We start from the raw sequence: 55,346 nt of genomic DNA on the forward strand, positions 1-55,346 counted from the left end.
GGCGCCGGCGTTCGCGGGCGCGCTGCTCATGGGACCTGCTCCTTGTCCTTCGGCGTGCCGCCGCCGGGCTCGTCCCGGCCGTCGCGGTCCATGGTCATGTGGGTCATGAGGCGCTCCTGGGTGGCCTCGGCGCGCGGCACCTCGGCGGTGATCCGGCCCGCCGCCATCGTGTAGATCCGGTCGCACATCCCCAGCAGCTCCGGCAGCTCGGAGGAGATCAGCAGGATCGCCTTCCCCTGCTCGGCCAGCCGGTTGACGATCGAGTAGATCTCGTACTTGGCGCCCACGTCGATGCCGCGGGTCGGCTCGTCCAGGATCAGCACGTCCGGATCGGTGAAGATCCACTTGGACAGCACGACCTTCTGCTGGTTGCCGCCGCTGAGCTTGCCGGTCTCGCTCAGCACGCTGGGCGCCTTGATGTTCAGGCCGGTGCGGAAGCCCTCGGCGACCCGGTACTCCTCGTGCCCGTTCACCCAGCCGCGCCGGGCCAGCCGGCCCAGCCCGGCCGCCGACACGTTCCGCTTCACGTCCTCGACGAGGTTGAGGCCGTAGCGCTTGCGGTCCTCGGTCGCGTACGCGATGCCGTGCCCGATGGCCTCCCGCACGGTGCGCGCCTCGATCGGCCGGCCGTCCTTGAACAGCCGGCCGGAGATGCCCGTCCCGTACGAGCGGCCGAACACGCTCATCGCCAGCTCGGTGCGGCCCGCGCCCATCAGCCCGGCCAGCCCCACGATCTCGCCGCGGCGCAGCGTCAGCCCCGCGTCCGCGACCACCACCCGGCCGTGCTGGGTGGGGCTGTGCACCGTCCAGTCCTCGATCCGCAGCACCTCGTCCCCGATGTCCGGCTCGTGCGGCGGGTAGCGGTGCTCCAGGTCGCGGCCGACCATCCCGGCGATGATCCGGTCCTCGGTGACCTCGGCGCGGGACGGGTCCAGCGTCTCGATCATGCGCCCGTCCCGCAGGATGGACACCGAGTCGGCGATGGCCAGCACCTCGTTCAGCTTGTGCGAGATGATCAGCGAGGTGATGCCCTCGGCGCGCAGCCCGCGCACCAGGTCGAGCAGGTGCGCGGAGTCCTCGTCGTTGAGCGCGGCGGTCGGCTCGTCCAGGATGAGCAACCGCACCTCCTTGGACAGCGCCTTGGCGATCTCGACCAGCTGCTGCTTGCCGACGCCCAGGTCGGCGATCGGGGTCACCGGGTTCTCCGGCAGCCCGACCCGCTCCAGCAGCCGCGCCGCCTCGTGGTTGGTGCGGTTCCAGTCGATCAGGCCGAGCCCCGGCAGGAGGCCCCGCGGGCCGCGGCGCGGGCCGCCGCGCCGGGACCGTCCGGAGGACAGCTCGTTGCCGAGGAAGATGTTCTCGGCGATCGACAGCTGCGGGCACAGCGCCAGTTCCTGGTGGATGATGACGATCCCGCGCCGCTCGCTGTCGTGGATGCCGGAGAACCGGCACGGCTCGCCCTCGAAGCGGATCTCGCCCTCGTACGCGCCGTGCGGGTACACCCCCGACAGCACCTTCATCAGCGTGGACTTGCCCGCGCCGTTCTCGCCGCAGATGGCGTGGATCTCGCCGCGGCGCACCGACAGGCCGACGTCCTGGAGCGCGTTGACGCCGGGGAAGGTCTTGGTGATCCCCCGCATCCGCAGGATCTCGCCGCCGGCCTCGGCGCCGGTCGTGTCGTTGGTCATGGCGGCCTCAGCCCAGCTGCGCCTGCGTGTAGTAGCCGCTGTCCAGCAGCGCCGTCTTCACGTTCGACTTCTCGACGATCACCGGCTGGAGCAGCTGCGACGGGACGACCTTGACGCCGTTGTTGTAGTCGGTGGTGTTGTTGACGGCCGGCTTGCCGCCCTTGAGCGCGGTGTCGGCCATCTTCACCGTCTCCGCCGCCAGCTGCCGGGTGTCCTTGAAGATGGTGGAGTACTGCTCGCCGGCCAGGATCGACTTGACCGAGGCCACCTCGGCGTCCTGCCCGGTCACCACCGGGTACGGCTGGCCCGGGGTGCCGTAGCCGTTGCTCTTCAGCGCCGAGAGGATCCCGATGGAGAGCCCGTCGTAGGGCGACAGCACGCCCTGCACCTTCGTGCCGCTGTTGTAGGTCTTGGTGAGCAGGTCCTCCATCCGCTTCTGGGCGGTGGCCGGGTCCCAGCGCAGGATGGCGATCGTCTTGAAGTCGGTCTGGCCGCTCTTGACGACGAGGGCGCCCTTGTCAATGTAGGGCTTGAGCACCGACATCGCGCCGTTGTAGAAGAACGTGGCGTTGTTGTCGTCGGGCGAGCCGCCGAACAGCTCGATGTTGAACGGCCCCTTGGCGCTGCCCTCCGAGCCGTCCGCGTTCTTGATCTTCAGCCCGATGAGCAGGGAGGTGGCCTGCTGCACGCCGACCTTGTAGTTGTCGAAGGTGGCGTAGTAGTCGACGTTCGGGCTCTGCCGGATCAGCCGGTCGTAGGCGATCACCGGGATCTTCTTGTCCCCGGCCTGCTGGAGCTGGCTGGTCAGCGCGGTGCCGTCGATGGAGGCGACGACCAGCAGCCGCGCGCCCTTGGTGATCTGGTTCTCGATCTGGCTGGCCTGGGTGGGGATGTCGTCCTGGGCGTACTGCAGGTCGACCTTGTAGCCGAGCTTCTCCAGGCCCGCCTTGACGTTGTCGCCGTCGTGGATCCAGCGTTCGGACGACTTGGTCGGCATGGTGATGCCGATCAGCGCGCCCTTGGTGTCGCCGGACCTGGCCTCCTGGTCGATGGTCTTCTCGCTGGAGCCGCAGCCGGTCAGCGCGGCGGCGACGGCGAGGGCGGAGACCGCCGTGGTGAGGCGCCCGAATCTCATGTCGTTCTCCTTGTGGGGGGTGGGGACACGCGTCAGGAGTTGAGCGGGAGTGCGTCGTGCGCGGTGTCGGGGAACCGCCGGAGCGGGCCCGGGGCGCGGGAGCCGGGCGGGGACATGCCGCCGCCGGCGCCGAGCCGGGCCAGGGTGTCCAGGACGAGCCGGCCGCGCCGGACCCGCTCCCGGCCCGACTCGACGGCGGCGGGCAGCAGGTGGCGGCCGACCGGGTAGACGCCGGGCGCGTTGCGCAGCCCGAACTTCAGGTAGATCGGCGCGCCGCAGCGGACCAGCTCCGCCGCGTCGTAGATGCGCACGTGGCCGCCCAGGTCGTCGGGCGCCTCGACGTAGAAGTCCATCGGGGCGGCGCTGAGCACGCGGATCTCGGCGAGCTGGGCGACCGTCAGGTCGCTGGGCACGTTGACCGAGTCGGCGCCGAGCCCTTCCCAGACCTGGAACGAGGCCGGGTTGACCGGGCCGACCAGCGCCGACACCTTGAACGTGGTGCCGGCGGGCAGCCGTCCGGCCGCGCGCATCCGGTGCAGCGTCCACAGCACGCCCTCGTCGGCCACCAGCAGCGACCGCACGCCGAGGGCGGCGGCGCGCTCGGCGTCCTCCACGCACTGGGCGAGCTGGTCGCGGCCGCGGGCGCGCGGGCCCGACCCGGGGTAGGAGCGGCCGCCCGCGCCCGGCTCCCAGGTGCCGCGCGGGCCCAGGAACAGGCACAGCTCGATGTCGCGCTCGGCGCAGCCGGAGACCATCTCGCCGATCTCGGCGTCGGTCAGCATCCACACCCCGCTGCCCTGGCTGATCCGGTGCAGCGGGACCTCCAGCCGCGCGCTCTCCTCCAGCACCGCCGCGAGCACGGCGGGGCCCTCGCACGAGGGCAGCTCGGTGCGCCAGGTGCCGCCGTCGGGGAAGCTCCGGGCGGAGGAGGGCGCGGGCTCGGGCCGGGGCGGGAAGCCCAGGGCGAGCAGGGCGTGCTCGCCGGGCGGACGGGGGCCCGCCGCCGCGGCGGCGGCGCCGGGCGCGGGGTCGGGGAGCGGGTCCATCGTTCCTCCTGCGGGATCGGATACGGGTCGGCTCATCGCAGGCCGCTCACTCCTCGAGGCCGGGACGGAGCAGCACCTTGCCCGCGTCCGGCGCGGCGCTGAGCTTCAGCGCCCGCTCGAATCCGGACAGCGGCAGCTCGTGGGTGATCAGCGCGGCGGGCCGCAGCACCCCGCTGCCGAACGCGCGCACCGCGTACGCCCAGTCGGCCGGGCCCGCGCCGAACACGGTGTGCAGCGTGAGCGCGCGGGTGACCAGCAGCGCGGCGGGGACGGCGTCGGCCGGGTCGCCGGGGATCCCGGTGAGGACGACCCGGCCGCCGCGCCGTACCAGCGCCACCGCCGCGTGCGCGGTGCCGGTGACGCCGGCGGTCTCGACGACCACGTCGAACGAGCCCTCGGCCGCCTCCCCGGGGCGCAGCACCGTGCCGGCCCCGGCCGCCAGCGCCGCCTCGGCCCGCTCGGCACGGGGATCGACCGCCACCAGCCGGGACGGCGAGGCGGCCGACAGCAGCTGCAGCGCGAGCATGCCGAGGGTGCCGGCGCCGACCACCGCGGCGGTCTCGCCGGGCCGCAGCGCCGCGTGCCGCACCGCGGAGGCGATCACCGCGGCGGGTTCCAGCAGCGCCGCCGCGCGCAGGTCGGCGTCCGGCGGCAGCACGTGCAGCAGCCGGGCCGGCACCACCAGGTGGTCGGCGAACGCGCCGGGACGGGTGAACCCGGTCTCGTCGTAGCCGTTCACGCACAGGTTGGGCGCGCCGTCGCGGCAGTGCGCGCAGCCCTGGCAGCCGCGGAAGCCCTCGCCGACCACCTTGGCGCCGGCCAGCGCCGGATCGGCGCCGGGGCCGAGCGCCGCGACCGTGCCCGACCACTCGTGGCCGGGCGTGATCGGGTACGACACGAACTCCGGCGGGCGGGCGCCCTCGTACAGCTCGCGGTCGCTGCCGCACAGGCCGGCGGCGGTGACCCGGACGAGCGCCTCGCCGGGCCCGGGTTCGGGCGGGTCCGACCGGACCATCCGGAAGCGGCCCGGCGCCTCCACCAGCACCGAACGGCTCACCGGCGCTCCCCGGAGCCGCCCGGGCCGCCGGAGGCCGCGGCGCGCCTGGCGGTGCCGTCGCGCTTGTGCCAGTCCTCGGCGAACAGGTCGAAGTCGGCGTCGCGGCGCGGGAACTCGGCGATCGCGTCCAGGTCGAGCTCGACGCCGAGGCCGGGCGCGGTCGGCACGGCGAAGTGGCCGTCCACGACCTTCGGGGCGCCCTTCGCGATCGTGCCGATCTCGGCGTCGGCGAAGTCGTTGAAGTGCTCCAGGATCTTGAAGTTGGGCACGCACACGCCCAGCTGCAGGCTGGCGGCGGTGAGCACCGGGCCGCCCACGTTGTGCGGCGCGAGCTGCACGTAGTACGTCTCGGCGGTGGCGGCCAGCTTGCGCGTCTCGGCGATCCCGCCCAGATGGCCGACGTCGGGCTGGACCACGTCGGCGGCCTGCAGCTCCAGCAACTCCCGGAACTCGATCCGGTCGTGGATCCGCTCGCCGGTCGCGATCGGCAGCCCGGTGTGCGCCGACACCTTCGCCAGCGCCTTGAGGTTCTCCGGCGGGACCGGCTCCTCCAGCCACGCCGGGTCGTAGGGCTCCAGCAGCCGGGCGAGCCGGATCGCGGTGGCGGGGGAGAAGCGGCCGTGCATCTCCACCAGCAGCTCGCAGCCGGGGCCGATGGCGTCGCGAACGGCCTCGACCAGCGAGATGGAGCGGATCGTCTCGTCGTGGTCGAGCTCCATCCGGCCCGCGCCGAACGGGTCGAGCTTCAGCGCCCGGTAGCCGCGCTCGACGACCCGCCGGGCCGCGGCGTGGAACTCCTCGGGGGTGCGGTCGACGGTGTACCAGCCGTTGGCGTACGCCTTGACCCGGTCGCGCACCCTGCCGCCGAGCAGCCGCCACACCGGCTGGCCGAGGGCCTTGCCCACGATGTCCCAGCAGGCCATCTCGACGCAGGCGATGCCGGACATCACGATCTCGCCGGCGCGGCCGAAGTCGCCGTACTTCATCCGGTGGACCAGGTCCTCGATGTCGAACGGGTCGCTGCCGGTCACGTGCCGGCGCTCCGCCTCGGCCAGGTAGCCGAGCAGCGCCCCGGTGTGGCCCAGCATGCGGGCCTCGCCGACGCCGGTGAGGCCCTCGTCGGTGTGGACGGTCACGTACGTGAGGTTCCGCCAGGGAGTGCCCACGACATGGGTGCCGATCTTGGTGATGCGCACGGATCGCTTCCTTGCTTCGCGGTGGTACGTCCAGCCAGCACAGCTAGCACTTGCTTGCGTTAGCGCTAACAAAGTGCGGGTCGGGTCGGGTCGGGGACGGGAGGGTCGGCGGGTCGGGTCAGCGGGCGTTCATGACGGCGGTGCTCTCGCGGACGACCAGTTCGGGCTCGACGGTGCGGCGCGGCGCCCCCTCGGCGCCCGCGATGCGTTCCATGAGGAGCTGGAAGGCGTGCCGCCCCACCTCCCCGAACGGCTGCCGGACGCTGGTCAGCGGGGGTGCGAAGTACGGCGCCTCCGGCACGTCGTCGAAGCCGGCCACGCTCACCTCCTCGGGCACGCGCCGGCCGGCCTCGCGCAGCGCGCGCAGCAGGCCCAGCGCCATCGGGTCGTTGGCGGCGAACACCGCGGTCACCTCGGGGTCGGCCGCGAGCAGCCTGCCCTGCTCGTAGCCGGATCGGGCGCTCCAGTCGCCCGGGAGCGGCTCGGGCACCGGGCGGCCCTCGGCCTCCAGCGCCGCGCGCCAGCCGGCGACCCGCTCGCTGGCGTCGATCCAGTCGATCGGCCCGGCGACGTGGCGGACCGTCTCGTGGCCCAGGCTGAGCAGGTGGCGGGTGACGCGCTCGGCGCCCGCCCGGTGGTCGACCGCGGCCGCCGGGACCGGCAGGTCGTCGCCCGCGCCGACCACCACCGCGGGAAAGTCCGGCGGCAGCCCGCGCAGCCCGTCGGCCGCCGACCGGTGCGGCGCGATCACCACGATCCCGTCCACCGACTGCGAGCGCAGCCGCTCCACCGCGTCCTGGATGGAGCGCCGGGTCAGCGAGCTCACGCTGGCGATGCTGACCATGTGCTCGGCGCCGCGGGCGGCCCGCTCGATCCCGTACAGGGTCGAGGCGGGGCCGTACAGGGTGGTGTCGAAGGAGACCACGCCCAGCACCTGGGAGCGGCCGGTGACCAGCACCCGCGCGGCGGAGTTGGGGCGGTAGTCCAGCTCGCGCATCGCCGCGAGCACCCGGGCGCGGGTCTCGGGCCGCACCTTGTCGGGGGAGTTGAGCACCCGGGAGACCGTCATCGCCGAGACCCCGGCCAGCAGGGCGACGTCCTCCATGACCGCCGCCCGGGGCCGGGCGGCCTGGCCTCCGCTCGCTCCAGGCCCCGCGCCGGCGGGGGGCGAGGCGGGCGGGACGGTCATGTGATCTCCTCCGCACGGGTCGGGTGGCCCGATGTTTGCGCTAACGCGGACCCATGTCAATACCCCCGGCCAGAGTCGTGATAGCGCGAACATTCCACGCCAGGTGAGGCGGTAGACCATGCGACGCCGGGCGGGGCCGGGCGCGCGCGGACCCATCAGGCGGCCCGCGGCCGCCACCCGCCCGGCCGGCCGGTCCGGCTAGCTGATGGGCATCGCCTCGCGGGCGCGCTCGCGCGACTCCTTCATCTGCTCGCGCGTGCCCTTGGGCCCCCACTGCTCCTCGAGGCGCATCGCGCAGCCCAGCGCGAAGAACGTCGGCGCCCACGTTCCGACGAAGATGCCCCAGCGGTCCGCGCGGTCGATGTCCGCCGCCTCCGCGCTGCGGGAGATCGCCCACGACGCCACCGACGCGCCGATCGACGCGAACCCCATCCCGTACATGACGCTGGACGACAGCCCCATCTTGTTCAGCGTGTTCAGCATGTGCGCGGCCCCCTCTGGACTCGTGGTCTCGGTCTTGACTGCCTGCTGGGGCGTCCCTTCCCCGGGGCCGGGGCGCTATGGCCATGCCGGGACCAAGTTTGGTGGTGCAACCTCCCAGGACAGGGCGGGTCAGGCTGCGCGGGAGGCCGCCTCCGTGCCCGCGGCCGTGCCGGCCACGAAGGGACGCCGCCCGCCGGGCACGCCGGTGCGGCTCTCGCCGTCGCTCTCGTACGGGAACGCGAACGGCAGCCCGGCCGCGACCATGTGGCGCGGGCTGTCCATGACGTGGAAGTGCAGGTGCGGCTCGGAGCTGTTGCCGGAGTTGCCCACCTCGCCCAGGACGTCGCCCGCCCGGACCCGCTGGCCCTTCCGCACCCGCACGGAACCGCGCCGCAGGTGCGCGAGCACCGCGTACGCGCCGTCGCCCAGGTCGAGGACCACGTGGTTGCCGAGCACGAACCGGCCGCCGGAGAGGGTCAGCAGCGACAGCGTCTGCCGGAAGAACATCCCCTCGATCATCAGGTAGACGAGCGCCGGCCAGGAGTTGCGGCTCCAGTGGTCGCGCTGCCAGCCGCAGACCTGCACCACCACGCCGTCGGCGGGCGCGGCGACCGGGCGCCCGAACGCCGGGAACGTCTCGGGCCGCGACGCGATCGCCCCGGACCGCAGCGGCTTCCACTCCACGTCCGGGTCCGGCGCGTACACCAGGTCGATCGCGTACGTCTGCCCGAGCTCGTGGGTGCCGTGGCTGGGCACCTTGTCGGCCGGGCTGTTGACCGGCACCCACCGTCCGCTCACCGGGCTGCGCAGCGTGATCGGCGGCCGGCCGGAAGCGCCCGAGGGGACGAAGAACAGCACCAGGCCGAGCACGACCAGCACGATGCCCGCCAGGGAGACCTGGCCGACGCCGTGGACGAACTCGCTCAGCGCGAGGAGCACGCCGGCCAGGAGGAGCGGGGTCCTGAAGCGGGCCATTCTCTTGTGCATCACGGGTCTCCCATCGAGTGCGGGCCGGCGCGGGGCCGGGATCAGCGGCGGGTCGCGGCGAGGATGGTGAGGATCGGCACCACGCGCTCGCCGGGCACGGCGTACTGGCCGCGGGCGGTGGTGCGCAGCCAGCCGGCCGCGACCAGCTGGCGCAGGTGGTGGTAGAGCTGCCCGGTGGTGCCGAGCCGCTCGTGCGCGGCGAGCTCGGCGGTGGTGCGGGCGCCGCACATGATCTCCCTGAGCAGCAGCAGCCGCACCGGGTGGGCGAGCGCGGACAGCGCGTCGGCGGCCTGCGACCAGTCGTCGGCGAGCAGGTCCGCCGTGCGGTGGCCCTGCTGCCATTCGTAGTGCTCGCCTTCGGGCAGCGTCACGGAGCCGGTGAACAGGACGGCGTCGTCCGTGCGCTCTTTCAGGCCGTTCAGGGCCCAGAAGGTCTCCGCGTCGGCGACCGGGCGCGTCTCGGCGCCGCCGCCGTCGGCCGGGGGAGGGGAGCCCGCCTCCAGGGCGGCCACCCGCTCCTCCAGCCGTGCGAGCCGCTCCGCGAGCGCCTCGCGATCCCCATCGTCCGCCGTCATGTCTACATAATTACGTAGAAACGTAATTTCTTCAACGCGCGGGCGGAGCTCAGGAGGTGAGGATCACCTGCGGGGCGGTCTCGCGGATCGCGGTCTTCAGCCACTTGGCCTGGGTCAGCGTCTGCTTGTGCAGCGCGGTGACCCGGGCCAGGAACTCGGGGTCGCGGAGCGCCTGCGCGACCTGGCCGGCGACGATCCAGTGCAGGTCGACGCGTTCCACCGCCAGGAACAGCTCCCGCAGGTAGCCCAGCAGGCGCGCCCCCGTGGCCGGGATGTGGCCGTGCCCGTGCCCGTCGGCCGCCGCCTCGACCGCCACGCGGCAGACCCGGGCGGCGGCGCGCGGTCCGGGATCGCCGTTCGCCAGCTTGAGGTGGTACTGCTCGGCGATGGCGCGGACGGCGGCGGAATGGTCGTCGCACTGCCCGGCCAGGGTGCCGCACATGTGGTGGATGTCGGGCTCGTCGACGGTGCGCCGGGCCACCTCCCGGTATTCGGCGGCGAGGTCGTTCTCGGCCTCGTACAGCTCCTCCAGCAGCGCGCCCAGATTCCCGATGCCCGTCATCGCCGCTCCTCGTCCCCGCCGAGCGGGACGACCTCGACGGCGGTCACCTTGTAGACCGGCTGCTTGGAGACCGGGTCCCAGTCGGTCGGCGTCGCCTCGTTGGCCGCCCTGGTGCCCTCGGCGTCCCCCTCGCCCGAGGCGTCGTCGACATCGAAGTAGCCGTAGTGGAAGGGCGCGAAGACCACGCCCCTGCGCGTGCCGTCGAGCCTCACGGTCGCCTGGACGAGGCCGTGCCGGGAAACGACCTGCACCATGTCGCCGTCGGCGATGTCCCTGGCGGCGGCGTCGTCCGGGAACATCTCGATCCACATGTCGGGCGCCGCGGCCTGCAGTTCCGGCGCGCGCGCCGTCTTGGTGCGGGTGTGCCAGTGGTGGACGGTACGGCCCGTGGTCAGCCGCAGCGGATGCTCGTCGTCGAGAACGTCGTGCGGCGGCAGGTACTCGGCGGCCTTGATGATGGCCCGCCCGGCGGGATCGTGCGCCGCGTACTCGTCGGCCTCGTTGAGCGCGCCCGTCAGCAGGTCGTGCCCGTAGCTCTGGCACTCGGACGCGCCGGTCCGGAACCGGCCGTCACCGTAGAGGCGCTCCGTGCTCGCGTCCGCGTGCTCCGGGCGGGGCCACTGGACGCCTCCGTCGCGCCGCAGCAGTTCGTGGCTCAGCCCGCTGTAGTCGCAGAGCGCGCCACGGGTCAGGGCCCGGAAGTCGTCGAAGGCCTCTTCGGGAGTGCTCCAGCGCGGTAGCGGCTCGCCCTCGTCGTCCAGCAGCCCCATCGCCCGCGCGAAGGCGAGCAGGGCCTCGAAGTCGGCGCGCGCCTCGCCCGGCGGGTCCACCGCCTTCCCCGAGTAGTGCACCGTGCGGTCGGCGTTGGTGAACGTCCCCGCCTTCTCGCCCCACAGGGCGGCGGGCAGCACCACGTCGGCCAGGTCGGTCGTCTCCGTGCGGAACGCGTCCGACACCACCAGGAAGAGCCCCTCCTTCTCCAGCACGGAACGGACCCGTCCCAGCTCCGGCCAGGACACCGCCGGATTGGTCCCGGTGATCCACAGCCAGCGCAGCGACCCCTGCTCGATGTACCGCAGCATCTTCATGGCGTGGGTCGGCGGGGCCCAGTGCGGGATCCGCATCGGGTCCACGTGCCAGTGCCGCGCGAGGCGCTCCACGTGCTCGTCGTTCTGCCAGTTCAGGAACGCCGGGAACAGGCCGTTGGCCCCGGTCTCCCGGGTGTTCTGCGCCGTGGGCTGCCCGTTCATCTGGAACACCGTCCGGCCGGGGCGGCCGATCATCCCGCGCAGCAGGTGCAGGTTGTTGACCTGGACGGCCGCGGCGGTGGCCTGGTGCGACTGGTAGACGCCCTGCAGGACGGTCGACACCAGCCGTTCGGCGGCCCCGAGCAGCTCCGCCGCGGCGCGGATGCCGTCCGCGGGCACCCCGCACACGCCCGCGGCCCGCTCCGGCGGGTAGCCCTTGACCACGGCGGCCAGCTCGTCGAACCCGACGGTGTGCGCCTCCACCCACGCCCGGTCCACCCGGTCCGTGCGGATGATCTCGTGCAGGAGGGCGTTCAGCAGCATCACGTTCGTGCCCGGCCGGACGGGCAGGTGCACGTCGGCGAGCTCGGCCGCGGGGGTGCGGCGCGGGTCGGCCACCACCAGCCGGGGCCGGTCGGGGCCGTGCAGCCGGTCCAGCATCCGCGCCCACAGCACCGTCTGCGTCTCCGCCACGTTGTGCCCGGCCAGGAAGAGGGTGTCGGCGTGGTCGACGTCGGTGTACGACCCGGGGTTGCCGTCGCTGCCGAACGACTCGATCAGCGCCCATTCGGCCGTCGACGTGCAGAGCCGGGTGTTCCCGTCCAGGTGCGGCGTGCCGATCCCGGCCCGGGCGATCACGGCCTGGAGGTAGTAGTCCTCCAGGAACAGCTGCCCGCTGGTGTAGAAGCCCATGGCGAGCGGGCCGTGCTCCTCCAGGACGCGCTGGGCGCCGGCCACGACGAGGTCCATCGCCTCGTCCCAGCCGGTCTCGACGAGCGCGCCGTCACGGCGCACCAGGGGCCGGGTGAGGCGGTCGGGGGAGTTGCCGGCCTGCCACCCGTACAGGCCCTTGGGCCCGAGACGGCCGTGGTTCACCCGGTCGCCGGTGCGGCCCCGGACACCGACGATGCGGCCTTCCGCGACGCCGATGTCCAGGCCGCATCCGTTCGAGCACAGCACGCAGGCCGACGTCACCCACCGTTCCGGTTCCCGTGTCAGGTGGGCGTCGGCGCGCTCGGGCCAGTCAGTGCCGGGGGCGAAGGGAGTGCGCTCTCCCCAGATGTCCTTCGTACGACCCGCCGTCGACGGCGGTCGGGCAGGTGGTCGCATGCCGCTTCCCTACCCGTGCCGCCCAAGACAAACGGGCCGGTTCCAGGCGGCGGTTCAGCCCTCGTCGCGGTGCGGGTTCTCCAGTCCGGCGGCGTCAGGACATCGTCAATCCCCGCCATTGGCGGTCGGCGGCCGGGCGCCAGGCGTCGTGGCGGTCGTGGAACAGGGCGAACGCCTTCGCCCCGCTCCAGCCCTCGGGCAGCAGCTCGACCGGCAGGCCGGGGTCGAGGAAGGGGAAGCGGCGCCATTCCTGGACGAGCCGCGTGTGGGCGGCGAAGGTCGCGGCGTCGTCGCCGGGGCGCAGCGCGTCCGCGGCGGCGAGGAAGTGCTCGTAGGCGGTCTCGATCTCGTCCAGGTCCCAGGCCTGGCGGGCGACGCGGCGCGCCTCGGCCAGGTCGCCGAGGCCGCCGGTGAAGAGGGTGGAGGTCCGCGCGACGCCGATCTCCCGCAGCACGGCGCGGACGTCGTCCTCGCGCTCGGGGTGCGGGGTGACCCACACGCCGGGGGAGAGGTTGCCCAGGCCGTTCCAGGCCAGGCGGGTGCGCAGCAGGTGGCGCAGCTTGCGGTCGGTCTCCGGGACGCCGGCCAGGACCAGCAGCCAGCGGGCGTCCCAGCCTTCCATGGGCCTGCCGAAGCCGTAGATGCGCTCGGTGCCGTCGGTGAGCAGCCGGCGGCCGGACGGGGTGAGGTGCCAGCGGGTGCGGCGGCCGTGGCGCTCGCCCTCCAGCCAGCCCTCGGTGGCGCTGCGGGCCAGGGCCTGCCGGACGGCCTTCTCCTCCACGCCGAGCAGGCCGAGGGCCTCCAGGAGCGCGGCCGTCCACACCGGGCGGCCCGCCGGGAGCGCGAACTCGCCCAGCACGGTCAGCAGCAGCGAGCGGGCGCTGGCGGCGCCGAGCTCGCGGCGGCGCCGGAACTCCGGCTCCGCGGGCGCGTTCATTCCACAAAAGTGTCGATTGGCGTCTTCATTATGTAGAGTATAGGGTCGTGGTGCCGGCGAGGGGAGGCAGACCGATGGCCGTGTACGCGCTGCGCGGCGACTACGGCACGATCAGCGTCGGCGCCCGCACCTCGATCCAGGACGGCGCCGTCGCCCTCTACATCGGCAACGGCCGCCGCTACGCCGCCGAGCTCAAGCGCCTGGACTGACGCTCAGGGGGCGTCGGCGGTGTCCGGGGCCGCGATTCCGGCGCCGTCCAGGGCCGCGGCGCAGGCGCGGAAGGCGCGGGCCGCCTGCGGACGGCCGGTGGTGCCGGCCTCCCTCGCCAGCTCGCCGGCGTGCGCCGCGGCGGCGGCGCGGTCCAGCTCCCGCGGGCTGGCCTGCAGCAGCTCCAGCGCGTCCGGATCCCTCGCGGCGGCGGCGATCGTGAGCAGCGAGACGGCGTCCTCGTCCCGGCCGGGGGCCGCCGCGATCAGCACCGCCGCTTGGTAGACCGCCCGCGGCTCGCGCGCCTGGGCGCGGTGGGCCAGCTCCCGCCCGAAGGCGCCGTGGACGGCCAGCAGCTCGCACTGGACGGCGGTCAGCCGCACCGGCGCCGTCAGGTCGCCGAGCGGGCCGGTGGGAAGGCGGCGCCGGGGCAGCCCGAGGCGCTCGCTCTCCTCCTCGGCCTCGCGGAGCATGTCCTGCCAGCGGGGCAGCGCCTCGCGGCCCGGATCCTCGGCGAGGATGCCCTGCTCGTGGGCGATCCGGTAGCAGGACAGCACGAACGAGGCCACGAAGCCGTGGTCGGGCAGGCCCTTGCGATGGCCGTTGAGGGTCTCGCTCAGCGCCGTCTTGGACAGCGCGGGCAGGCTGGCCGACCCGCCGGGCACCGGATGGGTCTCGTTCAGGCGGCTCGACGTCCTGGCCACCAGCGCGTAGGCCGGGGAGCCGCACGCCTGGTGAAGCTCCAGCAGCCGGCGGAGAAAGGCGTCGCGCACCGGATGGCGCGGGTATCTCTTTCTGGCCATGGCGTCTCAGCATGCCACGCGGTCAGGGCCGGGTTTGCGTCATCCGTCACTCTCGGACGGCTTTCGTGTTCTTTCCCGGGAGGCGCTCTCAGAGCTCGCGGGCGAGCCGGTGCAGGACGGTGCGGCTGGTGTCGGGCCGGGCCGCGCGCACGGCGAGCAGGTCGAGGACCTGCCGGTAGCGGGTGACCTCGTCGATGCCGTCGAGGTAGCGGGCGGGGCCGGGCCGCTCGGCGAAGACGATGTCGTTCAGCTCGCCCGCGTGCATGTCGAGGAGCACGATCGGGTTTTCGGCCGCGGGCCGCGCGGCGCGGGCGGGCAGCACCTGAATGGTGATATGCGGCAGTTCTGACATATCGATCAAATGCTGCAATTGCCGGAAAAGTATGGGTCGTCCGCCCAGGGGGCGGCGCAGCGCCGACTCGTCGATGATCACCCACAGCCGCGGCGGCCGCTCCCGGCCGAGGATCCGCTGCCGCCGCACGAGCACCTCCAGCCGCCGCTCCAGCACCGCGTCCGGCTCGGCGCCGTGGCCCAGCAGGATCGCGCCCCGGGCGTACTCGGCCGTCTGCAGCAGCCCCGGCACCTCCCGCACCTCGAAGCCCCGGATGCAGCGGGCCGCCTGCTCCAGGCCCACCAGCGGCTCGAACCAGGACGGGATCACATCGTCGTAGGCCGCCCACCAGCCCGGATCGTTGGCCCGCCTGGCCAGCTGCAGCAGCGTCACGCGCTCGGCCTGGTCGGTGACGCCGTAGCGGTCGCACAGGTCGATGAGCGCGCGCAGCCGGCAGGCCGTGCCGCCGCGCTCCAGGGCGGCGATCTCGGCGGGGCCCAGGTCGGCGGCGGCCCCCGCCTGCCCGGCCGTCAGCCCGCTGCTCTCCCGGAGCCGCCGCAGCCGCGCGCCCAGCAGCAGGCGGTGCAGGGCGGGACCCGGGTCACCGGCCGCCGACATCCGGTCACCGGGACGCTCCTCCGCGAGAGTGCCCATGTCCTCCCTCTGCGCGACCGTTCAGGACCCGACACTAACGCCCGGCCGCACGGTCATCCACAGTGTCACCGCACTTGCTCCTGCGCGGCGCCGATCACCGGTCGAGCGCGGCATAGGATCCAGGCGACCGAGAGGAAGGTGCACGGGATGCGGTTGCTGGTGCTCGGAACGGCGGCCGGGGGCGGCGTGCCGCAGTGGAACTGCGCGTGCCCGGGGTGCGCCGCCGCCCGCGCCGAGCCGGGACGGCGCCGGCGGCACGCCTCGATCGCCGTCGAGGCCGGGGCGGGCCGCTGGTACGTGGTGAACGCGACCCCCGACATCGGTGAGCAGATCGAGGAGTGCGCCGAGCTGCACCCCGGCCCCGGCACGCGCGACACCCCGCTCGCCGGGGTGATCCTCACCGACGCCGAGCTCGACCACACCCTCGGCCTGCCCCGCCTGCGGGAGGCCGCCGGCCTGCGCGTCGTCGCGACCGGCACCGTCCGCGCGGCGCTGTCGGACGGCCTCCACCTGGACAAGGTGCTCGCCCCGTACGCCGGGCTCTCCTGGACGAGGCTGCCCGAGAAGGAACCCGAGCCGCTCGACGGCGGCCCCCTGGAGGTCCAGGGGATCAGGGTGTCGGGCAAGCGCCCCCGCTACGCGGCCGACCTCGACGGCGCCGCCGGTGACGCGTGGGTCGTTGCGCTGCGCGTCAGGGACGCCCGCGACGGCAAGGTCGTCGTCTACGCCCCGGCGCTGGCCGGCTGGCCCGGCGAGCTGGACGCCGCGCTGCGCGGCGCCGACTGCGTCTTCGTCGACGGCACGTTCTGGGACGACGAGGAGCCCCGCCGCACCGGGATCTCCGAGCGGACCTCCACCGGCATGGGCCACCTGCCGGTCACGGGCCCCGGCGGCACGGCCGAGCGCCTGGCCGCGCTGCCCGCCGCGCGCCGCCTGTACACCCACCTGAACAACACCAATCCCCTCAACGACCCGGACGACGACGGGCACCGGCTGCTGGCCGCGTCCGGAATCGAGGTCGCCAGGGAGGGAGCGGTGATCGAACTGTGAGCACGGCACCACGCGCCGCAGGGATCAGGGCGTGCGGCGCCCGGCGCCGGTGAGGTAGGCCACGACCATCTCGCCGATCATCTCGCGGTGCCGGTCGCGGTGCTCGGGCGCGGCGAGGTCGCGCCCGAACAGGGCGCCGAAGGTGTGCTGGTTGGAGATCCGGAAGAAGCAGAACGCGCTGATCATCATGTGCACGTCCACGGCGTCGGCGCCGGGGACGAAGTCGCCGCGGGCCCGCCCCGCGTCCAGGATCTGCGAGATCAGCCCGGAGGCGGGGGCGCCCAGGTTCACCAGCACCTCCGACTTGCGCAGGTGCTCGGCGTGGTGGATGTTCTCGATGCTGACCAGCTTGATGAAGTCCTGGTGCGCGTCGTGGTGGTCGAAGGTCAGCTCGGCCAGGGTGCGGATCGCCTCGACCGGGGCCAGGTGCTGCACGTCGATGGCGGCCTCGGCGGTGCGCACCTCGGTGTAGGCCTTCTCCAGGACGGCGATGTAGAGCTTCTCCTTGTTGCCGAAGTAGTAGTAGATCATCCGCTTGGTGGTGCGCATGAGCGCGGCCATCTCGTCCACCCTGGCCCCGGCGTACCCGTGCCGTGCGAACTCGCGCTGGGCGACCTCCAGGATCTCGGCGCGGGTGCGTTCGGCGTCGCGAAGACGTCCCCCTGACGCGGGGGTGGCGGACTGGGACGACATGGGACTCCACGGAACGGCGGCTGACGGGGCTTCATCCTAGGCGGGGCCGGGAGGCGGCGTGCTGCGCGGCCAGCCGGACGGGGGCGTTGACGGCCCCGTAGCCCCGGTAGCCGCCGAGACGCTGGACGACCTCCAGGAAGACCCGGCCCGTGGTGAGGGTGTAGAAGTGCAGGAACTCGCCGTGGGCGTCGCGGTCGTACAGCAGGCCGAGCTCGCGCAGCAGCCGGTGCCGTTCGGCGCCCAGGTCGTGGCGGGCCTCCAGATCGTCGTGGTAGTTGGCGGGGATGGGCAGCACGGCGGTCCCGGCGGCGCGCAGCCGGCGCGCGGTCGCCGCGATGTCGCGGCTGGCCAGCGCGACGTGCTGCCAGGCCACGCCGGGCCCGCCGTGGGACGCGCCGTAAGGGACGCCGTCGTGCGCACCGACGTAGGCGACGTTGAGGGCGAACCGGACGCGGCCGTCGGCGGTGGAGGCCGCGCGGCTGCGCATCAGCCCGTACGGGTCGGGCAGTTCCAGGCTCTCGTGCGGCCGCAGGCCCAGGACGGCGCGGTAGAACAGCGACGCCTCGTCGAAGTGGTGCCAGGGCTGGGTGAGCGCCACGTGGTCGATGTGGGTGATCTCGCCGTCCGGCGGCTCCCGCCGGTCCCGGCCGAAGTCGTCGGTCCAGCTGGGGTGGTCGGGCCGGGCGGTGCGGCAGAAGAACAGCTCGGTGCCGTCCGGTGCCGCGACGGCGTCCAGCGGGGCGTCCCGGGGGGCGCGCGAGCGGGGGAGCACGGGCGACAGCAGCGCCTCGGCGCGCTTGACGGACGCGCCGGGGTCGGGCGACTCCAGGCCGATGGCGCCCAGCGCGGGGCCGTCCTCGCTCTCCGCGCTGCCGGAGTTGAGGAGGATGCGGGCCTCGCCCTGCTCCCACAGCTCGACCGGCTTGCCCGAGTGGACGCCGGTGCGGACGAAGCCCAGCGCGTCCAGCAGGTCGCCCAGCGGGCGGGGCTCGGGCACCGCCAGTTCCGCGAACGCGAATCCGGTCGGGACGGGGGCCGCCGGCGGCGGGGCGGGCAGGGACAGGGCGGGCGCGGGCAGGTTCAGGGCCCCTTGGGCGTCGAGGCGTTCGCCGACCTCCTCCTCCAGGAAGATGAGGGAGCGCATGGCGTCGCGCGCGGTGCGCATGGCGGCGGCCTGCCGGAAGATGTCGTTGAACACCTCCAGCGACAGCGGCCCGTCGTAGCCGGTGCGCAGGACGTGCGCGACCAGGCCCGCCACGTCGAGGTCGCCCTGGCCGGGGAAGCAGCGGTAGTGGCGGCTCCAGTAGAGGACGTCCATCGGCAGCCTGGGGGCGTCCGCCAGCTGCAGGAAGAAGATCTTCTCGGCCGGGATGGTCTCGATCGCGTACGGGTCGGTCTCGCGGGACAGGATGTGGAAGCTGTCGAGGCACACGCCCAGGCCGGGGTGGTCGGCCATCCGCACGATCCGCCAGGCGTGCGGGTAGTCGTCCACGTGGCGGCCCCAGGCCAGCGCCTCGTAGGCGATGGTGATGCCGTGCTCGGCGGCGCGCTCGGCCAGCAGCCGCAGCTGCTCGGCGGCGAGGGCGTCGTCGTCCACCGATTCGGGGGAGACGCTGGAGCAGACCAGCAGCCGCGTGGCGCCCAGGCGCTCCATCACCGCGAACTTGTGCTCCGCGCGGCGCAGGTTGCGGGCGAGCAGGGCGGGCGGGACGGCCTCGAAGTCGCGGAACGGCTGGTACAGGTCGATGCCGAGGCCCAGGTCGGCGGCCCGGGCGCGGACCTCCTCCGGGCCCATCGCGCCGGCGACCAGATCGTTCTCGAAGATCTCCACGCCGTCGAAGCCGGCGGCGCCGATCGCGGTCAGCTTGTCGGCCAGCGAGCCGCTGAGCGACACCGTGGCGATGGATCTGCGCATCTCCCCGCACGCCTCCATTAATGGACGAACTAGTACGTTACCGTATCGCGCCCAGGGGCTTGCCAGACGGCGTGCGGCTATAGGAACGTACTAGTTCGTCCATTAAGCTCGTGAGCCGGATCACACCCCCGGAACGCCGGAGAGTCGCATGAGCCAACACACCACCTCGCCCGGCCGCCCCGCGGAACCGGCGGCCGTCCGGGACCTGCCCGAGCCGATGCCGCTGCGCCGCATGGTCGGCCCGGGGATCGTCGCCGTCGGCATCGGCATGGCGGCGGGGGAGATCATCCTCTGGCCGTACCTCACCTCGATCGGCGGGCTCGGGCTGCTGTGGCTGGCCCTGGCCACGCTGGTCGTCCAGCTGGTCATCAACATGGAGATCGAGCGGTACACGCTGGCCACCGGCCAGACCGTGGTCGCCGGCTTCTCCCGGTGGTGGAAGGGCTGGGGCGTCCTGATCTGCCTGGCGGGCGCCTTCCAGTACGTCTGGCCGGGCTGGGCCACCAGCGGCTCGACGGTGTTCACCTACCTGGCCGGCGGCGGCGACCCGGTCTGGATCACCGTCGGGGTGCTGGTCGCCATCGGCGCCCTGCTCACCCTCTCCAAGGTGATCTACCGGACGGTGGAGCGGGTCGAGGCCGTCAAGGTGGCGCTGACCCTGTTCTTCCTCGCCGTCGCGGCGGTGTTCGTGATCTCCCTGTCCACCTGGGGCGAGGGCGCGGAGAAGACGGTGACCGGCTTCGGGCGGATCCCCGACGGCATCACCTTCACCATGATCCTCAGCGCGCTCGGCGCGGCCGGCGCGGGCGGCGTGCACAACCTGGTCCTCAGCAACTGGATCCGCGACAAGCGGTACGGCATGGGCGCGCACGTGCCGCGCCTGATCTCGCCGATCACCGGCCGGGAGGAGGCCGCGGGCGGCGACCGCTTCACCTTCCCCGAGACCGCGGAGAACCTGGCCCGCTGGCGGGTCTGGTGGAAGCGCGCGAACGTCGAGCACTTCGTCACCTTCTTCCTGGTCTGCCTGGTCACCATCAGCGTGATGAGCCTGCTGGCGTACGAGACGCTGTTCGGCCGCGGCGACCTGGAGTCCGGCCCGTCGTTCCTGCGCGTCCAGGGCGAGGTCATGGCCGCCGAGGTCGGGGAATGGCTCAAGCCGCTGTTCTTCGCGATCGCCGCGGTCTCGCTCTGGGCGGCGGCGATGGGGCTGCTGGACGTCATCGGCCGCGTGGCCTCGGACTTCCTGCGCCGCAACTACCTCGCCGGCTCGGCCCGCTGGACCGAGTCGCGCCTCTACCTCGCCGTGGTGTGGGCCGAGATCGTCCTGGGCTCGGCCATCCTGCTGGCGGGCTTCGACCAGCCGATCGCGCTGCTGCTGGTGTCCACCTGCGCCGCGTCGGTCGTCACCCTGCTCTACTCGATCCTGCTGGTCCGGCTGAACACCCGCGACCTGCCCGGAGCCGTGCGGATCCGCGGCGTCCGGCTCGCCGGGATGGTCATCGCCATCGCCTTCTACGGCTTCTTCGCCCTGGCGATGGTCATCACCCAGATCCAGGACCTCTAGTCCGCGCGACCGCATAGGCGCCTTTAATTGGACTACTCGTCCATCGACTCCGGCTGTTGAAATCGGGTCCGTCTACTGGAAGGATTTGGCCCTCAAGAACCCGGGGGCAGGACTTTGCGGTGCGTGCGCGCTGGAGGGAATGGCTCTTTGTGAACCTGACGCTGCTCGCGCATATCGTCCCGCTGGCGCTGGTCCTGCTTCCCGGGGTGCATTACGACCGGCTGCGCCGCCGCGAGCCCGGGCGGGCGCGGCGCCACCCCGAGCCCTCGCAGTACGGGCGCGTGGTCCTCGCCGGGGCGCTCGTCACCGCGGCCACCCTCCTGGCGCTGGAACTGCTCCGCCTGGTGGGCCCGCGGACCCTGATCAGCCTGGGCGAGGCGCGCGAGAACGGCGCCCTGCGGGTGCCCTCGTTCGGCGTCATGACGTGGTCCTTGGTGTGCTTCCTCATGATCTCGCTCACCCTGGCGTCGCTGGCCGCCGCCGTCCTGGCCAGGCTGGAGGACGGCTCCGCCGCCTGGCAGCGCGCCGTGCGCGCGGCGGGCGTGACCGGCACGGCGGCGACCCGGCGGTGGCTGGAGTTCGCCGGCCGCGACGTGGAGGTCGAGGTCAAGCTGACCTGCGGCGACACCTACCGGGGCGTGTACGGGGACCGGTCGGTCGACCGCGCCCGCGGCGTCCAGTACATCACCCTGAACGGGCCCATCTTCGAGGTCGACGGGCACGGGCGGCCGCTGCCGCTGGACGCCCTGCACTGGGACCACATGCTGGTGCCCACGCGCGCGATCACCAGCCTGCTGGTCCGGCCCGTCGACCGGCGGGAGGACCCCGTACCGGCGGCCGTTCCGGGCGCCGTTCCCACCGGCACCGTTCCGGGGGGAATGCGTTCCCGCCACTCGATCCCCCGGGAGACCCTCTCCTGCCGCGCCAAGGCGGCGGCGCGGCACATTTACGATGAACGTTCCGATCCCCGCCTCCTGACGAAGCTGCTGGCGACGCAAGTGATTTCCATCGGCTTCGTGGGATTGCTCTCGGGAATTGTCGCCTAGCCGCCGCATATGAGTGGTCCAGGCGCGGGGCCGGTTCACGCGCGCCGTTCACGCGATGTTCACGGGCGGCGGTTCAGATCCGGCCGGCCAGGTGGTCGCGGACCCGGTCGACCAGCCCGCCGCCCGGGGCGAGCAGCCGGCTGAGCGGCGGTCCGCCCGCCGGACGCGCCCGGGACGGCGCCGCGGCGCGCGCCGCCCGCACCCGCCTGCCCAGCTCGGCCAGTTCCGCGGCGTCGGCGTGCCGGGCCAGCCGGGGGAACAGGGTGGCCTCCTCGTCCTGCACGTGCGCCATCACGTCGCTGACCAGGCTGGTGACCATGCGGTCGAAGGCGGGGTCGCCGACATCGGTCTCCGCCAGCCGCCGGAGCAGCTTCTCGACCTCGGCGTGGTCTTCGATCTCGCGGTCGGCCACGGCGTCCCCGTCCGGCACGATCCTGCGCGCGGCCGGGTACAGGTACCGCTCCTCGGCGACCGCGTGGCGGACCAGCTCGACCGTCACCTCCCCGGCCATCCGGCGCTTCTCCTCGGCGCCGAGCGCCAGCTGGAGGTCGTCGAACATGGTCTGGATCTCGCGGTGCTCGTGGGTGAGGACTCCGATGATGTCGTCTTCCCCGTGCGGGCGCATGTGGCGTTCCCCCCCTCGCCGTGTTCTGGCTGATGGGGCATCTACCCGGCTACCTGCAACGAAACGGACACGCCCGGGATCGCGCGGTCGCTCCGGGTCGATCGTTAAACGCGCCAAATGTCGGGCATACGGTCCATTCCGGACTCGCCACGCGAAGGGGGAACGACATGAACGCGGTGGCCCAGGGGTCCTGGCCCGGCGGCGGAACGCGTGAACGGAGCCCCGCATGCCCATGACCGAGCCGGGCGCGGACCGGGACCGCCGGCGCTTCGAACGGGACGCGGTGCCCTACCTCGACCAGCTGTACGCCGCCGCGCTCCGGATGACCCGCAACCCCGCGGACGCCGAGGACCTCGTCCAGGACGCCTTCGCCAAGGCCTACGCCTCGTTCCACCGGTTCGAGGAGGGCACCAACCTGCGGGCCTGGCTCTACCGCATCCTGACCAACACCTTCATCAACGAGTACCGGAAGAAGCAGCGGCGGCCCGTCCAGTCGACCGCCGAGTCGATCGAGGACTGGCAGCTGGCCGAGGCGGCCTCGCACACCCCCGGCGGGCTGAAGTCGGCCGAGACCGCCGCGCTGGAGCGGCTGCCCGACTCGGAGGTGAAACGGGCCCTGGGCGACCTGCCGGAGGAGTTCCGGCTGCCGATCTACCTCGCCGACGTGGAGGGGTTCGCCTACAAGGAGATCGCGAACATCCTCGGGGTCCCGATCGGGACGGTGATGTCCCGCCTGCACCGCGGCCGCCGCCGGCTGCGCACGCGGCTGGAGGGCTACGCCCGGGACCGCGGCTTCGCCACGTCCTCCTCGTGACCATGAGGACGAGGCCAGGGTGAGGTGACCGCCGGAGACGGATAGGGGGGCGGGCGGATGCGACGTCCGAAGATCGTGATCGTCGGTGCCGGGTTCGCCGGCTTCCACGCCGCGCGCAGGCTGGCGCGGCTCGCCCGGGGGCGGGCGGACATCGTGGTGATCAACCCGACCGACTACTTCCTGTACGTGCCGCTGCTGCCCGAGGTGGCCGGCGGCCTGCTGGACCCGCGCCGGGTCGCGGTGTCGCTGCCCGCCGCGCTGCCGGGCGCGCGGCTGGTGCTCGGCGAGGTCGAGCACGTGGACGTGGCGGCGCGCCGCGTCCGCTACTGCGACCCGGAGGGCGTGCGCGGCGAGACCGGCTACGACCGGCTGGTGCTGTCGGTGGGCAGCGTCAACAAGCTGCTGCCGATCCCGGGCGTGGCCGAGCACGCGCACGGCTTCCGCGGCATCCCCGAGGCGCTGTACCTGCGCGACCACGTGATCCGCCAGATCGAGCTGGCCGACACCGCCGAGGACCCCCGCGAACGCGCCGCGCGCCGCACGTTCGTGGTGGTCGGCGCCGGTTACACCGGCACGGAGGTGGCCGCGCACGGCGTGCTGCTCACCCGCACGCTGGCCCGCCGCCATCCACACTTGGGCGACCCGCCGCGCTGGCTGCTGCTGGACGTGGCCCCCCGCGTGCTGCCGGAGCTGCACGAGCGGATGTCGCGCACCGCGGAGCGCGTGCTGCGCGGGCGCGGCGTCGACGTCCGGACCGGCACCTCGATCCGGGAGGCGACCCACGAGGGCGTCCTGCTCAGCGACGGCGCGTTCGTGCCGACGCGCTCGATCGTGTGGTGCGTCGGCGTCCGCCCCGACCCGCTGGTGAAGGCCCTGGGCCTGGACACCGTCAGGGGCAGGCTCGTCGTCGACGAGTACCTCACCGTGCCGGGCCACCCGGAGCTCTACGCCTGCGGCGACGCGGCCGCCGTGCCCGATCTGACCAGGCCCGGCGCGGTGACGCCGATGACCGCGCAGCACGCCGTGCGGCAGGGCGACCGCGTCGCGCGCAACATCGCCGCCTCGTACGGGGAGGGCGTCCGCCGCCCCTACCGGCACCGCGACCTCGGCTTCGTCGTCGATCTGGGCGGGACGCAGGCCGCCGCCGACCCGCTGGGCGTCCCGCTGTCGGGCCTGGCCGCCAAGACGGTGACCCGCGGCTACCACCTGCTGTCGCTGCCGGGGAACCGCACCCGCACCGCTGCCGACTGGCTGCTGAACGCCGCGCTGGGCCGGCAGACCGTCCAGCTCGGCCTGGTCCGGTCCCCGCTCGTTCCGCTGGACACCGACGCGCCCGAGCTCCCGCTCATCCACCACTGACCCCGCGCCCCACGGGCCGGGCGCCCGCTAGATCGGAACTAGCGGGCGTCCGGCCCGATCTCGCGCCTGGCGGGTGAGGGCCGTGACCGCACGGGCGGCCCGGCGGCGATCGGGAGGTGCGCGATGGGGTGTGCGGGCGGCACGGACGCCGCGGAGCCGGACCGGACCGGACCGGTGCGCCTCGCGGTCATCATCGGCAGCACCCGGGCGGGCCGGTCCGGCGAGGGCGTCGCCCGCTGGTTCGCCGACCGCGCCCGCGCCCGCGCGGACCTTGAGGTCGACGTCGTCGACCTCGCCGACTTCGACCTCCCGGCCCGCTACCTGTGCGCGGTCACGCCCGGCGTGGCCGCGTTCATCGGACGGGTCGAGCGGGCCGACGCCTTCGCCGTCGTCACCCCCGAGTACAACCACAGCTTCCCGGCCTCCCTCAAACAGGCCATCGACTACGCCTACGACGAGTGGCGGGCCAAGCCCGTCGGGTTCGTGGCCTACGGGCACGGCTCCGAGGGCCTGTACGCGATCGAGCATCTGAGGACGGTCTTCACCGAGCTGCACATGGCGACGGTGCGCGGGCGCGTGACGTTCGACCTGCTCGCCTCGGACGGCGGACCGCCCGTCCAGGACGGCGCCCTGGAACGGGACGCCGAGGCCATGCTCGACCAGCTCGCCTGGTGGGGCCTGGCCCTGCGCGAGGCCCGCGCGGCACGGCCGTACGTCTCCTGAACGAACGAAACCGAAAGGGCGGACATGACATGAGCACACCTGATACAGAACTGGCGATCGAGACCTCGGGACTGGTCAAGACGTTCGGGAAGACCAGGGCGCTGGACGGCGTCGACCTGGCCGTCCCGCGCGGCATCGTGTACGGGGTCCTCGGGCCCAACGGCGCGGGCAAGACCACCGCGGTGCGGGTGCTGTCCACGCTGCTGCGCGCCGACGGCGGCCAGGCCCGGGTCTTCGGCCACGACGTGCGCCGCGACCCCGACGCGGTGCGCTCCCGGGTCAGCCTGACCGGGCAGTACGCCTCGGTGGACGAGGACCTCACCGGCACCGAGAACCTGGTCCTGCTGGGCCGGCTGATCGGCTACGGCAAGCCCGCGGCGCGGGAGCGCTCGGCCCGGCTGCTGGAGGCGTTCGGGCTGACCGAGGCCGCCGACCGGCAGGTCAAGAACTACTCGGGCGGGATGCGGCGGCGCATCGACATCGCCGCCAGCATCCTGAACACCCCCGACCTGCTGTTCCTGGACGAGCCCACCACCGGCCTGGACCCGCGCAGCCGCAACCAGGTCTGGGAGATCGTCCGGGTCGTGGTGGCGCAGGGCACCACGGTGCTGCTGACCACCCAGTACCTGGAGGAGGCCGACCGGCTGGCCGGCCGGATCGCGGTCATCGACCACGGCAGGGTGATCGCGGAGGGCACCCCGGGCGAGCTCAAGTCCTCGGTGGGCGCGGGCTCGGTGCACGTGCGGCTGCGCGATGCCGCGCAGCGTCCCGAGGCGCAGCGGCTGCTGGCCCGCGTCCTGGACGCCCCGGTGGAGCCCGAGCCCGAGCCGGTCGCGCTGACCGCCCGGCTGACCGGCGGCGGCACCGGCGCCGGCGGCCAGGGCGGCGCCGAGCAGGCCTCCCGCGCGCTGGCCGAGCTGGCGGCGGCCGGGATCACCGTGGACGACTTCTCCCTCGGCCAGCCCAGCCTGGACGAGGTGTTCCTCACCCTGACCGGCCGCCCGGCCGAGCAGGCCGCCGGCGACGGCGACGACGGCAAGGAGATGGCGGCATGACGACGGCGACCACGACCACGACCACCGACGAGGCGCCCGGCGCCTACGTCCCCTCCCCGGAGATCATCGGCGCGGTGCTGGCGCCCTCCGAACGGCCCCGCCGGCCGAGCGCGCTGTCGGCGTCGATGACCTTCGGCTGGCGGGCCATGCTGAAGATCAAGCACGTGCCCGAGCAGCTGTTCGACGTCACCGTCTTCCCGGTGATCATGACGCTGATGTTCACCTACCTGTTCGGCGGGGCGCTGGCCGGCTCGGTCACCGACTACCTGCAGTTCCTGCTGCCGGGCATCATGGTGATGAGCGTGATCATGACGACCATGTACACCGGCGTGTCGGTCAACACCGACATCGAGAAGGGCGTCTTCGACCGGTTCCGCACCCTGCCGATGTGGCGGCCCGCGCCGATGGTCGGCTACCTGCTCGGCGACATGTTCCGCTACACGGCGGCGTCGCTGGTGATCCTGGTGCTCGGCCTGGTGCTGGGCTTCCGCCCGGACGGCGGCCCGGCGGGGGTGCTGGCGGGCATCGCGGTGCTGGTGCTGTTCTCGTTCGCCTTCTCGTGGGTCTGGACGATGTTCGGCCTGCTGATGCGCTCGGAGAAGTCGGTCATGGGCGTCAGCATGATGGTGCTGTTCCCGCTCACCTTCCTCAGCAACATCCTGGTGCGGCCGGAGACGATGCCGGGCTGGCTCCAGGCGTTCGTGGACGTCAACCCGATCACCCACCTGGTCGCGGTGGTCCGCGGCTTCATGGAGGGGGACGTGGGCGGCGAGCTGTTCTGGGTGGTCGGCTGGGGCGCCGCCTTCATCCTGGTGTTCGGCTCCCTCACGATGTGGCTCTACAACCGCAAGTGACCGGTGCCGCCGCGGGCCCGGCCGGGACGATCCCGGCCGGGCCCGGCGCGTTCGCCGTCACAGCCGCCAGCGGGCGGCGGGATGGGGCTGGTAGAGGCAGGTGGCGCCGGTGGAGACGGAGGCCCGCAGATGGCCGGCCAGCTCCGGATGGTGGTGGTCGAGCTTGCGCAGGGTGTCGCGGATCCGCGCGGTGACGGCCTTGCGGGCCCGCTCGGCCTCGTCGCCCAGGCGGCGGGTGCGCCCGGCCAGCCCGGCGGCGGCGCGCAGCTCCTCCAGCAGGGCGGCCCGCTCCCGGTCGTGCTCGGCGGCCCGGCGGTCGTCGCCGAGCGCCGCCGCCCGGTCGATCTCCTCGTCCAGGACCTCCAGCCGCCGCCGGTAGCTCGCCTTGGCCCGCTCGTCGAGGACGTCGTCGCCGCCCATCCGGCGGGCCGCCGCCACGGCCTCGCCGCCCTCGGGGGCCAGCAGCGTCACCGCCGGGATCGGCGTGCCGGGGCTGCCGAGGAGATGGTGCAGGTCGCGCAGGCCCTTGGCGTCGGGCAGGTGGACGGTGCGGCCCTCGTACGACAGTGTCCAGACCCGCCCGTCGAAGCGGAACACGGCACCGGAGGGCCCGGGCTCATGCTCGGCCGCCCCGGCGGCGTCACCGCTCAGGTCGGCGAGGGCCTCGGCGGCGCGGGCGGGCACGTGCAGCATCCCGAGGTCCTCGGCCTCGGCCACCGCCTCGGCCAGCAGCGCCCGCGCGGCGCCGCGGTCGCGGTCGCGGCCCCGCGCCGCCAGCACCAGCCCGAGCCGCACGCGCGCCTCGACCGACCACGGGCGTGCCCCCAGCCGGTCGGCCGAGCGGAAGGCCGCCGTCAGCCGCTCGACCGCGTCGTCCCAGCGCCCCTGGGCGGCGTCGACCAGGCCCAGCCAGAGGTCCGTCGGGCCGCTCACGTCGCAGCCGTACAGCGCCACCGCCCACAGGCCGCGGTGCGGCAGCAGGGCCGACCGGGCCCGCTCCCACAGCCGGGGATCGCCCGACACGGCCGCGGCCTGCGCCAGGAAGCGCAGCCACAGCGGCTCGATGACGCGCGGGTACGGGAGCGCCCCGTCCTCGATCGCCTCCAGCAGCCGCAGCGCGGTGGCGGCGTCGCCGCGTTCCACGGCGGTGATGCCCTCCAGCAGCACGGCGTAGGGGTGCCCGTGCTCCCGGATCGCCGCGTGCAGCGCGGTGGCCTCGTCGAACGCGCCCCGCAGCGCGGCGAGCGCCCAGCGCAGGTGGACGCCCATGAACCCGAACTCCTGGTGGGCCTCGTCCTCGCCGATCTCGTCGATGGCGGTGATGAGGGCCGCGGCCTCCTCGAAACGCCCCTGCAGCGTGTTGACGATGCCCTTGTCGATCAGGGAGGCCGCGCCCCACAGGGTGGAGTCGTCGTCCTGCGTGAGGGCGACGAAGTCGCGGTAGTGGTCGAGGTAGCGCGGGTCGCCCTGCTCCAGCAGCGCCACCCAGCGGAACGAGGTGGCGAACGCGACCGCGGCCCGGTCGCCGGAGCGCCGCGCGATGTCGGCCAGCTCCACGGTGAGCGCCTCGCGCTCGGCCGCGGTGCCCAGGCCGAGGATGGCGTCGTGCCGCGCCCACAGCCCGAACGCCAGCCCCTCCTCGTCGCCGCCCTCGCGGGCCATTCCGGTGACCTTCTCCGCCACCTCCTGCGCCAGCTGGTAGGGCGGCACCGTGGCCGCCGGCTCCGCGCCGCCGACCAGCCGGCGGTGCGCCTCGCGCAGCAGCTCGACGCGGCGGGTGCCGCCGATCTCGGCCTGGTGCCGGTAGGCGGCCAGCGCCACCCGGGCGAGCAGCTCGGGGTCGTCGGCCTTCCGGGCCAGCCCGATCGCCTCCTCGAACGCCCGCCAGGAGGCGTCGGCCCCGCCGTCGCGGTGGAGCGTCCCGCCGAGCTCGAGGGTGATCAGCGTGCGGTCGCGGAGGCGGTCGGGCGGGACCCGCTCCAGCGCGCGCCGCAGGTGCAGCGCGGCCTCCTCCACCGACAGCCGGGCCGAGGCGTGGTCGGCGGCCGCCTTCAGCAGCCGCACCGCCCGCATCGGGTCGACGAGGTCGCCGGCGAGATGGGCGTGCCGGGCCGACTCGGTCGGCAGCATCCCCTCGGCGAGCGCGGGGGAGCGGTCGAGGGCCCGCACCACCGCCGCGTGCGCCTCCCGGGCGGCGTCCTCGTCGAGCGCGTCGTACAGGGTCTCCCTGACCAGGTCGTGGGCGAAGGCGTACCGGCCCTCGCCGAGGGCGGTCACCAGCCGGGCGGCCAGCGCCTGGTCGAGCAACCGGTCCACGTGCGGCACGGGGGTCTCCGCGGTCGCCGCGAGCACCCGGCGGTGGAACTCGCGGCCCAGGACGGCCGCCGCGGTCAGCATCCGCCCGACCGGCGGGGCCAGCAGCGACAGCCGCCGCTGCACGGCGGCGCGCACGCCCGGCGCGATCGCGGTGACGGTGCCGCCGCCGTGCCAGAGCCGCGCGGTCTGCTCCACGAAGAACGGGTTGCCGCCGGTCCGCCGGTGCACCTCGGCGACCAGGGCGGCCTCGGGCTCCAGGCCGACCGTGCGGGACATCAGCGCGCCGACCTCGGCGCGGCCCAGCCCGGTCAGCGTCACCATCGTGGCCTGGGCGGCCAGCGCGGCCAGCTGCCCGCGCAGCGGGTGCTCGCCGCCCTCCACCTCGACGTCGCGGTAGGCGCCGACCAGCAGCAGCCGCTCGAACCAGGTGTGCCGCGCCGCGAACTCCAGCAGGCGGACCGAGGCGGCGTCGGCCCAGTGCAGATCGTCCAGCACCACCACGACCGGGCGCCGCTGCGACGCGGCCACCAGCGCGGTCGTGACCGCGTCGTAGAGCCGGAACCCGTCGGCGCCCGCGCCGCCGGGCGGCGGGGACTCGCCCAGCAGCGCGCCCAGCTCGGCGCCCGCCAGCTCCTGGAGCCGGGCCCATTCCGCCTCGCCGGCGGCCCGCCCCAGCGCCCGGACGACCTGCGTCCACGGCCAGTAGCCGGGGGCGGCGGCCGAGTCCCAGCAGGAGCCGCCGAGGACCAGGACGCCCTCGCCGCGGGCGCGCTGCACCGCGCTGGTGACCAGGGACGTCTTGCCGATCCCGGCCTCGCCGGTGACCAGCACCAGCCCGCCGTGGCTGGTGGTGGCCCGCTCGATCTCGGCGTCCAGCACCGACGCGGGATGCTCCCGTCCGATCAGCGCGGATGTCATGGTGGGCCGCCGTCTCCTCGTGGTGCGTCGGGGTCGTGGAGGTGCGGATCGACGGTATCGACCGGCACCGACAAAACGGCGGGCGTCTCCGCCTCCCCCGGTTTCCGCAGCCTACGCTGACCTACACCGACGCCCCGCCGACGACAAGGAGCACCCCCCGTGACCCGTGGCCCCGACGGACTCGCGTTCCAGGTCCAGCCCCTGGAGGTCGATGCGGCATGAGGATCTGCGTCTACGGGCTGGGGGCGATCGGCGGCCTGGTCGCGGCGCGGCTGGCCCGGTCGGGGGTGCCGGTGTCGGCGGTCGCGCGCGGCGCGACGCTGGAGGCCGTCCGCGCGCGGGGCGGGCTCGTCCTGGCCGAGGGGCCGGACGGGGAGCGCTCCGCGCCGATCCCGGTCACCGTCGCCGCGGACCCGGCCCGGCTCGGCGTCCAGGGCGTGGTCGTGATCGCGCTGAAGGCGACCGCGCTGCCGGCCGCCGCGCCGTCCATCGCCCGCCTGGCCGGCCCGGACACCGTGCTGCTGCCCGCCATGAACGGGATCCCCTGGTGGTTCTTCCACGGCCTCGGCCACGACGTCCGCCTGGAGTCCACCGACCCCGGCGGCGCGGTGTCGGCGGCGCTGCCCGCCGGGCGGGTCGTCGGCGGCGTCGTGCACCTGAGCGCGTCCTGCCCCGAGCCCGGCGTGGTACGGCACCCGGCGGGGGAGGGGATCATCCTCGGCGAGCCGCGCGGCGGCGGCTCGGACCGGGTGGAGGCCGTCGCCGGGCCGCTGCGCGGCGCCGGCTTCGAGGTGCGGATCAGCGACCGGATCCAGCGGGACGTCTGGTACAAGCTGTGGGGCAACATGACCATGAACCCGCTGTCGGCCCTCACCGGCGCCACCCTGGACCGGATCCTGGACGACCCGCTGGTGCGGGGCGTCGCCAGCGCGTGCATGCGGGAGGCGGCCGAGGTCGGCGCCCGGATCGGGCTGCCCGTCGACGCCGACCCCGAGGAGCGGCACGCCGTCACCCGCGGGCTGGGCGCGGTGCGGACCTCGATGCTCCAGGACGTGGACGCCGGCCGCCCGACCGAACTGGACGCGCTGGTGACCGCGGTGGCCGAACTGGCGCGCCGCGTCGGCGTCCCCACGCCGCACATCGACGGGCTGCTCGGGCTGGCCCGCCTCAGCGCCCAGGTCCGCGGCCTCTACCCGGAGACCGGCTTCCCCGCCCTGGAGCCCCGCTGACCGGCGCGGGTCAGCGGGAGTGGCCGTCGTGCGGCGCCTCGATCAGCGGGGTGTCGACCAGGTGCTCGATCAGGAACCAGGTCTGCAGCTCGCCGGTGCGGACGACGTCCGACACCAGCAGGTCGTTGGTGCCGTCGTCGCCCATCTCCTGGGCGCGGGCGGCCGCGTCGTGGGCGGCGACCAGGATCGTCTCGTGCGCCTGGATCAGCCGCGACAGCATCGCGGGGACCTCCTCGGCGCCGTCCGGCGGGCGCGGGATGACGGTGATCTCCGCGACGTGGCGGGGGTCGCCGACCGCGACGCCGCCGAGGGTCTGCACCCGCTCGGCGATCAGGTCCACCAGCTTGAGCTGCTCCTCGGCGTGCTTGTCGAGCAGCAGGTGGAGCTGGTAGAACGTCGGGCCGCGCATCAGCCAGTGGTGCTTCTTGTAGAGGCCGTAGAGGATCTGGGTGTCGGCCAGGACCTGGTTGAGCCGCTGGCAGGAGTACATCCGCGCGTCGAACGACAGCCCGAGCGGGAACATCCGGACCGTGCCGAACTCCTGGATCTCTCTTCCGTCGGTGTGCACCCACGGCTGGCTGCTCGTCTTCCCGGACTGCTTGCTGGTGCGCTGGGCGGCCACGGACGACTCCCCTCCCGATCACGGTACGAACAGGCGTAACCGTTCCCGGGAACGGGCCGGACCAGCTCTCGGAGCGACCATCGCGACGCCAAGAATGGGCAAGGATCACCGATCGACGGGCGGGAGCGCGGCGCGGCGCCGCGCAGCGCCGCGGCCCCCGCGGGCCGGGAACGGGCGGCGCTACGGCAGCGGGCGCCGGTAGAACAGCGCGGCGCCCAGCAGGTAGGCCGCGGCGCGGTCGGCGGTGTCGCAGAGCATCTGCTTGCGGCGCCGGCCGTTCTGCACGAGGAACACCGACCAGCGGCCGGCTTCCGGCACCAGGCACCAGGCGCCCTCCGCGACCTGGTTGATCCGGTACGCGGCCGGGTCGACGCCCAGGTCCTTGAGGCGCCGTTCGAGGTCGGCCAGCGGGTCGTCGGCCATCGGCGCCTGCTGCCCCGGCCCGGGGTACGGCGCGTAGCCGGGGCCCGGGAAGGGACCGCCGGGGAAGGCGTTCGGCAGCGGCGGCGGCCCGCCCGCCCCGAACGGGACGGGAGGCGCGGGCGGCCCGGGATACGCCCCGGGCGGACCCGGCGGCATGGGAGGCGGCGGGTAGCCCCCGGGGGCGGGCATGGGCGCGCCGGGGAACGGCCCCGGGACGGGCGGCGGCCCGCCCGGCCCGGCCAGGCCGGGACCGTAACCGGGAGGAGGCGGGTACGGGGCGCCTCCCGGAGGCGGCGGGCCTCCCGGGAACGCTCCGGGCTGCCCGTACGGGGCGCCCTGCTGCTGCGGTGCGTGCGCCCCGGGCGGCGGCGCCGGGTCGGGCTCCCGCTGCCCGGTGGCGATCTGGATCGCGATCTCCAGGGTGGCGTCGTCCACCTCGGCGAGACGGTGGCCCTGCGCGCGGATGTGCGCGACGAGATCGGGTTCCGGGGCGATGCCGTGCTCGTCGAGGTAGTAGTAGACCGCCCCGGCCCAGACCCACGCGCCGTCGGTCTTGAAGACCAGCGGCACCCGGTCGCCGCGGGAGGGCTCCACGTCGTCGGGGGCGTACGAGCGGGCCGCGATCACCGTCTTGGCGTTCCGGAGGTACTCGACGACGCGGGGCACCTCGTCATCGGGGACCGGGGGACGGTTGACCGACGGCCGTTCTCCGTTCGCCGCCGGACGGTCGAACACACGGGCACTGCGCATGCTCCCCGAAGATACACACGGGCACCGGCCGTTCCCGAACGAACACGATCATCTCAGCCGAAGGTGGCGCCGCCGTTGACCGCGAGGGTCTGGCCGGTGATGAACGCCGCCCGCTCCGAGGCCAGGAACGCCACGGCCTCGCCCACGTCGTCCGGGACGCCCAGGTGCCCCAGCGGGAGCCGGTCCGCGTACTCCCTCCTGACCTCGGCGGGGACGCCGTCGTGCCGGTCGGTGGGGATCCAGCCGGGCGCGACGAAGTTGACGGTGATGCCGTGCGGGCCGAGCTCGCGGGCCCAGCCGCGGGTCAGCCCGAGCTGGGCGGACTTGGCCGCGACGTAGGCGCTGGAGGACGGCGGGCCCAGTTGGACCACGTCGGAGCCGATGTGGACGATGCGGCCGAACCGGCGCCGCTTCATCCCGGCGACCGCCAGCCGGGTGAGCAGCAGCGGGCCCTTGACGAAGAAGTCGAGCTGGTCGAGGACGTCCTGCCAGGTCACCTCCTCGACGGGCAGGTCGGGCTGGGGCCCGGTCGCGTTGAACACCAGGACGTCGAGCCGGCCGAAGGCGTCCAGCACGCGCTCGTGCAGGTCCTCGACCCCGGCCTCGTCGGTCACGTCGGCCCGGAACAGCTCGGCGCGGCCGCCGGCGGCGGCGATCCGCCCGCGCAGCGCCTCGGCGGCGTCCCGGTCGCGCAGGTAGTTGATGCCGACGGCGACGCCGTCGCGGGCCAGCGCGGCGGAGATCGCGGCGCCCAGCCCGCGGGACGCGCCCGTGACCAGGGCCGCCCGCCCGTCTCCGCCGGTCACCGGCGGCTCCCGTCGTCCTCCGGCGCCCGCGCGCCGCATCGCCGCATGACCCTTCACCACCCTGCCGTGCCGTTCCGCCGTGACCATCCCGGCGACTGCTAGATACCCGTCCGGGCCGCGGGAATCGCTTCACCGAAGCCTTTACTCATTGTCGTTACCCGGGTGCGCAACGTTGATGGGGTTGGCCGTTCCGGTGCACGTGTTCTTTGGAATGGCATCAATTTTCGATTGATCTCTATTTACGGATGGCCTCGCCGCGGGACGGGAATTCGCCGTTCTGTGGTTCCGGGACGGGTGGCGCGGGCTCGCTTTCCCGCGGCGGCCCGGAGGTGGTCGGATGCGGGCGATCGGGCGTTCGCCGGCTCGTCCTGGAGAAGGTTGCCGCTGGTCATCGATGATCCTCGCGGCGCTCAGCGAAGAATGCCCGAATATCCCGTGTCGTCCATAAAACGGGAAGTATGTCGTGATGTTGGGGAAGTGGTGGGAGTCCGACCGTGGACGTCTGGAACGGGGGATATGGTCGATCGGCAGTTATGGGGGCGGGCTGCGGGCGTTTTTGCCGTAAGTTGCCCTTTGGGGGTGCGGCTTGGGTGCGGGTTACTGTTTTCTTCCCCGCAGTCGATATCGCTCGGGATAATGGCTCCATTACCATCGACTTGACACGGTAGGCACGGGATGGTCACCACGGTGGTCGCACGCGAGAATCCGTCCGGCCGTGGCGTCACATTGAGATCTCCACTTCACGGGCCCCGGTGCCGGTCGACGTCCTGGCCGGCGCCGCGCCGTCGCAGGTTCGGACGGGTCGTCCTTGGAGCGGTCCACAACATCCCCAACGAAGCAACCACCTCCATCGGAGCAAGGGAGAGGAGTGCCGCCGTGAAGTACGTGGTGCCCTACAGCGGGATCTCCAACCGGCTGGGCGACGAAGAGATCAAGGCCGTGACGGACGCGCTGGGCCAGGACACGCTGGCGATGGGCCCGAGCGGCGCGGAGTTCGAGCGGCGCCTGGCGCAGCGGCTGGGCGCCCGGCACGCGCAGGCGACCAACTCCTGCACCACCGCCCTGTTCCTGGCCGCGCAGGTGCTGGGGCTGGAGGCCGGCGACGAGGTGATCACCACCCCGCAGACGTTCTGGGTCACCACCTGGCCGCTGCAGGCCCGCCGCTGCGTCGTCAGGTTCGCCGACATCGACCCCGGCAGCCTCAACATCGACCCCGCCACCATCGAGCCGCTCATCACCGAGCGGACCAGATCGATCTGGGTGGTCCACTACGGCGGCCAGGCCGTCGACATGGACCCGGTCATGGACATCGCCCGCCGGCACGGCCTCACCGTCGTGGAGGACTGCGCCCACGTCCCCGGCGGCACCTACAAGGGCCGCGCCCTGGGCACCATCGGCGACATCGGCTGCTTCAGCTTCCACTCGCTGAAGAACATGACGACCGCCGAGGGCGGCGCCTTCGTCACCGGCGACGACCGGTTCGCCGAGATGGCCCGCGCGCTGGGCACCATCCACACCTGGGGCGAGATGACCGAGCGCGACGACGCCGCCATCGGCCCGTACCGGCAGCCCGCCTACTACCGCGACGCGCACGTGCTCCGCTCCTACACCCACGACTTCGCCCACGGCCGCTACCTCGTCGGCAACAACTACCGGATGAGCGAGCTGAGCGCCGCGCTCGGGATCGTCCAGCTGGGCCGCCTGGACGCCCTCAACGAGCGGCGCCGCGACATCGCCGCCCGGCTGGACGAGGGGCTGCGCGACGTGCGCGGCATCGACGTCCAGATCGAGAAGCCGTTCGCCCGCCACGTCTACCACCTCTACACGCTCTTCTACCGGCCGGAGATCGTCGGCGCTCCCAAGGACGACTTCATCCGGCACCTCCAGGAGGAGGAGGGCATCGAGATCGTCATCCGCTACTTCCCGATCCACCTGCTGCCGGAGTTCCGCGCGCAGGGCCACGGGTACGGCGAGTGCCCGGTCGCCGAGCGCACCTACTTCGAGCACCAGATCCAGCTCCCCATCTACGACCACCTGACCGACGAGCAGGTGGAGCACATGATCGGCGCGGTGCGGCGCGGAGTCGCCAAGCTCGGCGGACGCGCCTGACCCGCCGCGGACGGGCGGCGCCCGGCCGGTCCAAGGCCCGGGCCCGCGCCCTCCACCCGGCGCGGGCCCGCTTCCCCACCGGCGCGCGGGCCGCCCCGTCCACCGCAACGCCGGGGCCCTGATCGATCCGGCGGGCCCCGGGGCGCCGCGGCACCGAGGCCGCGGCGGGACGGCACCGGAGGCGACCCCCGCCTCCCCGTCCACACCCCCTGCGTCCCCATGCCGGGACGCATGACATCTGGAGTCTCCCCATGGGCAGTACGCTGCTGCATTCCTCACCATCCGACGACGCCGACGTCGCCGTCACCGGAGGGTCGGGCTTCGTGGGCGGCCACCTGGTCGCCGCGCTGACCGACCTCGGGAAGCGGGTCGTCGTCGTGGACCTCGCCGACCCGTCCCCGGCCGTGGCCGGGCTGCCGGGCGTCACCCACCGCCGCACCGACCTTCGGGACTACGGGGAGACGCTCCTCGCGTTGCGCGACGTGCACACCGTCTACCACCTCGCGGGCAACGCCAGCGGGACCCGTTCGGTCGAGAACCCCAGGTTCGACTTCCAGATGAACGGGCTCGGCACGTGCAACGTGGGCAACGCGTGCGCCGAGCTCGGCGTGCGGCGGCTGGTCTTCATGTCCTCGGCCATCGTGTACGGCACGCCGCAGGCGTTCCCCATGACCGAGGAGCACCCGACCCGGCCGTTCCTGCCGTACGGCGCCTCCAAGTACTCCGGCGAGCTCACGCTGCGCGCCCTGTACGAGGCCCTCGACCTGCCCGTGATGATCGGGCGGTCGTTCGTCGTCTACGGGCCGGGCGAGGACCCGCGCACGGCCGGCGGCGAGGTGTCGCAGTTCCTGCGCTGGCAGCTCAACGAGCTGCCGATCCCGGTGGTCGGCGACATCGACCGCAAGACCCGCGACTTCGTCCACGTGCAGGACGTCTGCCAGGCGCTCATCACGCTCGCCGAGTCGGGCAAGCCGGGCGAGCACTACAACATCGGCAGCGGCGAGGAGGTGTCGATGCGCGCCCTGGCCGACGCGGTCGGCACCGCCACCGGGCGGCCCGCCCGCCTGGAGGCCGACGCCTCCATGCTGGAGGACAGCTTCCGGCTGGTGGCCGACATCTCCAAGCTCCGCGACATCGGCTACCGGCCCCGCGTCGCGCTCGACCAGGGGCTGAAGTCGCTCGCCGAGGAGCTCGGCCCCTTCCCCGAGCTGCCGTCGGTGACGGTCGCGTTCCGCCGCGAGGCCGCCGGGCGGGAATGAGGGAATGAGGCCGCGAGGACGGCCGGGGCGGTCGCGCCCACCGGTTTGGGAACGTTCCAGTCCGGTGCGCGCCCGGCACTGACCGGCACCGGCGGCCGCCCGCGGCCCACCACCGTACGCACGGCGGCATCACGCTCGTCCGGCGCCCCGACGGCCCGCCGGACGCGCCCGCCCCCACCCCGCCGCCGAAACGACCCGCACTCGAGACCCTCGCCCGCCCCGCGGGCCGGTCCTCGAGCGAGGAGATCATGCCCAGAGACAACAGGACCGATGGCAGTGCACACACCACGGAGGTGAACGCCAACGGCGCCGCCCGGGGGGCCGCCGCGCTCACAAGCCTGCCGCCCGCCCGCAGACGGGCGGCCCGGACGGCCATCGCCGCCGTGTTCTTCGTCAACGGCGCCGCGTTCGCCACCTGGGCCGCCCGGGTGCCCGCCGTACGCGACGCGCTGGAACTCTCCCCGGGCGCCCTGTCGGTGGCGCTGACCGGGCTGGCGGCCGGGGCGTTCGCCGGGCTCCCGCTGGCCGGCGGGATGGTGGCGCGGTGGGGGAGCCGGCGGGTGCTGGCCGGTGCCGCCCTCTACCTGGCCGCGCTCCCGCTCATCACGCTGGCGCCCGGGCTCGTCCAGCTGACCGCGGCGCTGGCGGCGTTCGCGATCGGCAACAGCATCCTCGATGTGTCCATGAACACCCAGGGCGCGCTCGCCGAGCGGGCCTATTCCCGTCCCATCATGGGGAGCCTGCACGCCATGTTCAGCCTCGGCGGCGTCCTCGGCGCGGCGGTCGGCGGGCTCGCGGCGAGCGCGGGCATCGGCGTCGAGGGGCACTTCCTGGTGACCGCGCTCGTCCTCGCCGCCGTCTGCGCCTGCGCGATCGGGTTCCTGCTACCGGACGCGCCGCGCGCCGGACCCTCCGCGCCGCTGCTGTCCCTCCCCGCCCGCGGGCTGTGGGCGCCCGGCCTCATCGCCTTCTGCGCCCTCATGGGGGAGGGGCTGATGAACGACTGGGGCGCCCTGTACCTGAACGACGTCGCCGGCACGTCGGCCTGGACCGCGGCGGCCGGCTTCGCGGTCTTCTCGGTCGGCATGGTGATCGGCCGGCTGGCCGCCGACCGGGTGCGCGTCCGCGTGCCGACCGAGAAGCTGCTGCGCGGCTGCGTCCTCCTCGCGGCGAGCGGTTCCGTCATCGCGATCGCGCTGCCGACGGCGTGGACGGGCCTGGCGGCGTACGCGCTGATCGGCCTGGGCCTGGCGGCCGTGGTCCCGGTGACCTTCAGCCACACCGCCCACTACAACCCGCGGCACCCCGGGGACTCGATCGCCGCCGTCTCCACGGTCGGCTACGTCGGCTTCCTGGTGGGGCCGCCGCTCATGGGCGCCATCGCGCACTCGGTCGGGCTGCACACGGCCATGCTGGTCTTCCCGCTCCTCATGTGCACGATGGTGCTCCTGGCCCCGCTGCTGCGCCCGGCGTCCCGCCGGCGGTCCGACCGCGGGGCCGGATCGTGAGCCGGCCGGACCGGCGCCGCCTCAGAAGAGGGTCGGCGGCTCGGCGGGCACCGGCTCGGGCAGCGGTTCGAGCTCGGGCACCAGCTCCCGCACCTCGTCGTGGAACCGGCGGGCGAGCATCAGCGCCTCGGCGTTGTCGGGCGTGTGGACGAACACCGTCGGCGAGCGCCCCTCGCGCAGCCACTCCGCGACGGTGCCGGTCCAGTGCCGCCAGCCCTCGACCGTGCGGGCGGTGTCGTCCCGGCCGAGGTAGCGGACGATCGGCCGGTCGGTCAGGGCCGCCGAGCGGCGCGGCACGCGCGGCTTCTTCGTCCACGCGTCGCGTTCGGCGTCGCTGGTCGGCGGGCTCCGGAAGAGGGTGGTGGTGTCGAACGGGATCCACTCGGCGCCGACGCCCGTGAGCACCTGCTCGAGGAACCGCCGAGAGCGCCCGTCCTCGAAGAAGTCGCGGTGCCGCACCTCCACGCCGTACCGGTGCGAGCGGGGGAGCCTGCGCAGGAAGGCGGCCAGTGTGCCGAGGTCGTTCGGCGTGAACGACCCCGGCAGCTGCACCCAGAGGGCGTGGGCGCGCGGGCCGAGCGGCTCGATCGCCGTCAGGAACGCCCGCAGCTCCTCCTCCGCGCCGGACAGGCGCCGTTCGTGGGTGATCGACTTGGGCAGCTTGACCACGAAGCGGAACTCGGGCGCGGTCTGATCCGCCCACGACCTGACCGAGCTCCGCGACGGCGTGGCGTAGAACGTCGTGTTGCCCTCCACGGCGTTGCACCAGCTCGCATAGGACATCAGACGTTCCCGGGGCGGGAGCGGATGGGGCAGGTAGCGCCCCTGCCACGGCGCGTGCGTCCACATCGCGCATCCCACATGAAGCCGCATGAAGCAGACGCTATCGGAGCGGGCGCCGCGCCGCGTCGGCCGCCAGCCGGCCCAGGGCCTCCGCCAGCCGGGTGAGGCCGGGCTCCTCGACCGGCAGGTGCCCGCAGCCCTCCAGCATCACCAGCCGCTTCTCGGACGCCAGCCGCTCGAAGAAGGGCAGGCTCAGCGCGGCGGGCGTCCACCGGTCGTCGGCCGGATGCGCCAGCACCACCGGGCAGGCGGTGAACTCCTCGGGCTCCACCTCCGGGGCCGAGGCCAGGTACGTGCGCAGGAAGCGCAGCGAGACGCGGCCGCCGCCGCCCAGCCGGTCCCGGGCCACCGCCGCGTTCAGGTCGGGCCGGTTGGCCATCGCCGACATCCGGGCGATCCAGCGGATCGGGACGCGCACGCCCTCGAAGGGGCGCAGCGCGTTCATGACCGGTCCCGCGTAGGTGCCGAACGGGCCGAACCGGGCGGCGGCGGCGCGCGCGGGCGCGTGCCGGACGTCCAGCAGGCAGGTGACGGCGAGCCCGTCCGCGCCGGCCCGCGCGACCGCGCTGTAGGCGAGCATCCCGCCGACGCTGCCGCCCACCACCAGCACGGGCCGCCCGTCGCGCTCCCGCTCCTCCCGGATCAGCTCCTCGGCGAGGTCGACCCAGGCCCCGTAGGTCACCGGCCGCCCGTTGCACCGGGTGCGCCACCTCCGCCCGCTCGACCAGGCGCGCGTACGGCAGCATCATGCGCCCGTGCCCGCCCGCCCCGTGCAGCACCACCACCTTCACCGCCGCGCCGGGGTCCCGCACCCGCTCCATGTGCACGTCCATGCCGCGCCAGCGCCGCCACTCCGATTCGGAGGCCGGGCCCTCGATCTCGCGCGCCCATCGGGGGAAGAACCCCAGGTAGTCGACCGTCATCACCGCTCCTTGCGCCGTTCCGCCGGATGCCGTGACAATAGTGAGCAATTGCTCGCGTTTCTACTCGCGTTAGGCCCCCCGATGCCCGGCACGCCCAAGCGGCTCCGTCCGCGTAAAAGCCCACGTCAGAAGCGTTCGGCCCAGACCCGGGAGCAGATCCTCGAAGCGGCTGCTCGCGTTTTCGTCGAGCACGGCCACGCGGCGGGCACCACCAACCGCATCGCCGAGGCCGCGGGACTGTCGATCGGCTCGCTCTACCAGTACTTCCCGAACAAGGACGCCATCCTGCTGGAGCTCGCGCGGCGGCACGTCGACCACGGCCGCCGGCTCGCGGAGGCCGCCGTCCGGCGCGGGCTGCCCGCGGCCTGGGACGAACGCGCCACCGTCCTGGTCGACGTGGCGCTCGGCGCGCACGACGGCGACCCCCGGCTGCACCAGGTGCTGTTCGAGGAGTCGCCGCGCCCGCCCGCGCTGCTGGCCGAGCTCCGCGCGCTCCAGGACTCGCTGGTCGGCCTCGTCGCCGGCCTGCTGCGCGAGGACGGCACCGTGCGCGTCCCCGACCCCGACCTGACCGCCTGGTTCCTGGTCGCCGCCGCCGAGTCCCTGACGCACCGCTACCTGGCCGACCGGCCGACCGCCGACACCGAGGCGTTCCGCCGGGAACTGACCGGCCTGCTCACCCGCCTCGTACACCCCGCACCGGCCGGGTGAGCCGGCCCGCCGGCGCCGCTACTCGGGCGGCGGCGTGCGGTCGACGGCGCGGCCGTTCTTCCAGACGGCCGCGATGGCGCGCGCGTCGGTGATGTCGGTGGTGGGGTCGCCGTCCACCAGCACCAGGTCGGCGCGCAGGCCGGGGGCGATGCGGCCGCGGTCGCCCAGGCCGAACGCGCGCGCCGGGACCGAGGTCGCCGCGGCCAGCGCCGCGCTCGGGGAGAGCCCGGCGCGGACCAGGTGCCCGAGCTCGACCAGCATGCTCACGCCGTTGGCGTTGGCGCGGACGGGCGCGTCGGTGCCCGCCAGGATCGGCACGCCCGCGGCGTGCAGCCGCCGGACGTTCGCCGAGCCGATCCCGAGGAAGTCGGGGCGGCCCGGACGGTCCGGCGGCTCCTGCGCGAGCAGGTACTCCTGCGTCGGGCTGAGCCAGGGGGTGATCCGGTCGTCGGCGAGCAGGTCCTTGGCGCCTGCGCCCCAGTCGACGACCGACAGGGTCGGGATGACGAACGCCCCGGCGCGGCGGATCTCGGCGACGCCGTCCGGGCCGCCCTCCACGTCCCAGAAGACGTGCGCGAGACCGTCGGCGCCCGCGCGGACGGCGGCCAGGGAGAGCTCCAGCTTCTCGGTGTGGACGACCGCGCGGCGGCCGTGCCGGTGCGCCGCGGCGATCACGCGCCGGAGCTGGTCGCCGGTCAGCGTGGGCAGCGGCGGCCGGGGCGGCGGCGGGCCGTTCTCCAGGATGACCTTCACGAAGTCCGAGCCCTCGGCGACCCGGTCGGCGACGAACCGGTCGATGTCGGTGTCCGCGGTCACCCGGGGGAAGTCCCAGCCGGGCTGGAGGGGGTGGCCGCCGGGCACGGTGACGCCGACGCCGGCCGACCACAGGTCCGCCCGCCGGGCCGGCGCCGTCGACCGGCGCCGCCGGCGGGCCTCGGGAAGCCCCGCCGGGTCGCCGAACATCTCGAGCTCGGTGGTGACCCCGAACCGCAGCGCGTCCGCCGCGCTGCCCTCGAACGCGTGGACGTGGCAGTCGATCAGGCCGGGCAGCAGCGTCCGGCCGCCGCCGTCGTACACCCGGTGGCGCGGGGACGCCGGCACGTCGCCGACCGCGGCGATCAGGCCGTCCACCACGAGCACGGAACCGCGCCCCCGCGGGCGCAGGCCGTCGAAGACGCGGACATCGCGGATGAGGAGGGGGCCGGGCCCGCCCGCCCTGGCCGGGGCCGCCGCGGCCGCCCGCGAGGCCGCCACGGGCGACGCGGCGGCGGCGACGGCCAGGCCGGACGCGAGGGACAGGACGCGGCGGCGTGAGGTTCGTGGTTCCATGCGCCCTGACGCTACGAAGCCCGGCCGCGGCGGGATAAGCGACTTTCGTCGCCGCCCGGCCGACCGAAGTAGCGGCCTTCGGCACGGTCGTGCACACCGTCCCGGGCCCGGGACGGAGCGTTGACGCGTTCTTTCCGTCGCGAGGGCTTTGCCGCCCCGGCCCGCGGGCAGATCCGTCCCGCCGCCCGCGGCCCGCGGGACGGCCGCGTGACCGTCGAAGGGACTGGGATGGGGCTGAGGGCCGGACCGGCCGGCACGATGCCGCCGGCCACGGTGCCGGCGGCGGTGGTGCTGCTGGTCGCGCTCGTGACCGCGGGCTGCACGGACGGCGACGGGCGCGCGGCGCGGTCCGGCGCCACCGGCACCGCGGAGGCCCAGGGCACCGCGGGCGCCACCGACCTGGAGCGCCGCTTCGAGCGGACCGTCACCGCCGTCCTGCCCTCGGTCGTGCAGATCAGCACGGACTCGGGCGAGGGCTCCGGCGTGGTGTACGACGACGACGGCCACATCGTCACCAACGCCCACGTCGTGGCCGGCGCCCGCCGGATCGAGGTCACCCCGGCCAGCGGCGGCGGCCCGCTGCGCGCCGAGCTCGTCGGCGCGTTCAACGCCGACGACCTCGCGGTGGTGAAGGTCGCCGGCGGGAAACCGCCCAAGGCGTCGTTCGGCGACTCGAACGCCCTCAAGGTCGGGCAGCTCGTGCTGGCCATGGGCAGCCCGCTGGGGCTGGCGGGCAGCGTCACCAACGGGATCGTGTCCGCCATGGGCCGCACCGTGTCGACCCGTCCCGGCGGCGCCTTCCCGGGATCGACGATCGTCCAGGCGATCCAGACCAGCGCCGCGATCAACCCCGGCAACAGCGGCGGCGCGCTGGTCACGCTGGACGGCCGGGTCGTCGGCATCCCCACCGCCGCCGCCGGCGACCCCGAGGGCGGCGGCCCGGCCCCCGGCATCGGCTTCGCCACCCCGAGCGCGACGGTCGCGGCGATCGTGCCCCAGCTGATCGCGCACGGCAAGGTCACCAACTCCGGCCGGGCGGCGCTGGGCGTCACCGTCCGCACCGTGGCCGACCTGCGCACCGGCGAGCCGGCCGGGGCGGAGGTCGTCGAGGTCGCCCGCGGCGGCGGCGCGGCCAAGGCGGGGATCAAGCCCGGCGACGTCATCATCGCCTTCAACGGGACCGGGACGCCCACCGAAGAGGCCCTCACCCAGGCCGTCGCCGGCCAGAAGGCCGGGGCCGCCGCCAAGGTCACCCTCGTCCGGGACGGCGCCGAACGCACCGTGGACGTCACCCTCGGGAAGCTCCCCGCCGGCTGATCACACGGCCAGGCCGTGGGCCGCGGCGTCGAAGCGGGAGCAGAACTCCACGTCCCCGATCCGCTCCGCGGCGCCGCGCACGGCGCGCAGCCTGGCCAGCGGACGCGCCGAAGTCATCCCGCCGGCCAGCCCGGTGATGACGCACAGCCCCGTCCGGATCGCCTCGGCCACGTCCCCCTGCTGCAGGAGCGCGTTGGCCAGGTAGCCCGCCGCGCACAGGCGGTTGCGGGGGCTCAGCGCCGCATCCTCCAGGGAGTTGCGGTGGATCTCCACCGAGCGGCCGGGGGCGCCCAGGCTCAGGTGGCCGGTCGCCTCCGCCGCGTCGACCTCGCCGGGGGTGACGAACTCCGTCCAGGGCAGGTCGGCCGGGTGCTCGCCGTGGTCGAGCTCGCGGCGCGCCTGCGCGACCGCGCCGCGGAAGCCCGCGGCCTCGCCGTCGTTGGCGTAGGCGACAGCCAGCCGGATCGACACGAGCGCGCGCAGCCGCGGCGAGGGCTCGTGCTCGGCGACGGCGGCGGCCAGCTCGGCCAGGCGCCGCGCCTCGCGGGCCACGCCCTGGCGCCGGGTGGTCCACGCCAGGTGGTTGGCCTGCATCGCCATGGTGGTCAGGATGTGGGTCTGCAGTTCGGTCTCGCCGCTGCTCCCGGCCAGGACGTGCGCCTCGTTGTAGAAGGCGCGGGCGGAGACCTGGTCGCCGGAGTCGAAGGCGGCCCAGCCCGCCTCCTCGGCCAGCTCGCCGGTCACCACCAGCAGCCGGTGGCCGACGCGCGCGCTGTAGTCGGACTCGTCGAGCATCCTGCGGGCCCGGGCGAACTGCCGGCGCGCCTGGACGAAGACGGCCCCGCCGCCCAGCTCCTGGTCGCGGTCGCGGAGCCGGTCCAGTGACGCGCGCAGGTAGCGGACATGGGCGTCGTCGACTCGCGCCGGAACCTCGAAGGCGGGCAGCGCGGCGGCGGCCGCAGGGCCCGCCGCCATGCCGTTGAAGTCCCAGCGGTCCACCTGGTCTCCCTCTTCTCTCTCGATCCTCTCGACGGCGTCGGTCTCGCACCCGCCGGTCTCGCCCCCGCAGGTCTCGCCACCGCAGGTCAGGGTGGCGTCCGGATCCCCCAGGATCAGCGGCGCCAGCGCCTCGCGCGGCATGTCCACCGCGTCCGCGCAGGCCAGGAGCTCGCGGATGTCGTACAGGGTGCCGCGGGTGCCCTTCTCGATGCGCGACACCGTGGACTGCGACCAGCCCGCGACCAGGAGCCCGAGCTCCTCCTGGGACAGCCCCGCGGCGGCGCGCACCAGCGCGACGACGGCGGGGACGTCCACGCGGGAGAGCGCCCCCCGCATCGGCGCGGAATCCCAGATCCAGGTGGGGGCTATGCCCCTGCCGTCACGGGCGGCCTGCAGGCAGGGACCGCAGAGGGGGCCGTGGTTGTAACGCGACAGCCGGGTGCCCTTGCACGACACGCAGGCGCGCTGCCCGCCGGTTCGTGTCGGACGGTCTTCCTGCACGAGTCGCCTCCGTTCGGACATGCCGTGAACAGCGCGCTCCGGGTGCAGGCCGGCCGCCTGTCGCGGCCCCCGCCGACCGGTGCGTCTCATCCTGGGGCAGCCCCTCGGGTGACGCAAGTCACTCTGGCAACTCCGGCCCCAGCTGCCACCAGGCGGTCACCGTTTTGCCGCCGTCCGGGCAGGTTCGGCAGGTCCAGCCGCTCGCCAGCGACGCCACCAGCAGCAGCCCGCGGCCGCACTCGTCGAACGTCGCGGCCGCCGCCGGGACGGGCCGCGCGTCGACCGGGTCCCAGACCTCGCAGACCAGCCGGCCGGGGGTCCGCCGCAGCAGCAGCCGCACCTTCGGCGGGGGGTCGGCGGGATCCGGGGCGCGGGCCGCCGCGGCGGCCGCGCAGGCGACCGCCTGCACCGCGTTGGTGACCAGCTCGCTGGCGACCAGCTCGCAGTCCTCCACGAGCGCGTCGAGGCCCCACTTGCGCAGCCGGGCGGCCATGAAGCGGCGGGCGTCGCCCGCCGCGCCGGGGACCGCGGGCAGCTCCAGCCGCTCGCGGCCCCGGCCGGCCCCGTCGGGATCATGGGTGGAACGGGGGGACGGCGACGATGGTGGCATTGGCACCTGCCGTTCAGCGCTTCGCGTGGTCATGGCTCCCGATCCGATGCTCACTGTCCGTCGTGGTCCGCGAACAGAGAGTGAGAACCGGTCCAGCGTAAGTCCGCTCGGCCGCGCGCACCATGCCAAAGTGTCATGCGTGCTTTCTGGTGAAAACCAGTGGCTCCCCGCTCTTCGTCCCGAGTCTTGAACTCCTCCGCACGGCGCTCCGTATCACCCCCACATGGAACGGAAGCCGGAGCCGGGAGGGCTCATGAGGCGTCGGAACGCCGCTCGGAGAAGCCGTCTGCGCACGATGGCCAAGGCCACCGCGGTGGCCGCCGGGACCGCGGGGCTCGCGGCCGGATCGCTGTACGCGGTGCGGGCCGCCGGGGCGCCGGAGCGTCCCGGCGAGCAGGTGGCCAGGCTCGCCGGGGACGTCCAGGCCGGGGAGGGACGCGCGGGAGCGGCGCGCGGCCCCCGGGCGGCGGCGCCCGCGCGCAGGACCGCGACGCTCGCCGGCGTGCTGACCGGCCGGCTCGGCGCCGCCCGCACGACAGGCGCCTACCTGGACCGCGCCGGGCGCACCGTCGTCATGGTCACCAACGCCGCCGACGCCGGCCTCGTCCGCGGGGCCGGGGCCGTGCCGAAGATGACGCGGCGGAGCCCGGCGGCCCTGACCGGTGTCACCACCGCGCTGCGGCGGTCGATGGGGACGGTGACCGGCACCGGCTGGGCGGTCGATCCGGCCACCTCGCAGGTGGTGGTGTGGACCGACGCCACCGTCACCGGGACGCGGATGGCCGCCGTCCAGAGGACGGCGCGGCGGATGGGCGCGGCGGTGCGGACGGTGCGCGTCCCGGGACGGCTCGGCACGCTCGCCCTCGGCGGCGACGCGATCTTCGGCCAGGGGTCGCGCTGCTCGCTGGGCTTCAACGTCCGGCGGGGCGGCGAGGACTTCTTCCTCACCGCCGGGCACTGCGGCAACGCCGTCCGCACCTGGACCGCCGACCAGCAGGGGAACCGGCCGCTCGGGACCACGGTGCAGAGCAGCTTCCCCGGCGACGACTTCGCCCTCGTGCGCGCCGAGGCGGGCGCCGCGGGCGACGGGGCGGTCAACCTGTTCAACGGTCAGACCAGGGACATCGCCCAGGCGGGCGAGGCCGTCGTCGGCCAGCAGGTGGTGCGCAGCGGCAGCACCACCGGCGTCAGCACCGGCCGGGTCACCGCCGTCGGCGCGACCGTCAACTTCCCCGAGGGCACCGTCACGGGCATGATCCAGACCACCGTCTGCGCCGAGCCGGGCGACAGCGGCGGGCCGCTGTTCAGCGGGACCACCGCGCTGGGGCTCACCTCGGGCGGCTCGGGCGACTGCCGCACCGGGGGCGTGACCTTCTTCCAGCCGGTCACCGAACCGCTGGAGCGGTTCGGCGCCGAGGTCTCCTCACCCCGAAACTAACCCCGGAACAAGCTCGGCGGCGGGGCGGCCGCCCGGTCGCCGTCCGCCGGCCACCGCGGGCGCCGCACCTCGTGGGTGTCGACATCGTAGACGCAGCCGCAGATCGAGTCGCGGTACGGGATGGTCCGGTCCGCCTGGATCCTGCGGATCGACCGGTCCACGTCCTGGTCCACGTTCGTGAACGCCTCCAGCGCCCAGTCGGGCCGCAGCCTGGTGTCCGCCTCGATGTCGTCCTTGAACGCGGTGTCGGTGATGCCCGCCATCTCGCACCTGGTGTGGTGCATGACGATGATGTGCCGGGTGCCCAGCTCGCGCTGGCTGACGACCAGGCCGCGCCGCACGTCCGGGGTGGTCACGCCGCCCGCGTTGCGCAGGACGTGCGCGTCCCCGGTCTTCAGGCGGAGGATCTCGTAGGGGTTCACGCGGGTGTCCATGCAGGTGACGACGACCAGCCGCAGCCGGGGTTCCCTGCCGTCGGGCCCGGCCGCGGCCAGGTCCGCGTGCCACTCGGCCTCGGCGAACAACTCGTCCAGCACGTTCATCCGGGTCTCCCCTCGTGTCGGTGGGCGGTGTGACGCCTCGCCGCCCCAGAGATCACTATGGGGACGCGAATTCCAACCTCGGGCAGTGGCAGGGCAAAACCTGATCGATGTCGGTGTTCGTCCGCTTCCGCCGATCGCCGGAACCATTGAGTCGATCAATCTTGGGCCTTTCTTGGGCGCGGCCGGAGAACGGATGATCGGCGCTTTGGCCGCCGTCTCGTAGAGTGCGCGGAAGTCGGCGGGTGCGGTCGCCGGATCGCCCGGCCGGGCACCGCCGACGGAATCGGGAATGAGCGTGGCGAACATCGTCGTGATCGGCGCCGGCGTGGTGGGGACGGCCACCGGCCGTGGCTTCCGCCGCCATGACCACAAGGTCACCTTCGTCGACACCGACGCCGCGGCCCGGCACCGGGCGGCCGAACTCGGATTCCTGGCGGTCGAGCCGGAGGCGCTCGATCTCATGGACGTGAACGCGGTCTTCGTGACCGTCTCCGCGCCGGCCGGTGAACGGGGAGTCGACCTGACGCATCTGCTCGACGCGTCCCGCGCCCTGGGCACGGCCCTGGCGCACACCACGCCCGACACCTTCACCGTCGTCGTCTACCGGTCCACGGTCCCGCCCGGCACGACGCGGAAACTGGTCACGGTCCTGGAGGCGGCCTCCAACGGGAAGGCCGGCGTCGATTTCGGCGTGGCGTACTGCCCCGAATACCTCAGGGCCGGAACGGCGTACGAGGATTTCATCAATCCGCCGCTGGTGTCGGTCGGGGTGGTCGGCGGCGACGAGCTCACCGGCGAGATCGTGTGCGATCTCCACCGCCCCTTCGGCCGGGCCGTGCAATTCCTCGGGGTCGAGGAGGCGGAATTCCAGAAGTACGTCCACAACCTGTTCAACGCGGTCAAGATCTCGTTCTTCAACGAGATGCGGGGCATCGCCTCGTGCCTGGAGATCGACGATTCCGACGAGGTCTTCAGGATCACCGCGATCACCGCCGAGGGCATGTGGAACCCCTGCTACGGGATCGCCGACCTCGGGCCCTACGGGGGCGCCGGTCTGCCCAACGACGCCGAGGCGTGGCTGAAGGAGATGGAACGGATGGGTGTCAGGTCGGCATTGGTAGAGGCCGCGCGGGCGGTCAACGTCCGGCTCGGGGGGCGCTGATGCGCGCCCCCGGCCGGTCGCCGTCCGCCGTGGTCGCCGTGGTCGCCGCGACCACCGTGGTCGCGGGGGCCGTTCCCGGCATGGCGCGTGCGGCCGCCCCCGGAACGGGATGCTCCGCGCCCACCGTGACCGTCGACGGCCCGGAACGGCTCGCCGCGGCGCTCGCGGGCGCGAGGCCCGGCGATGTCATCCGGATCGCCGACGGCACCTACGACGGGAACTGGACCGCCACCACCCCGGGCACCGAGTACAGGCCCATCTGGCTGTGCGGCGGCCCGAAGGCGGTCCTGACCAACGGCGGCCACCGGGGCGGCCACGGGCTGCACCTGGACGGCGCGTCATGGTGGCACGTGCACGGTTTCTCGGTGGCGGCGGCCAGGAAGGGCGTCGTCGTCGAGCGGGCCGAGCACGTCACCCTGGAAGGGCTGAACGTCCACGACGTGGGCGAGCAGGGCATCCACCTGCGCCGGCACACGACGGGCTCCTTCGTCTCGGGGAACACCGTGTACGGCACGGGGCATGCCGGCTCGCAGTGGGGCGAGGGCGTCCAGATCGGTTCCGATGACGTCGACTGGCCGGTCCACACCGAGGGCCTGCCGGATCGCAGCGACCGCAACATCGTCGCCGGCAACACGATCCACACGACGACCGCCGAGCCGATCGCCGTCAGGGAGGGCACCAGCCGCGGGCTGGTCGTCGGCAACGTCCTCGACGCCGGCGCGGGCGGCGACGGCTGCGGCGAAGTCAAGGGCAACGACTGGGTGTTCTCCCACAACGCCTGCACCGCCAGCCGCACGGACGGCTGGCGGACGCACCGCACGCGGGTCGGCGGCCACTGGGGACTGCGCACCGTCTTCACCGGCAACGAGGTCGCCCTCGCCGGGACGTCCCCCGGCTACGGCTTCAAGATCGACGCGCCGGCGGAGGTCCGCGCGATCGTGAACTGCGACAACACGGTGACCGGCGGCATGTTCGCCAACGTCGGCTGCGTGAGTTGGCCGTGAGCGGCGACCCCGCGCGGTAGTGTCGGCGGATGCTGCTCCGCGCCTGGGGAATCGCCCGGTCACTGGTCATGTACCACGGCATACCGGGAAAGCACCGCCGCATGCTGCGCCTCTACGGCGAGTTCCTCGGGCCGGGGGACGTCGCCTTCGACATCGGCGCCCACGTGGGCAGCCGGGTGCGCGCCTGGCGCCGCCTGGGCGCGCGGGTGGTCGCGGTCGAGCCGCAGCCCGACTGCCTGGGCGTCCTGCGCCTCTTCTTCGGCCGCGACCAGGGGGTCACGATCGTCCCCGAGGCGGCCGGGGCGCGCCCGGGGCGGGCGCAGCTCGCGCTGTCCACGGCGACGCCGACGGTCTCCACCATGTCGCCCGGCTGGATCGACTCGGTGACGACCGACCGCGGCTTCGCCCGGGTGCGGTGGGACCGCTCCGTCGAGGTCGAGGTCACCACCCTCGACGACCTCATCGCGGCGCACGGGACGCCGGCCTTCCTCAAGATCGACGTCGAGGGCTTCGAGGCCGACGTGCTGGCGGGGCTCACCCGGCCCGTGCGGGGGCTGTCGTTCGAGTACGTGCCGTCCGCCCACGAGGCGACCCTGGAGGCGCTGGCCCACGTCGAACGGCTCGGGCGGCTCGGGCCGCTCGGCGACGCCGGCGGTTACCTCTACAACTACTCGCCCATCGAGACGATGCGGCTGGCGAGCGAACGCTGGCTCGAGGCGGACGACCTGGTGCGGCGGCTCGAACGCATCCGCCCCCGGGGCCGCTCCGGCGACATCTACGCCAGGCTGCGGGGCTGATCAGCCGGGCCGGCCGGCCCAGTCCAAGGTGAGCGTCCCGTCGGAGCCGAGGCGGGTCCGGGGGCCGAACGCGCGCCCGGCCCGGTCGAGGGACGCCCCCAGCCAGGCGGCCTCCGCCGCGGAGGCCCGGCACAGGCTCATCCGCCGCGCCCGCAGGGGCACCATGCGCAGCCGCTCCAGCGTGCCCGTGCCGGGCCGGACCGAGGCCAGGTACAGCAGCCGCAGATCGTCGCGGAAGCCTTCGAAGCCGGAGATCCCCTCGTAGTCGTTGACCAGGTCGCCGCAGCCGTACAGGACGAGCTTGCCGCGGTGGACCTCCACCGGCCGGGGGTGGTGGGAGGAGTGCCCGTGGACGAGGTCCGCCCCGCCCTCCAGCAGCGCGTGCGCGAAGCGGACCTGGTGCCGGGGGACCTCGTACCCCCAGTTGGAGCCCCAGTGGATCGAGACCACGACGATGTCGTCCGGCCGCCTGACCCGCCGTATCCGCTCCACGACCGCCGCGGCCCCCGCGTAGGTCGGCTCCGCCACGAACGCGACCCCGGATCGGCCGGCCGCCGCGGCCCACCCCGGGTCGATGCCGCTGGAGGCCATCCCGCACGAGAAGACCAGGACGCGGCCGCCGCGGGGCAACTCGACGGCCACCGGACGCCACGCCTCCTCCAGGTCGAGCCCGGCGCCCGCGGCGGGGAGCCCGGCGGCGGCCAGCGCGTCGAGCGTGTCGGCGAGCCCCTCCCTGCCGAAGTCCAGGACGTGGTTGTTGGCCAGCGCGCACGCGTCCGGGCGGGCCAGGGCCAGGCAGGGCAGGTTGCCGGGGGCCATCCGGTAGTGCACGGTCTTGCCCGGCTCGAAGCGGCCGCCCCGGGTGACGCCCGTCTCCAGGTTGAGCACGCGCGCGTCGGGGGCGGCCTCGTCCAGGACGGCCAGGGCGTCGCCCCAGGGCCAGCCGAAATCGGCGTGGCGCGGGACGGGGCCGTTGGCGGTCTCGGCCAGCGCGACGTAGTCCCGGGCGTCGCGGACATACCCCTCCTGGAGTGAGGGATCGCCGGGATGCGGCAGGACCTGGTCCACCCCGCGGCCGAGCATGACATCGCCGCACAGGGCCAAGGTCACCGGCTCGATGCCCATTTCCCCAGGATAGGCCGCGATTCCCGGCCCGTGCCCGGGGGGATCCGGGCCGCCGGTCGCGGCCGCCCGATCGGCATCATCCGGCCAATCGCCCATTCCGCCGGGAGGAGGCTGGCACACTGCCTGCTACGCCTGCGACGCCTGCGACGCCGTAGGACAGTGCGCCCGGGAGGTCCCCGGGGACCGGTGCCAGGGACCGGTGTCACGGAAGGGACGACGTGGCCGTCGACGACTCCGCGCCGGGCTCGACGGTGCGCCGTCTCGTCCTCGGCGCCCAGTTGCGGCGGCTGCGGGAGGCGTCCGGCATGACCCGGGACGAGGCCGGATACGCGATCCGCTCGTCCGGATCGAAGATCAGCCGGCTGGAGCTGGGACGCGTCGGCTTCAAGGAGCGGGACGTGGCCGACCTGCTCGCCCTGTACGGCGTCACCGACGGTCCCACCCGGGAGACGATGCTGCGCTGGGCCCGGGAGAGCAACCTGCCCGGGTGGTGGCAGCGGCACGGCGACGTGCTGCCCCCCTGGTTCCAGACCTACCTGGGCCTGGAGAAGGCGGCCTCGCTGGTCCGGACGTACGAGATCCAGTTCGTGCCGGGCCTGGTGCAGACCCCCGACTACGCGCGCGCCGTGTTCCGCCTCGGCCACCCGGACGCCGGCGAGGAGGAGATCCGGCGCCGGGTCGAACTGCGCATGCGGCGCGGGCGGCGGCTGTGGGGCCCGGACGCCCTGCGGCTGTGGACGGTCATCGACGAGGCGGCGCTGCGCCGTCCCCTCGGCGGGCCGGAGGTGATGCGGGGCCAGCTGGAGTACCTGCTCGCCCTCTCCCGTCGGCCGAACGTCACCATCCAGGTGATGCCGTTCCGCTTCGGGGCGCACGCGGCCGAGGGCGGGGCGTTCACCATCATGCGGTTCCCGGACCCCGAGGTGCCCGACGCGGTCTACCTGGAGAACCTCGTCGGCGCCGCCTACCTGGAGAAGTTCGAGGACCTGGACCGCCATCTGCAGGCGATGGAGCTGCTGGCGCTCCACAGCGCGTCCCGCGAGGCGTCCCGGGAGCTGCTGACCGAGCTCCTGGCCGAACCGCCGGGCGGGCGCGACGGGGCGGCGGGGACGGCGGAGGGCTCGGTGCGCGCCGAGAGCCGACGCCTGGTGCCGGTGTCCGCGGAGCGGCGGGGCGGCGACGGGCAGGCGGTCGTCCGGACCCCGTTCGGGCTCAGGGCGCTGGTCGTCGACGCGCTGGGCAAGGGGGAGGCGGCGGCGCGGGCGGCCGGGACCGTCCTGGACGCGTTCCGGGAACTGGCCCCGCACGAGCCGGCGCTGCCGGGGCTCGCCGAGCGGCTGCACGCCGTGCTGGCGCATCCCGGCGACACCGGCGACGCCGTCACCGCGCTCCTGCTGTCGGTGCCGGAGGACGCGGGACGCGCCGAGATGGTGTGCTGCGGCCATCCGCCGCCGTTGCTGCTGCGCGACGGCCGGGCGTCGGTCCTGGAACCGCTGCCGGTGCTGCCCCCGCTCGGGCTGCTGGACCTGGCCGGCTGGTGTGAGGAGACGACCGTCCCGTTCGGGGCGGGGGACCGGCTGCTGGTCTGCGCGAACGGTGTGACGCTGGCCCGGGACGCGCAGGGCGGCAGCTTCCCGTTCGCCGAATGCGCGGCGGAGCGGGCGGGCGACGACCCGGCTCGGATCGTGGACGACCTCATGGCGCGGCTCCTCGGCCACGTGTCGGGCCGTCTCGAGGACGAGGCCGGCGTGCTGCTGGTGCACGCGGAGCGCGGAACCGGCGAGACCGGCGGAACCGGGGAGACCGGTGCGGCGGGCCGCGTCCCGGTGAGGGAGGAGACGAGGCGGGCATGACCGAATCCATGACCCGGCGCGGCGGGAACCTGCCGGCCGAGACGACCGGTTTCGTGGGACGGCGCCGCGAGCTGGCCGAGCTCACCGGCCTGTGCCGCCGCCCCGGGCCCGTCACGGTGACCGGGGTGGGCGGGGTCGGCAAGACCCGCCTCGCGCTGCGCGCGGCCCGCGACCTCGCCGCGGAGTTCCCGGACGGGACGTGGCTGGTCGAGTTGGCCGGGCTGCGCGACGGCGCGCTCCTGGGCCACGCGGTCGGCCGCACGCTCCGGATCCCCGACCAGACGGCCCGCCCCCGGCTCGACGTCATCGCCGACCATCTGGCCGGCACGAGGCTGCTGCTGGTCCTCGACACCTGCGAGCACCTGACCGAGTCCTGCGCGCCGCTGGTCAGGGCGCTGCTGGACGCCGCCCCCGGCGTGCGCGTGCTGGCCACGGGCCGCCGGCCGCTCGGGCTCGACGACGAGCGGACGCTGACGCTCAACCCCCTGCCCGCGGCGCCCGCCTCGGCTTCTGCCGTGCGCTCCGACGCGGTGACGCTGTTCGAGCAGCGCGCCGCGGCGCGCGTGCCGGGTTTCGCCGTCACGGAACGGAACCTCGACACCGTGGCCGGGGTGTGCCGTCGCCTGGAGGGCATCCCGCTGGCCATCGAGCTCGCCGCGGGGCAGCTTCCGGAGCTGTCCCTCGACCAGCTGGCGGCCCGGCTCGACGACCGGTTCCAGGTGCTGGTTGACGACGGCCGCGACGAGCCGTCCCGCCACCGTGCGCTGCGGACCACGGTGGGCTGGAGCCACGAACTGTGCGCGCCGCGGGAACGGCTGCTGTGGGCGCGCCTGTCGGTCTTCCCCGACGACTTCGACTTGGAGGCCGCCGAACGCGTCTGCGGCGACGACGTCCTGCCCATGAACGCCGTGCCGCAGCTGGTGGAGGGCCTGGTCGGCAAGTCGGTCCTGGCGCGGAGCGACGACGCCGCCCCGGGCGGTGCGACGCGCTACCGGATGCTGGACACGCTGCGGCAGTACGGCGCCGAGTGGCTGCGCGAGCTGGGCGAGCAGGACCTCATGGCGCGCCGGCACCGCGACTGGTACCTGCGGCTGGCCGAGTGGGGGGAGCAGCACTGGTTCGGCTCCGTCCAGACCGAGGTCTTCCGGCGCCTCTACAAGGACCACGTGAACATCGGCGCCGCCCTCGACCACTGCCTCACCGCCCCCGGCCAAGCGCGCACCGGCCTGCACATGGCCGCCTCCCTGTGGTTCTACTGGGTCGGGTGCGGGTTCCTGGACGAGGGCCGCTACTGGCTGGACCGTGCACTGGCCCTGGACACCGAGCCCAGCGGTACCCGCGCCAAGG

Annotated in this window: 50 protein-coding genes (2 of these 50 only partly in view); 21 read left to right on the plus strand and 29 right to left on the minus strand. The window is 74.1% G+C overall.

From position 1 onward, the window contains the following. From mmsB to ACFPZN_RS11245, 13 genes are all read right to left on the minus strand, one after another. Positions 1-30: the 5' end (the start) of a multiple monosaccharide ABC transporter permease gene (gene mmsB / locus ACFPZN_RS11185; protein ID WP_378281789.1), read on the minus strand. It extends 1,263 nt beyond the left edge of the window; 30 of the gene's 1,293 nt are visible here — the first part of the coding sequence; it begins with the start codon at positions 28-30; its stop codon lies beyond the left edge, outside the window. Then, positions 27-1,688, minus strand: a complete 1,662-nt coding sequence (gene mmsA, locus ACFPZN_RS11190; protein ID WP_378281790.1) for a multiple monosaccharide ABC transporter ATP-binding protein — start codon at positions 1,686-1,688, stop codon at positions 27-29. Before mmsA ends, mmsB begins: the two co-directional genes overlap by 4 nt. A gap of 7 nt (positions 1,689-1,695) precedes the next feature. Next, positions 1,696-2,823: a multiple monosaccharide ABC transporter substrate-binding protein gene (gene chvE, locus ACFPZN_RS11195; protein ID WP_378281791.1), complete on the minus strand. Its 1,128-nt coding sequence runs from the start codon at positions 2,821-2,823 to the stop codon at positions 1,696-1,698. Between the two features lie 32 nt (positions 2,824-2,855). Beyond that, on the minus strand, positions 2,856-3,869 hold the full coding sequence (locus tag ACFPZN_RS11200) for a hypothetical protein (RefSeq protein WP_378281792.1): 1,014 nt from the start codon (positions 3,867-3,869) through the stop codon (positions 2,856-2,858). A 46-nt stretch (positions 3,870-3,915) separates the two neighbouring features. Continuing rightward, positions 3,916-4,926 (minus strand): zinc-dependent alcohol dehydrogenase, encoded by a 1,011-nt coding sequence (locus ACFPZN_RS11205; protein WP_378281793.1) that lies wholly within the window; start codon positions 4,924-4,926, stop codon positions 3,916-3,918. Next, positions 4,923-6,122 carry a mandelate racemase/muconate lactonizing enzyme family protein gene (locus ACFPZN_RS11210; protein ID WP_378281794.1) on the minus strand — a complete coding sequence of 400 codons (1,200 nt, stop codon included), beginning with the start codon at positions 6,120-6,122 and terminating at the stop codon, positions 4,923-4,925. The genes ACFPZN_RS11205 and ACFPZN_RS11210 overlap by 4 nt, the downstream gene beginning before the upstream one ends. Before the next feature lie 118 nt (positions 6,123-6,240). Next, on the minus strand, positions 6,241-7,227 hold the full coding sequence (locus ACFPZN_RS11215) for a LacI family DNA-binding transcriptional regulator (RefSeq protein ID WP_378281868.1): 987 nt from the start codon (positions 7,225-7,227) through the stop codon (positions 6,241-6,243). Positions 7,228-7,509: 282 nt separating this feature from the next. Next, entirely contained in the window at positions 7,510-7,794 is a 285-nt protein-coding gene (locus tag ACFPZN_RS11220; RefSeq protein ID WP_378281795.1) for a hypothetical protein, read from the minus strand. A gap of 129 nt (positions 7,795-7,923) precedes the next feature. Continuing rightward, positions 7,924-8,781: a M23 family metallopeptidase gene (locus ACFPZN_RS11225; RefSeq protein WP_378281796.1), complete on the minus strand. Its 858-nt coding sequence runs from the start codon at positions 8,779-8,781 to the stop codon at positions 7,924-7,926. Positions 8,782-8,822: 41 nt separating this feature from the next. Continuing rightward, complete coding sequence (locus ACFPZN_RS11230) at positions 8,823-9,356, minus strand: ArsR/SmtB family transcription factor (RefSeq protein ID WP_378281797.1); 534 nt, start codon at positions 9,354-9,356, stop codon at positions 8,823-8,825. A 49-nt stretch (positions 9,357-9,405) separates the two neighbouring features. Beyond that, positions 9,406-9,918 carry a hypothetical protein gene (locus tag ACFPZN_RS11235; protein ID WP_378281798.1) on the minus strand — a complete coding sequence of 171 codons (513 nt, stop codon included), beginning with the start codon at positions 9,916-9,918 and terminating at the stop codon, positions 9,406-9,408. After that, entirely contained in the window at positions 9,915-12,275 is a 2,361-nt protein-coding gene (locus ACFPZN_RS11240) for a molybdopterin oxidoreductase family protein (RefSeq protein WP_378281799.1), read from the minus strand. Before ACFPZN_RS11240 ends, ACFPZN_RS11235 begins: the two co-directional genes overlap by 4 nt. Before the next feature lie 94 nt (positions 12,276-12,369). Next, complete coding sequence (locus tag ACFPZN_RS11245) at positions 12,370-13,212, minus strand: PaaX family transcriptional regulator (RefSeq protein WP_378281800.1); 843 nt, start codon at positions 13,210-13,212, stop codon at positions 12,370-12,372. 74 nt (positions 13,213-13,286) lie between these two features. Here ACFPZN_RS11245 and ACFPZN_RS11250 point away from each other — a divergent pair, with 74 nt between their 5' ends. Further along, entirely contained in the window at positions 13,287-13,421 is a 135-nt protein-coding gene (locus tag ACFPZN_RS11250) for a hypothetical protein (RefSeq protein WP_378281801.1), read from the plus strand. A gap of 3 nt (positions 13,422-13,424) precedes the next feature. On the opposite strand, the gene ACFPZN_RS11255 is transcribed toward ACFPZN_RS11250, so the two are convergent. Both ACFPZN_RS11255 and ACFPZN_RS11260 read right to left on the minus strand, forming a co-directional pair. Further along, the gene (locus ACFPZN_RS11255) at positions 13,425-14,222 is read right to left on the minus strand and encodes a hypothetical protein (RefSeq protein ID WP_378281802.1); all 798 of its coding nucleotides are present in this window, start codon (positions 14,220-14,222) and stop codon (positions 13,425-13,427) included. A gap of 88 nt (positions 14,223-14,310) precedes the next feature. Then, positions 14,311-15,207 (minus strand): DUF5753 domain-containing protein, encoded by an 897-nt coding sequence (locus tag ACFPZN_RS11260; protein WP_378281803.1) that lies wholly within the window; start codon positions 15,205-15,207, stop codon positions 14,311-14,313. A 147-nt stretch (positions 15,208-15,354) separates the two neighbouring features. Between ACFPZN_RS11260 and pqqB the strand changes: the two genes are divergently transcribed. Continuing rightward, positions 15,355-16,257 (plus strand): pyrroloquinoline quinone biosynthesis protein PqqB, encoded by a 903-nt coding sequence (gene pqqB, locus ACFPZN_RS11265; RefSeq protein WP_378281804.1) that lies wholly within the window; start codon positions 15,355-15,357, stop codon positions 16,255-16,257. Positions 16,258-16,281: 24 nt separating this feature from the next. On the opposite strand, the gene ACFPZN_RS11270 is transcribed toward pqqB, so the two are convergent. Both ACFPZN_RS11270 and ACFPZN_RS11275 read right to left on the minus strand, forming a co-directional pair. Next, positions 16,282-16,950 (minus strand): TetR/AcrR family transcriptional regulator, encoded by a 669-nt coding sequence (locus ACFPZN_RS11270; protein ID WP_378281805.1) that lies wholly within the window; start codon positions 16,948-16,950, stop codon positions 16,282-16,284. A gap of 31 nt (positions 16,951-16,981) precedes the next feature. Beyond that, on the minus strand, positions 16,982-18,865 hold the full coding sequence (locus ACFPZN_RS11275) for a bifunctional sugar phosphate isomerase/epimerase/4-hydroxyphenylpyruvate dioxygenase family protein (RefSeq protein ID WP_378281806.1): 1,884 nt from the start codon (positions 18,863-18,865) through the stop codon (positions 16,982-16,984). Positions 18,866-19,013: 148 nt separating this feature from the next. On the opposite strand from ACFPZN_RS11275, the gene ACFPZN_RS11280 reads away from it, so the two are divergent. Then, a complete protein-coding gene (locus tag ACFPZN_RS11280; RefSeq protein WP_378281807.1) occupies positions 19,014-20,429 on the plus strand; it encodes an Nramp family divalent metal transporter in 1,416 nt (471 codons plus the stop codon). 149 nt (positions 20,430-20,578) lie between these two features. Then, on the plus strand, positions 20,579-21,475 hold the full coding sequence (locus tag ACFPZN_RS11285; RefSeq protein WP_378281808.1) for a DUF6338 family protein: 897 nt from the start codon (positions 20,579-20,581) through the stop codon (positions 21,473-21,475). A gap of 73 nt (positions 21,476-21,548) precedes the next feature. On the opposite strand, the gene ACFPZN_RS11290 is transcribed toward ACFPZN_RS11285, so the two are convergent. Next, the gene (locus tag ACFPZN_RS11290) at positions 21,549-22,100 is read right to left on the minus strand and encodes a hemerythrin domain-containing protein (protein ID WP_378281809.1); all 552 of its coding nucleotides are present in this window, start codon (positions 22,098-22,100) and stop codon (positions 21,549-21,551) included. Positions 22,101-22,326: 226 nt separating this feature from the next. On the opposite strand from ACFPZN_RS11290, the gene ACFPZN_RS11295 reads away from it, so the two are divergent. The 5 genes from ACFPZN_RS11295 to ACFPZN_RS11315 all read left to right on the plus strand — a co-directional run bounded on the left by ACFPZN_RS11295 (position 22,327) and on the right by ACFPZN_RS11315 (position 26,905). After that, positions 22,327-22,914 carry a sigma-70 family RNA polymerase sigma factor gene (locus tag ACFPZN_RS11295; protein WP_378281810.1) on the plus strand — a complete coding sequence of 196 codons (588 nt, stop codon included), beginning with the start codon at positions 22,327-22,329 and terminating at the stop codon, positions 22,912-22,914. A 57-nt stretch (positions 22,915-22,971) separates the two neighbouring features. Then, positions 22,972-24,273 (plus strand): NAD(P)/FAD-dependent oxidoreductase, encoded by a 1,302-nt coding sequence (locus ACFPZN_RS11300; RefSeq protein ID WP_378281811.1) that lies wholly within the window; start codon positions 22,972-22,974, stop codon positions 24,271-24,273. Between the two features lie 123 nt (positions 24,274-24,396). Continuing rightward, positions 24,397-24,996, plus strand: coding sequence for an NADPH-dependent FMN reductase (locus tag ACFPZN_RS11305; protein ID WP_378281812.1), 600 nt, complete (start codon positions 24,397-24,399; stop codon positions 24,994-24,996). Positions 24,997-25,025: 29 nt separating this feature from the next. After that, positions 25,026-26,051: an ATP-binding cassette domain-containing protein gene (locus ACFPZN_RS11310; protein WP_378281813.1), complete on the plus strand. Its 1,026-nt coding sequence runs from the start codon at positions 25,026-25,028 to the stop codon at positions 26,049-26,051. Beyond that, positions 26,048-26,905 carry an ABC transporter permease gene (locus tag ACFPZN_RS11315; protein WP_378281814.1) on the plus strand — a complete coding sequence of 286 codons (858 nt, stop codon included), beginning with the start codon at positions 26,048-26,050 and terminating at the stop codon, positions 26,903-26,905. Before ACFPZN_RS11310 ends, ACFPZN_RS11315 begins: the two co-directional genes overlap by 4 nt. Positions 26,906-26,962: 57 nt before the next feature. Here the strand turns inward: ACFPZN_RS11315 and ACFPZN_RS11320 are convergent, their stop codons facing one another. Further along, a complete protein-coding gene (locus ACFPZN_RS11320) occupies positions 26,963-30,139 on the minus strand; it encodes an AAA family ATPase (RefSeq protein WP_378281815.1) in 3,177 nt (1,058 codons plus the stop codon). A 218-nt stretch (positions 30,140-30,357) separates the two neighbouring features. On the opposite strand from ACFPZN_RS11320, the gene ACFPZN_RS11325 reads away from it, so the two are divergent. Beyond that, the gene (locus ACFPZN_RS11325; protein ID WP_378281816.1) at positions 30,358-31,368 is read left to right on the plus strand and encodes a 2-dehydropantoate 2-reductase; all 1,011 of its coding nucleotides are present in this window, start codon (positions 30,358-30,360) and stop codon (positions 31,366-31,368) included. Positions 31,369-31,378: 10 nt separating this feature from the next. Here ACFPZN_RS11325 and ACFPZN_RS11330 read toward each other — a convergent pair whose 3' ends face one another. From ACFPZN_RS11330 to ACFPZN_RS11340, 3 genes are all read right to left on the minus strand, one after another. Then, complete coding sequence (locus ACFPZN_RS11330; protein ID WP_378281817.1) at positions 31,379-31,990, minus strand: Dps family protein; 612 nt, start codon at positions 31,988-31,990, stop codon at positions 31,379-31,381. A gap of 180 nt (positions 31,991-32,170) precedes the next feature. Beyond that, positions 32,171-33,163 carry a hypothetical protein gene (locus ACFPZN_RS11335; RefSeq protein ID WP_378281818.1) on the minus strand — a complete coding sequence of 331 codons (993 nt, stop codon included), beginning with the start codon at positions 33,161-33,163 and terminating at the stop codon, positions 32,171-32,173. Between the two features lie 53 nt (positions 33,164-33,216). Further along, entirely contained in the window at positions 33,217-33,969 is a 753-nt protein-coding gene (locus tag ACFPZN_RS11340) for an SDR family NAD(P)-dependent oxidoreductase (protein ID WP_378281819.1), read from the minus strand. Between the two features lie 876 nt (positions 33,970-34,845). On the opposite strand from ACFPZN_RS11340, the gene ACFPZN_RS11345 reads away from it, so the two are divergent. From ACFPZN_RS11345 to ACFPZN_RS11355, 3 genes are all read left to right on the plus strand, one after another. Beyond that, positions 34,846-36,078: a DegT/DnrJ/EryC1/StrS family aminotransferase gene (locus tag ACFPZN_RS11345; protein WP_378281820.1), complete on the plus strand. Its 1,233-nt coding sequence runs from the start codon at positions 34,846-34,848 to the stop codon at positions 36,076-36,078. 251 nt (positions 36,079-36,329) lie between these two features. Next, complete coding sequence (locus ACFPZN_RS11350) at positions 36,330-37,337, plus strand: NAD-dependent epimerase/dehydratase family protein (protein ID WP_378281821.1); 1,008 nt, start codon at positions 36,330-36,332, stop codon at positions 37,335-37,337. A 248-nt stretch (positions 37,338-37,585) separates the two neighbouring features. After that, positions 37,586-38,845 (plus strand): MFS transporter, encoded by a 1,260-nt coding sequence (locus tag ACFPZN_RS11355; RefSeq protein WP_378281822.1) that lies wholly within the window; start codon positions 37,586-37,588, stop codon positions 38,843-38,845. A gap of 21 nt (positions 38,846-38,866) precedes the next feature. Here ACFPZN_RS11355 and ACFPZN_RS11360 read toward each other — a convergent pair whose 3' ends face one another. After that, complete coding sequence (locus ACFPZN_RS11360; protein WP_378281823.1) at positions 38,867-39,718, minus strand: DUF72 domain-containing protein; 852 nt, start codon at positions 39,716-39,718, stop codon at positions 38,867-38,869. A gap of 10 nt (positions 39,719-39,728) precedes the next feature. Then, complete coding sequence (locus tag ACFPZN_RS11365) at positions 39,729-40,370, minus strand: alpha/beta fold hydrolase (RefSeq protein ID WP_378281824.1); 642 nt, start codon at positions 40,368-40,370, stop codon at positions 39,729-39,731. Between the two features lie 322 nt (positions 40,371-40,692). Here ACFPZN_RS11365 and ACFPZN_RS11370 point away from each other — a divergent pair, with 322 nt between their 5' ends. After that, positions 40,693-41,322 (plus strand): TetR/AcrR family transcriptional regulator, encoded by a 630-nt coding sequence (locus ACFPZN_RS11370; protein ID WP_378281825.1) that lies wholly within the window; start codon positions 40,693-40,695, stop codon positions 41,320-41,322. 18 nt (positions 41,323-41,340) lie between these two features. Here the strand turns inward: ACFPZN_RS11370 and ACFPZN_RS11375 are convergent, their stop codons facing one another. After that, complete coding sequence (locus ACFPZN_RS11375; RefSeq protein WP_378281826.1) at positions 41,341-42,651, minus strand: amidohydrolase family protein; 1,311 nt, start codon at positions 42,649-42,651, stop codon at positions 41,341-41,343. A gap of 228 nt (positions 42,652-42,879) precedes the next feature. On the opposite strand from ACFPZN_RS11375, the gene ACFPZN_RS11380 reads away from it, so the two are divergent. Next, positions 42,880-43,968: a S1C family serine protease gene (locus tag ACFPZN_RS11380; RefSeq protein WP_378281827.1), complete on the plus strand. Its 1,089-nt coding sequence runs from the start codon at positions 42,880-42,882 to the stop codon at positions 43,966-43,968. Here ACFPZN_RS11380 and ACFPZN_RS11385 read toward each other — a convergent pair whose 3' ends face one another. Beyond that, positions 43,969-45,468: a helix-turn-helix transcriptional regulator gene (locus ACFPZN_RS11385; protein ID WP_378281828.1), complete on the minus strand. Its 1,500-nt coding sequence runs from the start codon at positions 45,466-45,468 to the stop codon at positions 43,969-43,971. Positions 45,469-45,586: 118 nt separating this feature from the next. Next, positions 45,587-46,078, minus strand: a complete 492-nt coding sequence (locus ACFPZN_RS11390; protein ID WP_378281829.1) for an ATP-binding protein — start codon at positions 46,076-46,078, stop codon at positions 45,587-45,589. A 253-nt stretch (positions 46,079-46,331) separates the two neighbouring features. Between ACFPZN_RS11390 and ACFPZN_RS11395 the strand changes: the two genes are divergently transcribed. Further along, positions 46,332-47,516 (plus strand): S1 family peptidase, encoded by a 1,185-nt coding sequence (locus ACFPZN_RS11395; protein ID WP_378281830.1) that lies wholly within the window; start codon positions 46,332-46,334, stop codon positions 47,514-47,516. Here the strand turns inward: ACFPZN_RS11395 and ACFPZN_RS11400 are convergent. Then, the gene (locus tag ACFPZN_RS11400; protein WP_378281831.1) at positions 47,513-48,058 is read right to left on the minus strand and encodes a beta-class carbonic anhydrase; all 546 of its coding nucleotides are present in this window, start codon (positions 48,056-48,058) and stop codon (positions 47,513-47,515) included. The genes ACFPZN_RS11395 and ACFPZN_RS11400 overlap by 4 nt on opposite strands. Positions 48,059-48,347: 289 nt before the next feature. On the opposite strand from ACFPZN_RS11400, the gene ACFPZN_RS11405 reads away from it, so the two are divergent. The 3 genes from ACFPZN_RS11405 to ACFPZN_RS11415 are packed head-to-tail and all read left to right on the plus strand — an operon-like array spanning position 48,348 to position 51,021. Then, positions 48,348-49,220, plus strand: a complete 873-nt coding sequence (locus ACFPZN_RS11405; RefSeq protein WP_378281832.1) for a Rossmann-fold NAD(P)-binding domain-containing protein — start codon at positions 48,348-48,350, stop codon at positions 49,218-49,220. Next, the gene (locus ACFPZN_RS11410) at positions 49,220-50,224 is read left to right on the plus strand and encodes a right-handed parallel beta-helix repeat-containing protein (RefSeq protein WP_378281833.1); all 1,005 of its coding nucleotides are present in this window, start codon (positions 49,220-49,222) and stop codon (positions 50,222-50,224) included. The genes ACFPZN_RS11405 and ACFPZN_RS11410 overlap by 1 nt, the downstream gene beginning before the upstream one ends. A 29-nt stretch (positions 50,225-50,253) precedes the next feature. Then, entirely contained in the window at positions 50,254-51,021 is a 768-nt protein-coding gene (locus ACFPZN_RS11415) for an FkbM family methyltransferase (RefSeq protein WP_378281834.1), read from the plus strand. On the opposite strand, the gene ACFPZN_RS11420 is transcribed toward ACFPZN_RS11415, so the two are convergent. Then, entirely contained in the window at positions 51,022-52,146 is a 1,125-nt protein-coding gene (locus ACFPZN_RS11420; protein ID WP_378281835.1) for a CapA family protein, read from the minus strand. It abuts the gene before it with no gap. Between the two features lie 218 nt (positions 52,147-52,364). Here ACFPZN_RS11420 and ACFPZN_RS11425 point away from each other — a divergent pair, with 218 nt between their 5' ends. Next, positions 52,365-53,999, plus strand: coding sequence for a Scr1 family TA system antitoxin-like transcriptional regulator (locus ACFPZN_RS11425; RefSeq protein WP_378281836.1), 1,635 nt, complete (start codon positions 52,365-52,367; stop codon positions 53,997-53,999). Beyond that, a protein-coding gene (locus ACFPZN_RS11430) for an ATP-binding protein (protein WP_378281837.1) crosses the window boundary here: on the plus strand, positions 53,996-55,346 show its 5' portion. The gene runs 812 nt beyond the window's last position; only the first 1,351 of its 2,163 coding nucleotides appear in the window; its start codon is at positions 53,996-53,998; its stop codon lies beyond the right edge, outside the window. Before ACFPZN_RS11425 ends, ACFPZN_RS11430 begins: the two co-directional genes overlap by 4 nt.

Origin of the sequence: Actinomadura rugatobispora (genome assembly GCF_042656285.1) — a bacterium.
Taxonomy (GTDB): domain Bacteria; phylum Actinomycetota; class Actinomycetes; order Streptosporangiales; family Streptosporangiaceae; genus Spirillospora; species Spirillospora rugatobispora.

What these genes read in the sequence shown, in the direction of transcription:
- ACFPZN_RS11245 (WP_378281800.1), bottom strand. Translation starts at nt 13,212, where the DNA reads ATGAACGCGCCCGCGGAGCCGGAGTTCCGGCGCCGCCGCGAGCTCGGC.
- ACFPZN_RS11370 (WP_378281825.1), top strand. Translation starts at nt 40,693, where the DNA reads ATGCCCGGCACGCCCAAGCGGCTCCGTCCGCGTAAAAGCCCACGTCAG.
- ACFPZN_RS11200 (WP_378281792.1), bottom strand. Translation starts at nt 3,869, where the DNA reads ATGGACCCGCTCCCCGACCCCGCGCCCGGCGCCGCCGCCGCGGCGGCG.
- ACFPZN_RS11250 (WP_378281801.1), top strand. Translation starts at nt 13,287, where the DNA reads ATGGCCGTGTACGCGCTGCGCGGCGACTACGGCACGATCAGCGTCGGC.
- ACFPZN_RS11225 (WP_378281796.1), bottom strand. Translation starts at nt 8,781, where the DNA reads ATGCACAAGAGAATGGCCCGCTTCAGGACCCCGCTCCTCCTGGCCGGC.
- ACFPZN_RS11270 (WP_378281805.1), bottom strand. Translation starts at nt 16,950, where the DNA reads ATGTCGTCCCAGTCCGCCACCCCCGCGTCAGGGGGACGTCTTCGCGAC.
- ACFPZN_RS11230 (WP_378281797.1), bottom strand. Translation starts at nt 9,356, where the DNA reads ATGACGGCGGACGATGGGGATCGCGAGGCGCTCGCGGAGCGGCTCGCA.
- ACFPZN_RS11315 (WP_378281814.1), top strand. Translation starts at nt 26,048, where the DNA reads ATGACGACGGCGACCACGACCACGACCACCGACGAGGCGCCCGGCGCC.
- ACFPZN_RS11260 (WP_378281803.1), bottom strand. Translation starts at nt 15,207, where the DNA reads ATGGGCACTCTCGCGGAGGAGCGTCCCGGTGACCGGATGTCGGCGGCC.
- ACFPZN_RS11395 (WP_378281830.1), top strand. Translation starts at nt 46,332, where the DNA reads ATGAGGCGTCGGAACGCCGCTCGGAGAAGCCGTCTGCGCACGATGGCC.
- ACFPZN_RS11325 (WP_378281816.1), top strand. Translation starts at nt 30,358, where the DNA reads ATGAGGATCTGCGTCTACGGGCTGGGGGCGATCGGCGGCCTGGTCGCG.
- ACFPZN_RS11280 (WP_378281807.1), top strand. Translation starts at nt 19,014, where the DNA reads ATGAGCCAACACACCACCTCGCCCGGCCGCCCCGCGGAACCGGCGGCC.
- ACFPZN_RS11215 (WP_378281868.1), bottom strand. Translation starts at nt 7,227, where the DNA reads ATGGAGGACGTCGCCCTGCTGGCCGGGGTCTCGGCGATGACGGTCTCC.
- ACFPZN_RS11380 (WP_378281827.1), top strand. Translation starts at nt 42,880, where the DNA reads ATGGGGCTGAGGGCCGGACCGGCCGGCACGATGCCGCCGGCCACGGTG.
- ACFPZN_RS11350 (WP_378281821.1), top strand. Translation starts at nt 36,330, where the DNA reads ATGGGCAGTACGCTGCTGCATTCCTCACCATCCGACGACGCCGACGTC.
- ACFPZN_RS11415 (WP_378281834.1), top strand. Translation starts at nt 50,254, where the DNA reads ATGCTGCTCCGCGCCTGGGGAATCGCCCGGTCACTGGTCATGTACCAC.
- ACFPZN_RS11310 (WP_378281813.1), top strand. Translation starts at nt 25,026, where the DNA reads ATGAGCACACCTGATACAGAACTGGCGATCGAGACCTCGGGACTGGTC.
- ACFPZN_RS11360 (WP_378281823.1), bottom strand. Translation starts at nt 39,718, where the DNA reads ATGCGGCTTCATGTGGGATGCGCGATGTGGACGCACGCGCCGTGGCAG.
- ACFPZN_RS11405 (WP_378281832.1), top strand. Translation starts at nt 48,348, where the DNA reads ATGAGCGTGGCGAACATCGTCGTGATCGGCGCCGGCGTGGTGGGGACG.
- ACFPZN_RS11420 (WP_378281835.1), bottom strand. Translation starts at nt 52,146, where the DNA reads ATGGGCATCGAGCCGGTGACCTTGGCCCTGTGCGGCGATGTCATGCTC.
- ACFPZN_RS11290 (WP_378281809.1), bottom strand. Translation starts at nt 22,100, where the DNA reads ATGCGCCCGCACGGGGAAGACGACATCATCGGAGTCCTCACCCACGAG.
- ACFPZN_RS11400 (WP_378281831.1), bottom strand. Translation starts at nt 48,058, where the DNA reads ATGAACGTGCTGGACGAGTTGTTCGCCGAGGCCGAGTGGCACGCGGAC.
- ACFPZN_RS11255 (WP_378281802.1), bottom strand. Translation starts at nt 14,222, where the DNA reads ATGGCCAGAAAGAGATACCCGCGCCATCCGGTGCGCGACGCCTTTCTC.
- ACFPZN_RS11220 (WP_378281795.1), bottom strand. Translation starts at nt 7,794, where the DNA reads ATGCTGAACACGCTGAACAAGATGGGGCTGTCGTCCAGCGTCATGTAC.
- ACFPZN_RS11335 (WP_378281818.1), bottom strand. Translation starts at nt 33,163, where the DNA reads ATGCGCAGTGCCCGTGTGTTCGACCGTCCGGCGGCGAACGGAGAACGG.
- pqqB (WP_378281804.1), top strand. Translation starts at nt 15,355, where the DNA reads ATGCGGTTGCTGGTGCTCGGAACGGCGGCCGGGGGCGGCGTGCCGCAG.
- ACFPZN_RS11320 (WP_378281815.1), bottom strand. Translation starts at nt 30,139, where the DNA reads ATGACATCCGCGCTGATCGGACGGGAGCATCCCGCGTCGGTGCTGGAC.
- ACFPZN_RS11235 (WP_378281798.1), bottom strand. Translation starts at nt 9,918, where the DNA reads ATGACGGGCATCGGGAATCTGGGCGCGCTGCTGGAGGAGCTGTACGAG.
- ACFPZN_RS11305 (WP_378281812.1), top strand. Translation starts at nt 24,397, where the DNA reads ATGGGGTGTGCGGGCGGCACGGACGCCGCGGAGCCGGACCGGACCGGA.
- ACFPZN_RS11275 (WP_378281806.1), bottom strand. Translation starts at nt 18,865, where the DNA reads ATGCGCAGATCCATCGCCACGGTGTCGCTCAGCGGCTCGCTGGCCGAC.
- ACFPZN_RS11355 (WP_378281822.1), top strand. Translation starts at nt 37,586, where the DNA reads ATGCCCAGAGACAACAGGACCGATGGCAGTGCACACACCACGGAGGTG.
- mmsA (WP_378281790.1), bottom strand. Translation starts at nt 1,688, where the DNA reads ATGACCAACGACACGACCGGCGCCGAGGCCGGCGGCGAGATCCTGCGG.
- chvE (WP_378281791.1), bottom strand. Translation starts at nt 2,823, where the DNA reads ATGAGATTCGGGCGCCTCACCACGGCGGTCTCCGCCCTCGCCGTCGCC.
- ACFPZN_RS11240 (WP_378281799.1), bottom strand. Translation starts at nt 12,275, where the DNA reads ATGCGACCACCTGCCCGACCGCCGTCGACGGCGGGTCGTACGAAGGAC.
- ACFPZN_RS11375 (WP_378281826.1), bottom strand. Translation starts at nt 42,651, where the DNA reads ATGGAACCACGAACCTCACGCCGCCGCGTCCTGTCCCTCGCGTCCGGC.
- ACFPZN_RS11390 (WP_378281829.1), bottom strand. Translation starts at nt 46,078, where the DNA reads ATGCCACCATCGTCGCCGTCCCCCCGTTCCACCCATGATCCCGACGGG.
- ACFPZN_RS11300 (WP_378281811.1), top strand. Translation starts at nt 22,972, where the DNA reads ATGCGACGTCCGAAGATCGTGATCGTCGGTGCCGGGTTCGCCGGCTTC.
- ACFPZN_RS11295 (WP_378281810.1), top strand. Translation starts at nt 22,327, where the DNA reads ATGCCCATGACCGAGCCGGGCGCGGACCGGGACCGCCGGCGCTTCGAA.
- ACFPZN_RS11410 (WP_378281833.1), top strand. Translation starts at nt 49,220, where the DNA reads ATGCGCGCCCCCGGCCGGTCGCCGTCCGCCGTGGTCGCCGTGGTCGCC.